The organism is Sphingomonas sp. Sph1(2015), from assembly GCF_001970915.1.
Lineage (GTDB): Bacteria > Pseudomonadota > Alphaproteobacteria > Sphingomonadales > Sphingomonadaceae > Sphingomonas > Sphingomonas parapaucimobilis.
On record NZ_MQUI01000020.1, the window covers coordinates 1 to 54,200 of the forward strand.

The following is a 54,200-nucleotide window of genomic DNA, read 5'->3' on the forward strand; positions in this document are numbered from 1 at the left end:
GTCCGGACCCACCGCCCCCGCGGGGCCGCCGCCCCGCCCAATCTGCGTTCGCAGGCGACGGAGGTCGTCGCACCGCCGCCGGTGGTCGTACTGCCGCCCGTATCGCCGGTGATCGCCGCGCCGGTCGCGGGTACGGGCGCGCAGGCCAGCCAAGGCGCATCGGACAAGCCCGGCCCCGGCACGGGCGCGGGTGGAATCGGCAACGGCACGGGCAGCGGCGGGTCGGGCGACGGCGACGGTTATGGCGACGACACCCCGCCGCGCCGGATCAAGGGCCGCATCAAGGACTCCGACTATCCCCGCGAAGCCGCCGAGGCGGGGGTGAGCGGCAGCGTGACGGTGCGCTATTTCGTCAATGTCGACGGCCGGGTCAGCGGCTGCGTCGTGACACGCAGCAGCGGCAATCGGGCATTGGACGAAACAACATGCAGCCTGATCGAGAAACGCTATCGCTACGACCCGTCACGCGATGCGGACGGGCGGCCGGTACGCTCGATCATCATCGTCAGCCAGGACTGGGTCCTGGAGCGCGAGCCGCCGGAGGGGCGGTAAAGGCCGATTTTTTGTTCACGCGAAGACGCGGAGGCGCGAAGAGGAGCAACCTGCCGCGCCAGCGGCCCTACGACCTCAAGCGGTTGATGAGATTCTGGCTTCGCCAAGCAGACATCCACCTCCGCGTCTTCGCGTCTCCGCGCGAACAATTCTTCTTCGTCGGTCGATCACGCCGCGACGGGAAAGCGCAGCATCCGGTCGCGCACCGGCACCAGTGCTTCGGCGGGGCGGCCGACGGCCTGGCGCAGGGCGGGGTGGTCGACGTCCAGCCCGCCGGTCAGCGCGCCGAAGGCGGGCAGGATCAGCTTGTTCGCCGTGCCCACGAAGCACCGCCGGGCGACCAGCTTGCCGCGCACCCGCAGCCGCAGCTTGGGGTGGAAATGCCCCGACAGTTCGGGCCGCGTCTCGGCCGGATCGGCTTCATGGCGCAGGACGAGGCCATCGACCGCCGCTTCTTCGGTCACCGCGCCGCCGCAGCGATCGCGCAGCACCGGATCGTGATTGCCGGTGATCCAGGTCCAGGCGGTCGCGCCGGTCAGCGCCAGCAGCATCGCCCGCGCCTCCGGCAACAGCCGGTCACACCCCTCCGCGTCATGGAAGCTGTCGCCCAGACACCAGACCTCGCGCGCCCCTGTCCGCGTGACGATCGCGGTCAGTTCGGTCAGCGTGGCCAGTGAATCATAGGGCGGCAGCATCTGTCCGCCGCCCGCATACCAGCTCGCCTTTTCCAGATGCAGGTCCGCGACCAGCAACGCCCCCCGCGCGGGCCAGTAGAGCGCGCCATCGGCCAGCGCCTGGAATGCATGACCGCCGAACGAAAAGGGAACCATTTCACGCCCATGCGCTTGACGCCTCGCAATATCAAGCGTTTGCAAACGGTCGTCGAAAGCCCTTGCGTCAGACGCGCATAAGCGTAAAGCGCGCCGTCCTTTTTGGTACAGGGGGTTCCGGCGGGCATGACGGGGACGGCAACCGACATGAGGGGCGAGATGACGGGGCATTCGGCTCCATCGACCGAAACGGCTGACGCAGGCGTGCAACGCCATCCCGCGCTGGTGGCACTGACCATCGGCGCGATCGGTGTCGTGTTCGGCGATATCGGCACCAGCCCGCTCTACGCCTTTCGCGAGGCGCTGTCGCAATCGGCGGGGGACGGTATCGACCCCGGCGAAATCCTGGGCGTGCTCAGTCTCGCGCTCTGGTCGCTGATCTTGGTCGTCACGATCAAATATGTCGTCTTTCTGATGCGTGCCGACAATCAGGGTGAAGGGGGCGTGCTGGCGCTCGCCGCGCTCGCCCGGCGGGCGGCGGGCGCGCGTTCGCGCATCGCGCTGGTGCTGGGCGCGGCGGGGGCGTCGCTCTTCTATGGCGATGCGATCATCACGCCTGCGCTGTCCGTGCTGTCCGCGATGGAGGGGCTGCGGACCATCCCGTCGGCGGCGTCGTTCTTCGACGAAAGCGTCATCCGCATGTGTACGATCGTGATCCTGGTCGGGCTGTTCTTCATCCAGTCGCGCGGCACGGCGCAGGTGTCGAAGCTGTTCGGGCCGATCTGTATCCTGTGGTTCCTCGTCATCGGGGGCCTGGGCATCTGGCATATCGCCGACGAACCCTCGATCGCGCGGGTCGTGTGGCCGGGCTATGGCGTTGGCTTTCTCGCCAGCCACGGCGTGGTCGGGCTGTTCGTGCTGGGCGCGGTGTTCCTGACCGTCACGGGGGCCGAGGCGCTGACCGCCGATATGGGGCATTTCGGGCGGCTGCCGATCCGCATCGGCTGGTTCTCGCTGGTCCTGCCCGCGCTCGCGCTCAACTATCTGGGGCAGGGAGCCTTTGCCCTTTCCGCGCTCGAACAGGCGGCGGCGAGCGGCAAGCCCTTCACCAACCAGGACTGGTTCTTCCTGATGGCGCCCGAGCCGCTTCGCCCGGCACTGATCGTGCTGGCGGGGCTGGCGACGGTCATCGCGGCGCAGGCGGTCATCACTGGCGCGTTTTCGTTGACGCAACAGGCGATCCAGCTCGGTTTCCTGCCGCGGCTGCGCGTGCGGCAGACCTCGGCCGATTTCCAGGGGCAGATTTATCTGCCCGCGATCAACTGGCTGCTGCTGTTCGGCGTGCTGGTGCTGGTCATCCAGTTCAAGACCTCCTCGGCGATGGCGGCGGCCTATGGCATCGCGGTGACGGGCACGATGGTGGTGACGACGTGCCTGGCCTATCTGGTCGTGCGCCATCGCTGGGGCTGGTCGCGGGCACTGGCGGCGGCGGCGATCCTGCCGTTCCTGTCACTCGACCTCGTCTTCTTCGGAGCCAATGTCCTGCGCGTGATCGAGGGCGGCTGGGTGCCGCTGCTGGTCGGGGCGGGTGTCGGCCTCGTCATCTATACCTGGGTGCGCGGGCGCGGGATCGTGTCGGCCTTTGAGAAGCGGCAGGCGATCCCGCTCGCCGATCTGGCTGCCGCGCTGGCCAAGCGTCCCCCCGAGCGGGTGCCGGGCACGGCGGTGTTCCTGACCGCCAACCCCGCCTCGGCACCGGGCGCGCTGCTCCACAATCTGAAGCATAACAAGGTGCTGCATGCGCAGAACCTGGTGATGACGATCCGCACCGCGGACCGTCCCTATGTGTCCGCCGAGCGCCGTGCGCATGTCGAGCGGCTGGACGACAATTTCGCGACCGTCACGCTGACCTATGGCTTCATGGAAAGCCCGGACGTGCCGCGCGACCTGCCGCGCGATCTGGGCGTCGAGAACAGGACGACCGGGCTGGACCCGATGAAGACCAGCTTCTTCATCGGCCGCAACACGCTGAAGCCCGAGGCGGAAAAGGGCATGCCGCTGTGGCAGGACCGGCTGTTCATGTTCCTGCAGCGCAATGCCAGCGACCCGACCGAGTTCCTGCGCATTCCGCCGGGCAAGGTGCTGGAGCTGGGCGAGCAGGTGACGGTGTGATTTATCCGCCCCGCTACGGGGAGGGGGACCGCCGCGAAGCGGTGGTGGAGGGGGATTGCGGCACGGGCTGACCTGTGTGGAAGCCCCCCTCGGTCAGGCTTCGCCTGCCACCTCCCCGGCGCGGGGAGGATTTTAAAGCATAACCTTGGGCGGCTTGGCGGCCTCGACCGCGACCAGCACCATCTTTTCCCAGATCGCCGGATCGCCCGCATCGGCCATCGCCTGGTCGGGCTCGCGCAGCGTCCGCAGCACGGCGAGCGCATCGGCCATATGGTCGCGCCACTGCGCGTCGACAAGCTTGGAGGCGGATTCGGAGTCGCCCTTGGCATTGGCGCTCAGCCGCTGGCCGCACAGCACGCGCGCGATGCGTTCGGCGGCGGGGGTGTGGGCAATATCCATGGCAACCTCTCCTGATGCGCGTGTCGTTACGCGTTCAACGCGGGAGAGGGGGGAATCGTGCCAGCATCTGCGGCTGGGCACGCCCCTCCCGTAAACGGGAGGGGATGGGGGAGGGTATGCCCCAGGCGTTGGTCTCGGTGAGACCCCTTGCCCTCCCCAAACCCCTCCCGTTTACGGGAGGGGCTTAAGAAGCAATCAGCCTTGGGCGCCGCGACCGGCACCCCCGCCGCCGGGGCGACCCTGGCCGCCACGACCGCGACCGCCGCCGCCACCGCCGGGCGCACCACCGCCGCCGCTACGACGACGCGGCTGGCGACCCTGCGGCGCGCGCGAGTCGGTCGCGCGCGGGTGATGCGTGGCGCGGGGACGCGCCGGGTCGCGCGGGCGGTCGACACGCGGCGCGGGATCGGCGCCGATCGCCTTCACCCGCTGCGACTTGATCGTCTCGGCGCGCTTCACGAAGTCGGCCGGAAGCGGCACGACGGTGATCTTCTGTCGCGTCAGCTTCTCGATATCCTTCAGATAGGGCCGCTCATCCTCGGCGCAGAAGGCGATGGCCATGCCCGAGCGACCGGCGCGCGCGGTGCGGCCGATGCGGTGGACATATTGCTCGGCGACGTTGGGCAGCTCGAAGTTGAAGACGTGGCTGACGCCCGGAATGTCGATACCGCGCGCGGCGATGTCGGTCGCCACCAGCACGCGGGTCTGGCCCGAGCGGAACTCACCCAGCGCCCGCTCGCGCTGGCCCTGGCTCTTGTTGCCATGGATCGCGTTGGCGGCGATGCCGTTGCCCGCCAACAGCTTCACGACGCGGTCCGCGCCATGCTTGGTGCGGGTGAAGACCAGCGCCAGCTCGATCGCGGGATCGGCGAGCAGGATGGTCAGCAGTGCCTGCTTCTCCTGCTGCGTCACGAACGTCACCGACTGGTCGACGCGCTCGGCGGTGGTCGACACCGAGGTCACGGTGACGGTCGCGGGGTTGTCGAGGAACTTGTCGGCCAGGTCGCGGATCGCGGCGGGCATGGTGGCCGAGAAGAACAGCGTCTGGCGCTTGCGCGGGATCATCTTCACGATGCGGCGCAGGGCATGGATGAAGCCCAGGTCGAGCATCTGGTCGGCTTCGTCCAGCACCAGGATCTCGATCATCGACAGGTTCAAGAAGCCCTGCTCGACCAGGTCGATCAGGCGGCCGGGCGTGGCGACCAGAATGTCGACGCCGCGCGACAGGTCCTGCCGGTTCTTGTTCAGGCTGGTCCCGCCGAAGACGGTGGCGACCGCCAGCTTGGAAAACTTGGCATAGCCCTTGGCATTTTCGGCGATCTGGCTGGCCAACTCGCGCGTGGGGGCCAGGACGAGCATCCGGCAATGGGTCGGCAGGACGCGCTTGTTCGCCTCGACCAGGCGCTGGATCGAGGGGAGCACGAAGGCCGCCGTCTTGCCGGTGCCGGTCTGCGCGATGCCGAGCAGGTCGCGGCCTTCCAGCAGCGTCGGGATCGAATCGCGCTGGATCGGGGTGGGTTCGGAATAGCCCTTGGCTTCGAGCGCACGGACGAGCGGCTCGGCAAGGCCGAGTTCGGAAAAGGACATGGAATTACTTTCGATCATGGCGCGCGAGTCACGACAGGCCGCAAGCGCGGGCCGGGGTTGATGACACCCCGCGTGACAAGGGAAGCCTGAAGACAGGGTCGGGGCGGAGCCGGGACCAGATGGTCCGTTCACGCTGCGAGTGGACGCCTCGACGGGGGGCATGTGCGCCGCGTCTTGCCAAAAGTCAAGTTTCGGGCAGGATCACCGCCAGAATGCGTGACAAGCGCGGGCGGATGGTTACATCCGATACCAGTTAGCGAAGAGGAGTCCTGCATGAAACTCGCCAGTCTGAAGAACGGTCGCGACGGCAAGCTGGTCGTCGTGTCGAGCGACCTCGCCTGGTATGCGGATGCGGGGCATGTCGTGCCGACGCTGCAGGCCGCGCTCGACGATTGGGACGCGGTCATGCCCGCGCTCGCCAATCTGGCGACCGATCTGGACCATGAGGCGATCCCGCGGGCGCGTTTCCACGAGCATGACGCCGCCTCGCCCTTGCCGCGTGCCTATCAATGGGCGGATGGCTCGGCTTACGTGAATCACGTCGCGCTTGTCCGGCAGGCGCGCGGGGCGGAGCTGCCCGACAGTTTCTGGCACGATCCGCTGATGTATCAGGGCGGCTCGGACGGGTTCCTGGGGCCGCGCGACGCGATCCCGTTGGCCGACGAAAGCTGGGGCTGCGATCTGGAGGGCGAGGTGGTCGTCGTCACCGGCGATGTGCCGATGGGCGCGAGTCGCGAAGAGGCGCTGGCGGCGATCCGACTGGTCGGGCTGACCAACGACGTGTCGCTGCGCGGGCTGATCCCGGGCGAGCTGGCCAAGGGGTTCGGCTTCTTCCAGTCCAAGCCCGCCTCCGCCTTCTCGCCGGTGTTCGTGACACCTGAGTCGCTGGGCGACTGGTGGCAGGACGGCAAGCTGCACCGCGTCCTGAAGGTCGATCTGAACGGCCAGCCCTTTGGCCGGGCGGATGCCGGGCAGGACATGACCTTCGACTTCGGCACGCTGGTCGCCCATGCCGCCAAGACCCGCGCGCTGGGGGCGGGGACGATCATCGGGTCGGGCACCGTGTCCAACCGTGATTCGGACGGCGGGCCGGGCAAGCCGGTCGCCGAGGGCGGGGTCGGCTATAGCTGCCTGGCCGAGCTGCGCATGATCGAGACGATCCGTGGCGGCGAGCCGGTCACGCCGTTCCTGAAGAAGGGCGATACCGTCCGCATCTGGATGGAGGACGACCGCCACCATCCGATCTTCGGCGCGATCGAACAGACGGTCGGCTGATCCCGTTCCTCCCCAAGCTCGCTTGGGGAGGGGGACCATCGCGCAAGCGATGGTGGAGGGGCAAGGCCCGGCGCTTTGCCAGTTTCTGACGAACGGCGATGGGGCCAGCCGCCATGCCCCTCCACCACCCGGCTGTCGCCGGGCGGTCCCCCTCCCCATCAGAGATGGGGAGGATTGGGCTTACCCCAGCAGCGCGTCGATCGCTTCGGCCATGTCGATGTCGCGCGCCGACAGGCCGCCCGCGTCATGGGTGGTCAGCACGATGTCGACCCGGTTCCAGACGTTCGACCATTCGGGATGATGGTCCGCCTTTTCCGCCAGCAGGGCAACGCGGGTCATGAAGCCGAACGCCTCGTTGAAGTCGGCGAAGACGAAACGGCGGCTGATCGCGTCGCGCGATTCGTCCCAGTCCCATTCGGTCAGGCCGTCCAGCGCCTCGTCCCGGTCCAGCTCGCTCAGCCGTTCCACCATGATCGTCCCCTTGGCTTCTCTTGTTCTTTTGACCGGCACAGCGGTAAGACGGCGGCCATGAGCGGGCAAGACGCGATTGGTGGAGCACCCGGTCCCGAGGTGATCGAGGCGATCGCGCGGGATGCGATCGCACGCCTGCCCGCCGCCTTTGCCGCGCATCTGGGCGATGTCGTCCTGATCGTCGAGGAATTCGCCGATGACGAAACGCTGGCGGCGCTGGGGATCGACCATCCGCTCGACCTGACAGGTCTCTATCACGGGCGGCCGGTGGGCGAGAAAAGCTCGATGGATTCCGGCAGCCTGCCCGACCGCATCCATCTCTATCGCCGCGCGATCCTGGACGAATGGGTCGAGACGGGCGTGCGCCTCGACGATCTGGTGGTACATGTGACGATCCATGAGATCGGCCATCATTTCGGCCTGTCCGACGCGGATATGCACGCGCTGGAAGATGCCGTGGACGACGCCCGCGCGTGATCCTTCACCTGTCCCAGGTCGCCTGCGCACGCGGCGGGCGGCTGCTCTTCACGCATCTGTCGCTGACCCTGGCGGAGGGTGAGGCGGCGGTTGTCACCGGCCCCAACGGCATCGGCAAGTCGAGCCTGCTGCGCCTGGCCGCCGGGCTGATCGCGCCGTTCGAGGGGCGCGTCGCGCGGACCGGGCGCATGGCGCTGATGACCGAGGACCTCGCGCTCGATACGGAGCGGCGGCTGGGTGAGGCCTTGTCCTTCTGGGCACGGCTCGACGGGCTGGCGGCGGCGGATCGGCGGGTCGCCGTGGCGCTCGATATGGTCGGGCTGGGGAAACTCGCCGATGTGCCGGTGCGCTTGCTCTCGACCGGGCAGCGACGGCGGGCGGGACTGGCACGGGTGCTGGCGGCGCAGGCCTCGCTCTGGCTGCTCGACGAGCCGGGCAATGGACTGGACGTCCAGGGCATTGCGATGCTGGAACGGGCCATTGCGGATCACCGGCAGGCGGGCGGCGCGGTGCTGCTGACCACGCATCAGCCGTTGGCGTTGACCGACGCGCGGACACTCGCGCTGGCCGGTCACGTCCCGGCATGATCGCCGTTCTGCCCCTTGTCGCGACCCTGATCGCGCGCGACGTGCGGCGCGGCTATGCCGGGGGCGGGGCGGGGCTGGTCTGCGGCTTCTTTCTGCTGGCGGTGGTGCTGTTCCCCTTTGCGATCGGGCCTGACCGGGCGATGCTGATGCGGGTCGGTGCGGGCGCGATCTGGGTGGCGGCGCTGCTGGCCGCATTGTTGCCGGTCGAGCGGCTGATCGCGCCCGATGTCGAATCGGGATGGTTCGACCAGATTCGCGTCCACGGCCTGTCGCTGCCGCTGGTGATGGCGTTGCGCATCGTCGCGCACTGGCTGGCCTTTGCGCCGCCGCTGATGCTGGCGGCGCTGGTCGCGGCCGGGCTGTTCGGGCTGGAGGCGGCGGCGCTGGTGCGGGTCGAGGCGGGATTGCTGCTCGGCACGCCCGGGCTGGCGGCGCTGGCGGTGGCGACGGGCGCGCTGACGGCGGGACTGCGCGGAGCGGGCGGACTGGCCGGGTTGCTCCTGCTGCCGCTGGCGCTGCCGCTGCTGATCTTCGGGGCGGGCAGCGGGGACATGGGCGCGCTGAAGCTGCTGGCGGCGGTGTCGCTGATGCTGGTCGCGGGTGCGCCGGGACTCGCGGCGGCGGCGATCCGGTCGGTACGCGATTGAGGTGATGGCTGAGGCGAAGATGATCGCGCGGGCCTTTGACGCGGCCTCGGCCTATGACGCCCATGCCGTGGTGCAGCGGCAGGTCGCCGACTGGCTGGCCGAGCGGATCGTCGCGGTCGCCCCGCCCGCCCCACGCGTGCTGGAAGTGGGGTGCGGGACCGGCTTTCTGACGGCGGCGACCTTGTCGCGACTGGTGAGTCCCGGCTGGCTGATGACCGACATCGCGCCTGCCATGCTGGCACGTGGGCTGGCCAAGCATCCGGGCGTGCGCGGGCGGGTGATGGATGGTGAATATCCCGATCTGCCGGACGAAGCGCCATTCGACCTGATCGTCAGCAGCCTGGCCGTGCAGTGGTTCGGCGATCTGGAGGCGGGTTTGCGGCGGCTGGCGGATCTGCTCGCGCCGGGCGGCCGGATGCTGGTGACGACGCTGCTCCGGGGAACGTTCGCGGCGTGGCATGAGGCGCATCGGGCGGAAGGGTTTGCGGCGGGGAGTCCGGTCTATCCCCCGGTCGAGGCGCTGGGCTGGCCGGTCGAGACGCGGACGTTCGAGCAGCGGCACGACTCGGCGGCGGATTTCATGCGCGCGCTGCGGGTGATCGGGGCGGGGACGCCGCGCGAAGGCCATCGCCCCATCCCGCCGGGGGCGATGCGGCGGATCGCCCGGCGGTTCGAGGCGGGCGGGGCGGTGGCGACCTATGAGGTCGGGTTGATCGAGATCCTCACCCCCCGTTCAGCCTGAGCGAAGTCGAAGGCCACGCCAGATCATTGCGGCTGGGCATGTGCTTCGACTTCGCTCAGGCTGAACGGAGGTTTTTTGTTTACCGGCTCCACCGCGCCCAGATGGCCGTCGGCAGGGTCAGCCCGCGCGCTTCCTCGCGTACGCCGAGTTCGCCGCACTCCACCTTGCCGGGCAGGTCGGCCATCACCTGGCGCATCATCTCGCCGATCGCCATCGCCGACATGCGCACGGCGTACACGGTCAGGAACAGGAAACGCGAATCACCGTCCAGCAATTGGCGGCAATTGGCGATCAGGCCGGGCAGGTCTTCCTCCAACCGCCAGACCTCGCCCTCCGGCCCGCGTCCATACTTTGGCGGGTCGAGCAGAATGCCGTCATAGCGCCGCCCGCGCCGCACCTCGCGCGCGACGAACTTGGCGGCGTCGTCGATGATCCAGCGCACCGGCGCATCGCCCAGGCCCGACAGCATCGCGTTGCTGCGTGCCGCCTCGACCGATTTCTTGGACGCGTCGACATGGACCATCTTCGCGCCCGCCGACGCCATCGCCAGCGTGCCGACGCCGGTATAGCCGAACAGGTTCATGCACTCAGGCTCGGCCAGCCCGTCGACCTGTTCGCGCATCCAGCTCCAGACGGGGGCCATGTCGGGGAAGAAGCCCAGATGGCGGAACGGCGTGTTCTGCGCGGTGAAGCGCACCTCGTTCCACTTCAGCGGCCAGCCGTCGCGCGGCACCGGCTCGTTGAAGTTCCAGCGGCCGCCGCCATCCTCGTCCGAGCCGGGCACGAACTCCGCCGCCGCGCGCCAGTCCTGGGTGGCGGGCGCCCACATCGCCTGCGGTTCGGGGCGGATGAAGCGGAACCGGCCATAGCGTTCCAGCTTGCGGCCATGGCCGGAGTCGACCAGCCCGTAATCCGCCCAGGGCTCGCCGATCATCGTTTCGAGTTTCATGGGAACGCGTTAGCGCAAACCATGCCCGTCGATAAAGGCCGTCACCGCGTCGAAGGTGGCGGGTAGCGTCGTATAGCGTTCCTCGCGCTCGAACAGGTCGCCGACACGGCGGGGCAGCGCGGGGCGGCTGCCGGTCGCGCGTTCGACCGCATCGGTGAACTTGGCCGGGTGCGCGGTGGCCAGCGTCACGACCGGAACGTCCAGCCCGCTCTTGCGTGCGGCGGACAGGGCGATGCCGGTATGCGGGTCGAGGATCTGCCCGGCCTCGTCCGCCGCCCAGCGCATCGCGCGGCTCATGTCGTCGGCATCGACCCGCGCGCTGGTGAAGAGCGGGGCGATGGCCTGGCTCTGCGCGTTGGTCAGCCGCATCGCGCCCGACCCCTCGAACCCCTTCATCTGCGCCGCCAGCGCCGCGCCGTCGCGACCGTTGGCGTCGAACAGCAGCCGCTCAAAATTCGAGCTGACCTGAATGTCCATCGAGGGGGTGGCGGTCGCCTGGACCTGTCCCTTGGAGTAATCGCCCGACGACAGCGCGCGGTGGAGGATGTCATTGACGTTGGTCGCGACGATCAGCCGCTCGACCGGCAGGCCCATGCGCGCCGCGACGTATCCGGCGAACACGTCGCCGAAATTGCCCGTCGGCACCGAGAAGGCGATGCGCTTGCCCGGTGCGCCCAGCCGCACGGCGGCGTAGAAATAATAGACGACCTGCGCCATCAACCGCGCCCAGTTGATCGAGTTGACCGCCGACAGGGTATGGCGATCGGCAAAGGCGCGATCGTTGAACATCGCCTTCACCAGCGCTTGCGCGTCGTCGAAATTACCCTCGATCGCGATGTTGTGGACGTTGGGGGCGAGCACCGTCGTCATCTGGCGGCGCTGGATCTCGGTCACGCGGCCCGCCGGGTGGAGCATGAAGATGTCGATATTGGCCCGCCCCGCCACCGCGTCGATCGCCGCCGATCCGGTATCGCCGCTGGTCGCGCCGACGATAGTCAGCCGCGTCTCGGTGCCGCGCAGGAACCGCTCGAACAGCAGGCCCAGCATCTGGAGCGCGACGTCCTTGAAGGCCAGTGTGGGGCCGTGGAACAGCTCGAGCAGCCACTGGTCATGGTCGAGCTGGACCAGCGGCGTCACGGCGGCGTGCGAGAAGCGGCCATAGGCGGTGTCGCACAGGCCCTGAAGTTCCTCCGCCGACAGGCTGTCGCCAACGAAGGGCGCCATGATCTTTGCTGCTGTCTGCGCATAGGACAGGCCTGCCAACCCCTCGATCTCTTCGGAGGTCAGGGTCGGCCAAGTCTCGGGCACGTAAAGCCCGCCATCGCTGGCGAGACCGGCCAGGGTCGCGCCCCGGAAATCGAGGACGGGGGCGGAGCCACGGGTACTGAGATAGCGCATGATGCGCTGCGGCTTAACGGGGTGTGTTGCTGACCACAACCATTCGATTGCGCCGGATGACCGCCAAAACATAGATAATTGCGGCGATGGCGGCGAACAGGAACCATTGCACTGCGTATGCCAGGTGGTTGTTGGGTATTCCGCTGATACCGGGGCGGGGGTTCGCGTCGAGGCCGGGGACGGGGGAATCGGTGACCAGCAACATGTCCTGCGGTCGATGGTCGAAGGCCGACTGGAGCAGCGAGCGGCTGTCGGGCGCATGCGAGACATAGCCGGTCACCCGACCGCCCGGCCAATCGCTCACCGCGCGCGGATCGTGCGTCGTGCCGAGCTGGACCTGCATCGACCCTTGCGGCACCGAACAGGTGGCGATCAGGCGGAATCCCGCCGCCCCGGCACCCGCGCGACGGATGGCGACGGGCGGGTGGCAATCGGCAACCGTGCGGCGAAAGAGCAGGCTGTCATCCGGGAACAGTGGAAAGGCGATGACGGGGCGCGCCGGATTGGCGGCGAGCTGCGCCAGATAGGCTTCCTTTTTGGGCAGTCGGTCGAGCAGCTGCCACAGCCCCAGCGCGATCATCGCCGCGACCGCCAGACCGACGATCAGCGTGGGGACGATGGGCAGGCGCTTCATGCGTCCGGGTCTTCGTCGGGGCGGACGACGGCGCCCTCGCGCGCCTCGTTGCGATACTCCGCCGCCATCAGCGCGCCCTTGGCGATGCGCAAGCTATAGACCACGCCGATCGCGGTCAGCGGCAGCCAGATCGCCATTTGCAGCCAGAGCCGCGGATGCAGCGTCAGCTCGACGGTGATCGCCGCGATGGTGATGATGGTGCCCAGGATCAGGGTCAGGAACGCCGCCGGGCCGTCCCCGACATTGAATCGGGTGAAATCCAGCCCGCACGCGGCGCAGCGGTCGGCAAAGGTCACGACCTGCGTCGAGAAGATCGGTCCGGCAAACAAATGGGGCTGGCCGCAACGCGGACACAGCCCCTGAAACGCAGCCTGCGCGATGGTAGGCGGGGTAAACTCAGCCACTATGAACCGGCGCGCCCCAGCCACCCCAGACATAGACGGTGACGAACAGGAACAGCCACACCACGTCGACGAAATGCCAGTACCAGGCCGCCGCCTCGAACCCGAAATGCTGGCGGGGCGTGAAGTCGCCGCGATAGGCGCGGATCAGGCAGACGATCAGGAAGATGGTGCCGACGATGACGTGGAAACCGTGGAAGCCGGTCGCCATGAAGAAGGCCGCGCCATAGTTGATGCCCTTGAAGGGGAAGGGCGCGTGCATGTATTCATAGGCCTGGATCGCGCTGAAGATCAGGCCCAGGATCACTGTCAGCCACAGCCCCTTCAGCACGCCGTCGCGGTCGCCGACGCCCAGCGCGCCCCATAGCCCCTTCTTCTCGCCGCCGCGCTGGTTGTGGATCAGCGCATGGTGAGCCCAGGTGACGGTGGTGCCGCTGGTCAGCAGGATCAGCGTGTTGAGCAAGGGCAGCTTGAAGGCGTCGATGACCTCCAGCCCCTTGGGCGGCCAGGTCGCGGCGACGGCGGCGGCACCCTCGGCCGCACGCTCGACCTGTCCGTCGACGATGCTCATCGCGGTCGGGAAGAGCGAGAAGTCGAAAAAGGCCCAGAACCAGCCGACGAAGAACATCACTTCGGATGCGATGAACAGGATCATGCCATAGCGGAAATGCAGCTGCACGACCGGGGTATGGTCGCCATGATGCGCCTCGCGCACCACGTCCGCCCACCAGCTGCCCATGCAGAACAGCACCGCCGCCAGGCCCGCCAGGAACGCCCAGCCGCCGCCCTGCACGCTGTGCATCCACATGATCGCGCCCGAGGCCATCAGCAGCGCCGACATCGAACTGGCCAGCGGCCAGGGGCTCGGCGGCAGGATATGATAGTCGTGGTTCTTCGCGCCAGCCATGATCCCGTCCCTATGTTTTTGCTATTTTGGGGACAGGCTAACCCGCTTTCTTCGCCGAATCCACCGGGTAAAATGTGTAGGACAGGGTGATGGTCTCGATGTCGCGCGCGTCGGGGTCTTTCAGGATCTTCGGGTCGATGAAGAAGATCACCGGCATCCGCGCCGTCTCGCCGGGTTTGAGCGTCTGCTGGGTGAAGCAGAAACACTGGATCTTGGTGAAATAGCGGCCCGCCTGGTCGGGGGTGACGTTAAAGGTTGCGGTGCCGGTGACGGGGACTTTCGCGTTGTTGGTCGCGGTGAAGAACACCATGTCGCGCGCGCCGATATCGACGGTTTCGTGCGGATTTTCGGGCTTGAAGGTCCAGGCGAGGCGCGAGGAGACGTTGGCGTCGAAATTGACCGTGATCTGGCGGTGGACGCTGCCGGGGGCTTGGTTGCCGCGCTGGGTCGTGCCCTGATAGCCCGTCACCTGGCAGAACATGCGGTAGAGCGGCACGCTGGCAAAGGCGAGGCCGGTCATGAACACCACGCCGAACACCGCGAACACTGCCGTCCGGGTCTGCCGCGTCAGGCGCATCAGTGCATGCCCGACCGGATCTTCGACAGGGTGATGAAGAAGATCAGCACCACCAGAAAGCCGAGCAGCAGCGCCATCGCGGTGGCGCGGGCACGCTGCTTGGCGCGAATCCGATTCGAATCGTCAGGCGTCATGCCCAACGATCCACCACCAGCGCGCCAAAGAGAAGGAAAAGATAGAGAATCGAATATTTGAACAATCGCTTCTCGGGCTTCATCGTGTCTTCGGGCTGGGTGTGCCGGAAGGCGACGATCGCGGCATAGGCGGCGAACAGCGCGGTGCCTGCCGTCGCAATCACGCCGTAGATCGCACCGGTCAGCCCCAGCGGCCAGGGCGCGACGGCGGCGATGGCCATCGGGATGGTGTAAAGCCCGATCTGCGCGCGCGTCACCCGCTCGCCTGCGACCACAGGCAGCATCGGCACGCCCGCATTGGCGTAATCGGTCTTCACGAACAGCGCGAGCGCCCAGAAATGCGGCGGCGTCCACAGGAAGACGAGGCTGAACAGCAGGAAGGGCAGCAGCGCGACCTCACCCGTCGCGGCCGCCCAGCCGATCAACGGCGGAAACGCGCCCGCCGCGCCGCCGATGACGATATTCTGCGGCGTCCGGCGCTTCAGCCAGACGGTATAGACCAGCACATAGAACAGTATCGAGACGGTCAGGATCGCGGCGGCGACATAATTGACCGCCAGTCCCATCAGGATGACCGAGAAACAGGCGAGGCCGACGCCGAAATGCAATGCCGACTCGCGCGTCATGCGCCCGGCGGGCAGCGGCCGCTTGGCGGTGCGCTTCATCAGCGCGTCGAGGTCGGCCTCATACCATTGGTTCAGCGCCCCCGCCGCGCCCGCGCCCAGCGCGATGCACAGGATCGCGGTGAAGCCGATCACCGGATCGATACCGACCGGAGCTGCCAGCATCCCGCACAGCCCGGTGAACACCACCAGCGTCATCACCCGCGGCTTGGTGAGCGCCAGAAAGTCGCGCCAGTCGGCGGGAACGAAGACGGAGGAGGGAATGCTGGACATGAAGGTCCTGCATATAGGCGGTGTGGGAAGGGGGGGCAATCGAAGCGGTTGTTGCCGCGCCACATCCTCGCCCCAACCGCACCCCCTCCCGCAGGCGGGAGGGGAGAAGAAGGGGGACTCGCCCGCCGGAAGCGCACCCCCTCCCGCAGGCGGGAGGGGGCCGGGGGGAGGGCAAGGTGTCTCACCGAGACTATCGCCCGTGACTCTGCCCTCCCCCATCCCCTCCCGCTTGCGGGAGGGGCGTGCCAAGATCAAAGCACTAGCGTCAGCCCTGCTTCAGCGTCGCCATGTCGATGACGAAGCGATACTTAACGTCGCTCTTCTGCATCCGGTCATAGGCGGTGTTGACCTCGTCCATCGCGATCATCTCGATATCGGCGGTCAGGCCGTGCTGGTGACAGAAGTCGAGCATCTCCTGCGTCTCGGCGATGCCGCCGATCAGCGAGCCCGCCAGCGAACGGCGGCGGAAGACGAGCGCACCGACCGAGGGCGAGGGGTGCGGCGAATCAGGGACGCCGACCAGCGTCATCGTGCCGTCGCGCTTCAGCAGCATCAGGAACGCGTCCAGATTATGCGGCGCGGCGACCGTGTTCAGGATGAAGTCGAAGCTGTTGGCATGTTCCGCCATCTGCGCCTCGTCCTTCGACACGATCAGGCCCTTGGCGCCCAGTCGCTTGGCATCCTCGGCCTTGTTCGGCGAGGTCGAGAAGACATGGACCTCGGCGCCCATCGCGGCGGCGATCTTCACGCCCATATGGCCAAGCCCGCCCAGGCCGACGATGCCGACCTTCTGGCCCGGCCCGACCTTCCAGTGACGCAGCGGCGAATAGGTGGTGATGCCCGCGCAGAGCAGCGGCGCGACGGCGGCCAGATCGCCCTCGTCATGATTGATCTTCAGGACGAAGCCTTCCTTGACCACGATATGGTCGGAATAGCCGCCGAAGGTATGGCCGCCCATCACGGGGTCGGGACCGTTATAGGTGCCGACGAAACCGGTCGTCTCGCAATATTGCTCCTCGCCGTCATGGCAGGACGGGCAGTGGCCGCAGCTGTCGACCATGCAGCCGACGCCGACCAGGTCGCCGACCCGGTACTTCGTGACGTCGCCGCCGACAGCGGTCACGCGGCCGACGATCTCATGCCCCGGCACGCACGGATATTGGGTGCCTGCCCATTCGCCGCGCGCGGTGTGCAGGTCGGAATGGCAGACGCCGCAATAGAGGATGTCGATCGCGACATCGTCACCCTGCGGATCGCGACGCTCGAACGAGAAGGGGGCGAGCGGCGTTTCGGCCGACTGGGCGGCATAGCCCTTGGCGGGAGTGGGCATGGAAGCTCCTTCGGGAAATTTCTGACGCGACCAACTGGTCGCGGCGCCCATATGGGTCCCGGCGGCAGCCATTCCAGCCAAACTGACGCGTAAGTTTTCCGATTGGAGATGATCGGCGAATTGCCTGAAATCAATATGTTATATTGTCACACGGCTCGAATTCAGCTCATGAACCCCTGGTTCCAGGTCGAGGGATCATAGTTGCGGATATTGGGCAGCACGGTACGCAGGCCGCCGGAGTCGATCCCGAACCAGCTGGCGAGCGTCGCGGCATATTGGTCGACCGACATGGTGGGAATCAGGCGCCCCTGGCCGACATCGTCATTGGTGTTGGTGCCGACGATCGGGGCCTTGCCATAGAAACGCTGCCCGCGCACCGCGCCGCCGACGATGAAGTGCATCCCGCCCCAGCCATGATCCGACCCGTCATCGTTCGACTGGAGCGTGCGGCCGAAGTCCGATGCGGTGAAGCTGGTCACCTGATTGGCGACGCCCAGCGCATGGGTGGTGTCGTAAAAGGCCTTCATCGCCGCCGACACCTTGGACAACAGGCCGGGATGCTGCGCGACCAGGTTGTCGTGCAGGTCGAACCCGCCCATCGACACGAAGAAGACCTGCCGCTTCAGCCCCAACGTCTGGCTGACTGCAATCATCCGCGCGACCATCTTCAGCTGGTCGGCCAGATTGTTGTTCGAGGGAAAGAGCGAGAAATTGCTCGCCGGAGCACCCGCCAGCGCGCTGCTCAACTGCGCCTGTACGTCGAAGGCGCGCTTGGAGATGCGGGCATGTTCGCTCGCCATCGCAAAGCTCGATTCGGTGGTCATCAGGCTGCGCAGCGTGTCGAGCGCCGAGGACGAGCCGTAAAGCGTGCGGCTGTTGTTGAGCAGCGCGACCGGGCCGCCGGTGCCCACCGCATATTGGATCGCGGTCCACCCGGTCAGATAGACGGCGTTGCCGCTGGTGTTGATGCAGGTCAGCGCGGCCGCGCCGTTGCCGTTCTGGAACACGTCGCCGATCCGCCCGCCCCAGCCGCTGGTGGCGCCTTCGGGGCTGGATGCTTGGAAGAAGCTTTGCTGGTCGTTATGGCTGAACAGCTTGGGCGGCAGCCGGACGGTGCGGCTGCTATACTGCGTCTTGGTCGTCGGCTCGACCAGCGTGCCGACGTTCAGCGCCACCGCCATCTTGCCCGCCGCAAACAACTGGCCCATTTCGGGCATGGCGGGCGACAGCGCATAGCTGCGTCCACCGGCCAGCGCGACGGCGGGGTTCAGGACGCTGGCGGCCAGCGCATCGCGCTGATAGCCGATATTGGCGCGCGCCGCGCGATAGGCGGCAAAGCTCGTCTCGTCATAGGGGACCAGCGTATTGGCATAGTCGTTGCCGCCATAGAGGAACACGCAGACCAGCGCCTTGTAATCCGACGCGGTGGCCGCCGCCGCCTCGCCGATCGCGGCCAGGCTGGAGACGAAGGGGGTGGCGGTCCCGGCCAGGCCGAGCAGCGCGCTGCGCTTCAGGAAGGCGCGCCTGGATTGATCGTGCATCATGCTCGTCACCGCAGGTTCAGATATTCGGGGGAGGCCATGGCCAGCAGGATGGCGATGCCGATCCGGTTGATCGGGCCGTTCGCGGCGGTCGCCGCCACGCTGTCGACCGCGCCGCGGATCGTCGTCAAGGTCGAGGTCGACAATTGCCCGGCGGCGAGGACCAGATTGACCTCGTCGACCAGCGCCTTGCTGTCCGCCGCCAATGTCTGGATCGCGGTGTAATCGGCCTTCACATCGCCGATGCCGTTGGCGATCAGGCCGTACATGAAGTTCACATAGCCGACGACGCTCTGTTCGTTGGTGATCTGGAACTCGGGCGCGACCAGGCCGCCGCTCGCCAGGCTGGTGCCGGGCGGGGTGTAGCCGGGGCGGTAGAAGTTGAAGACCGAGGGGCTGCGACCCTTGCTCTGCCCCAACCGGCTGGTCGCGTTGGAGGTGTCGCCGATCACCCAGGCGTTGGAGGGGGAACTCGCCCCGAAGGCGCGCGCCCAGCCGGTCAGTCGCAGCACCGGCTCGCGCAGCTTGCCCGCATTGGCGGCGCTGGGCAGGGTCCGCGCCTCGCTGTCGAGCAGGATGGCGCGGATCACCGCCTTCATGTCGCCGCGCACGCCCTGGCCATTGTCGGCGAAGGCGCTGGCGACGCGGTTGATATAGGCGGGGGAGGGGTTGCTGGTCACGAGCCGCTGGATCAGCTGGCGCGAGACGAAGGGCGGCAGATTGGGATGCGCGAAGATCGTGTCGAGCGCGCTCCTGATCGCCGCCATGCCGCCGCCGCTGACCGTGGTGCCCAGGAAGCTCGCCGGGCCGGTCTCGTTGATCCCGGCATTCATCACCAGCGGCATCCGGTAGCGCGCGGGCGTGCTGCTGTCGCTGGTCGCCGGGGCGAGGCCGGTGAAGACACGGGCCAGCCCCGACACATCGGCCTGATTATAGGTTTCGATCGGCTGGCCGCCATTGGTCTTGGCCGAGCCGTCCATGTTGAGCTGGTAGAGGCCCAGCGTGAACAGCTGCATCAACTCGCGCGCATAATTCTCGTCGGGCTGCGCGCCGGTCGCCGGATTGCCCTTTCGATTGTTGAGGAAGGTCAGGAAGCTCGCCATCGCAAAATTGGTCGTGATCGCGCCCAGCAGGTCGCGGTAATTGCCGAATGCGTTGTCGAGCAGCACGTCGACATAGGCCGCCATGCTGAACGCGCGCCAGGCATCGGTCACGCCGTCGACGCCCACCACCAATATGTCGAGCAGCGCCATGCCGATCCGCTGGCGCAGCTGATCCGGCTCGACGATCATCTGCCGCCAGAGCGTCGGGTCCAGCCCGGCCAGCGAATTGCGGTTGGCGGCGGCGTCATAGCCGCCCGCGATCATCCAGTCCCAATGGCTGATCGCGCGGGGCAGGGCGAACTGGTCGGTCAGCCAGCCGTCATAGCCGCGCGAGACGACCGTATCGATCATGGTCCGGGTCGCGCCCATCGTCGCCTGGGCGAGGAAGCGGCTGGCCTCGGTCGTGGTGGGCGAGGCGCTGACCACGACGACGGGCGTGGTCGAACCGGCGGGGCTCGCCGAGCCGCCGGAAACGCTGCTGCTAGAGCCGCCCCCGCCGCCACAGGCCGCCAGTGCCAGAAGGGGCAGCATCGCGCCGCCGGTCGTCACTGGCGAACGACGAACGTCCGCGCCGATGCCGGGCGCATCCGCACCCTCGCGCACGGCCGCCGTCACCGGCTCCGCACCTGTATCCCGCCCCATCATTGGATATGTACCCGCTAACCGCCCCCGCTGGGCGACCGGGGCAATTTGGTGCCAATGTTGGTAATAAAATATGAAAGGTTCCGCCGCTCGTCGCATCGGCGGGGCTATTCGACCGATCCGCTCCTATCATGACACAAGTGCAATGAAAAAGGCCCCGAAATCCTGTTTCGGGGCCTCGTTCGGATCGAGCGAATGGAGGGCGATCAGTCGATGCGCGGCAGCGTCTCGAACTGGTGATAGGGCGGCGGGCTGGACAGCGTCCATTCCAGCGTCGTCGCGCCTTCGTCCCAGGGATTGTCGCCCGCGGGCTTGCCCGCGATCAGCGACCAGATCAGGTTGATGAAGAAGATCGCCATCCCTGCGGCCATGATCTCATAGCCATGCGTCGCGACCTTGTTCCACAGTGCGAAGGCATCCGGGTAATCGGGATAGCGACGCGGCATGCCCTGCAGGCCCAGGAAGTGCATCGGGAAGAACAGCAGGTTCACGCCGATGAAGAACACCCAAAAATGCAGTTGGCCGAGCAGCTCGTTATACATCTTCCCCGACATCTTCGGGAACCAGTAGTAAAAGCCCGCGAACAGCGCGAACACCGCGCCCAGCGACAGGACGTAGTGGAAGTGCGCCACGACATAATAGGTGTCGTGCATATAGTCGTCGATGCCGCCGTTCGCGAGCACGACGCCGGTCACGCCGCCGACGGTGAACATGAAGATGAAGCCGATCGCCCAGACCATCGGCGTCTTGAAGGTCAGCGATCCGCCCCACATGGTCGCGATCCACGAGAAGATCTTGATGCCGGTCGGCACCGCGATGATCATCGTCGCGGCGGTGAAATACATCTTGGTGTTCACCGACAGGCCGGTGGCGAACATGTGGTGCGCCCACACGACGAAGCCGACCACGCCGATCGCGACCATGGCGTACGCCATGCCGAGATAGCCGAAGACCGGCTTGCGGCTGAAGGTCGCGATGATCTGGCTGACGATGCCGAAGCCCGGCAGGATCATGATGTACACTTCGGGGTGGCCGAAGAACCAGAACAGATGCTGGTACAGGATCGGGTCGCCGCCACCGGCGGGATCGAAGAAGGTCGTGCCGAAATTGCGATCGGTCAGCAGCATGGTGATCGCGGCGGCCAGCACCGGCAGCGACAGCAGCAGCAGGAAGGCGGTGACCAGCACCGACCAGACGAACAGCGGCATCTTGTGCAGGGTCATGCCCGGCGCGCGCATGTTGAAGATGGTGGTGATGAAGTTGATCGCGCCCAGGATCGACGACGCACCCGCCAGATGGAGCGCCAGGATCGCCATGTCGACCGACGGACCCGGCTCGCCGAAGGTCGATAGCGGGGCATAGGCGGTCCAGCCGACGCCCGCGCCCGACCCGAAAAAGGGCGAGGCGAGCAGCAGGGTGAAGGCCGGGATCAGCAGCCAGAAGGACACGTTGTTCATGCGCGGGAACGCCATGTCGGGCGCGCCGATCATGATCGGCACGAACCAGTTGCCGAACCCGCCGATCATCGCGGGCATCACCATGAAGAACACCATGATCAGGCCGTGCGCGGTGATGAGCACGTTCCACAGGTGCAGCGACTGGTCGAGGCTCTGCGCGCCGCCGTGGAGCATCCCGGCCCAGATCCCCAGATACTGGATGCCCGGTTCGCGCAGCTCGGCGCGCATCAGGCCGGAGATCGCGCCGCCGATGATCCCCGCCACGATCGCGAAGATCAGATAGAGGGTGCCGATGTCCTTGTGGTTAGTCGACAGGAACCAGCGCGCGAAGAAGCCGGGCTTGTGATCGGCGTCATGATGCGCGTGGTGGTGATCCTCATGACCGACAAATGCCGATCCGGGGTGAAGTGCGGTGTCGGTCATGGCTTATTGTCCAGCGTTGCCGGGGCCAGCCGGATTCCCGGTGGCGCCCTGCGCGGAGGTGGGGGACTGGGCGGGGGTGGACGTGTTGTCGGCCGGACCCGTCACCGCCTCGGCGGCATGGGCCTGGCTGGCTTCGACCTTCGAGCCCTCGGCACCCGGCTGCGGGATGACCGCCGCCGATGGCGCGACCGAACCCGGCATCTTGCCGCCCTTCGCCGCGACCCAGGCGGCGAACTGCGCCGGGGGCACCGCCTGCACCGCGATCGGCATGAAGCCATGGCGCGCGCCGCACAGCTCCGAACACTGGCCGAAATAGAGACCCGGCTTCTCGATGGTGAAGCTCGTCTCGTTCAACCGGCCGGGCACCGCGTCCAGCTTCATCCAGAAGGCCGGGATCGCCCAGCTGTGGATGACGTCGTTGGACGTGGTGATCAGGCGGATCGGCACGCCGACGGGCAGGACGATGCGATTGTCCACCGCCAGCAGGCGGGGACCGTCGGCATCGGTGCGCGCGCGCTCACCGGGGGCCACCTGATCCTTTTCCTTCAGCATGTTGGCGGTGATCTCGATCCCGCCATGGTCCGGATATTGATAGGTCCAGTACCACTGGTTGCCGATCGCCTTCAGCGTGACGGCACCTGCGGGGGCGGGCTTGAACTGCGCCTGGAGCAGCCCGATCGAGGGGATGGCGATCAGGACAAGGATCACGACCGGCCCCAGCGTCCACAGCACCTCGACCAGCGTGTTGTGGCTGGTCTTGGACGGCACCGGATTGGCGGCGCGGCGATAGCGGAACACGACCCAGGCGAGCAGCAGCAGGACGAGCACGCAGATCACGGTGATGACCGGCACCAGCACGTCATTGTGCATCCAGTGCGCGAACTCGCCGTTCTTCGTCACCTGCGGCTGAAGCCCGAAGCGGCCGTCGATCGGCAGGCCGACATTGGGATCGATCGTCGTCGCGGGGGCGCCGTCCTGCGCCAGCAGCGGGCTGGTCGGCGCGGCGGTGGCGGGGGCGGCCGCACTGGTCGGCGCGGTGTTGGAGACGCCCCCGCCCTCGGCGGCGGCCTGCGGTGCGGGTGCGGCGGTTTGAGTCGTGGGGCGCGCGGCCGGAGTCGCGAAGGCGACACCCGACAGCGCGGCGCATCCCATCCCGGCGGCGATCGCGATCGCCTTCATGCGTTTGGGCATCCTCATCCTCCGGGGTCCGGACATGCGCTTGACCTCGCTCATCCCGCTCTCGTCTCCCATCTCCCTCGCCTGTCCATCGGTCGTCCGACGAGCTTTGACGGGGCCTCATGTCGTTTTTGTTAGGGGGACTATAGCACGGGACTTCGCCCCCTCAACCCTACAGCGTCACATGCCAGATTGCGCGGGGGGCGGGGCGATCCTATGAGGCCGGGTCATCTGACCGATGCCGGAGTTGCCCCATGACCGATGAAGACGTCCTTGCCGAGTTCCGTGCCGCCGAGGCGCTGCTCGAAGGGCATTTCATCCTCTCTTCGGGGCTGCGCAGCCCGCGCTACCTGCAATGCGCGCGCGTCCTGATGGACCCGGCCCGCGCCGCCCGGCTGTGCGAGGCGGTGGCCGCGAAGATTCCGGCGGACATCAGGGCGCAGGTCAGCGCCGTCGTCGCCCCCGCCATGGGCGGCGTGATCGTCGGCCATGAAATGGCGCGCGCGCTGGGCGTGCCGGGCATGTTCCTGGAGCGGCCCGAGGGAACCTTCCACCTGCGTCGCGGCTTCCGGCTGGAGCAGGGGCAGAAGGTGCTGATGATGGAAGACGTGGTCACGACCGGCCTGTCCAGCCGCGAGGCGATCGCCGCCATCGCGCGCGAGGGGGGCGAGACGATCGCGGCGGCCTCGCTGGTCGATCGCTCCAACGGCGCGGCCGATCTGGGCGTGCCCTTCTTCCCGCTGATCCGGCTCGACGTGCCGAGCTACAGCCCCGACGCCCTGCCGCCCGAACTGGCCGCAATCCCTGCGATCAAGCCGGGGAGCCGCGCGGCGGCATGACCGAGCATCTGCGCCTGGGCGTCAATATCGACCATGTCGCGACCGTGCGGAATGCGCGCGGGGCGGGCTATCCCGATCCGGTGAAGGCGGCGCTGGTCGCGGCAGAGGCAGGCGCGGACGGCATCACCGCGCATCTGCGCGAGGACCGGCGCCACATCACCGACGACGACATCGCGCGGCTGTCGGCGGAACTGACCGTGCCGCTCAACCTGGAGATGGCCGCGACCGAGGAAATGCTCGCGATCGCGCTGAAGCACTGCCCCCACGCCGCGTGCATCGTGCCCGAAAAGCGCGAGGAGCGGACGACCGAGGGCGGGCTGGACGCCGCCGGGCAGCGCGAGTGGCTGGCGCCCATGGTCGCGAAGCTGGGCGAGGCGGGCATCCGCGTCTCGCTGTTCATCGAACCCGATCCCCGCCAGATCGAGGCGGCGCTGCATCTGGGTGTCCCTGTCGTCGAGCTTCACACCGGCCGCTATGCCGAGCTGGACGGCCCCGAACGCACCGAGGAACTGCGTCGTCTGTCGGACGCGGCGGCGCTGGCGGCGAAGAACGGGATCGAGGTTCATGCGGGCCACGGCCTGACCTACGACAATGTCGCACCGATTGCGGCCATCCCGCAGGTGCGCGAGCTGAACATCGGCCATTTCCTGATCGCGGATGCGGTGTTCGTCGGCCTGCCCGAAGTCGTACGCAAGATGCGCACCGCGATGGATATCGCTCGGTGAATCCTCCCCGGCACGGGGAGGGGGTGTGGGAGCTTTGGCTTGCCCCCGGCAAGCCAAGATTGTGCCGGGGGCACAATCTCGCTCTCACACCGCAGGCTGGTGGAGGGGGGGTGCCCCAAACGACTCGCGTGGTGGAGAACCCCCTCCACCATCGCTCCGCGATGGTCCCCCTCCCCGTGCCGGGGAGGATGGCGTGATCATCGGTCTCGGCTCCGACCTCTGCAATATCGAGCGCATCCAGACCGCGCTCGACCGGCATGGCGGCCGGTTCGAGGCGCGCTGTTTCACCGAGGTCGAGCAGGCCAAGGCCGCCAAACGCCCCTTCACCCGTGCGGGCACCTACGCCAAGCGCTTCGCCGCCAAGGAGGCCTTTTCCAAGGCGGTCGGCACGGGTTTCTCGCGGGGCGTGTTCATGCGCGACATCGGTGTCGTCAATCTGCCCGGCGGCGCGCCAACCCTGTCTTTGACCGGCGGCGCGCGCGAACGGCTTGACGCGATGACCCCGGCGGGCCACGTCGCCCATATCCACTTGACCATGACCGACGATCACCCCTGGGCGCAGGCCTTTGTCGTGATCGAGGCACGACCGGAAGTTTCCGCATGAAGGACGCGGTGTTGGACACGAACCCAGGCTCGCCGACCCATCAGCCGGGGGGCGACCCGACGGTGGGCGCACCACCACCGCCCCAGGTGCCGGCCAAGAAAAAGGGCACCGACTGGTGGGCCGAGGTCAAGGGGCTGTTCTGGCTGCTGCTGATCGTGCTGGGCTTCCACAGCTTCATCGCCAAGCCCTTCTACATCCCGTCCGAATCGATGCTGCCGGGTCTGCGCGTCGGTGACCGGCTGGTCGTCAGCAAGTTCGCCTATGGCTGGTCCTATATCTCGCCGACCATCCCCAACCCGGTCGCGATCTTCAAGTCGGTGGTGCTGCGCCAGCCCGAGGCGAGCTGGAGCTATCAGCTGCCCTTCATCCATGGCCGGGTCTTCGGCTCGCTGCCCAGGCGCGGCGACGTCGTGATCGTGACGCCGCCGGGCACGCATAACGACTATATCAAGCGGGTGATCGGCCTGCCCGGCGATACGCTGGCGGTGCGCGACGGCACGGTGATCCTGAACGGCAAGCCGGTGCAGCGCGGTCCGCTCCACTATATCGACATCCCCATCGACACGAACAGCCCGTGCACCGACTATGGCGACCAGGCGCGTGTCCGTACCGCGAACGGCCAATGGGTCTGCCACCTGCCGATCGTGACCGAGACGCTGCCCAATGGCCGCCGTTACGACACCGTCGAAATGGGGTGGAGCCCAGGCGACAATTACCCGGCGATCACCATCCCGGCCGATCACGTCTTCCTGATGGGCGACAATCGCGACCGTTCGGCCGACAGCCGCTTCTCGCTGGCCGAACTGGGGTTGGGCGGGGCGGTTCCCTATGAGAATATCGGCGGCCGGGCCGAGTTCGTGACCTTCAGCCTGGACGGCGATACGACGCTCAACCCGGTCACCTGGTGGACCTCGCTGCGGTCGGGCCGGGCGGGCCTGTCGCTGCACCCGACCACCGTGAAGACCGGCGACGGCACCCCGCAATGAGCGACCAGGCCCCGCTGACCGACCGCCCGGCCCCGATCGAGTTCCGGGAGGGCTTTGTCCGGCGGGAGCTGACGCGCGCGGCGATCTGGCTGGGGCTGATCGCCGCGATGGCGGTGACGGTGCTGCTGGTCCAGCCGCTGCTGGTGATCTTTGCCGGGCTGGTCTTCGCCACGCTGCTCGATGGCGGGGTGCGGCTGCTCGGCCGGGTGCTGCCCATCGGGCGCGGCTGGCGGCTGCTGATCGTCGTGCTGGCGGTGACCATATTCCTGCTCGGCACCTTCTTCCTGACCGGCGTCGAGGTGACGCAGCAGGTGACGCAGCTTCGCTCCACGCTGGAGACGCAGGCGGGCCGCGTGACCGGCTGGTTGGCCGAGCAGGGCATGATGCCCAAGACGTCGGACATCAACGGCCTGCTCAAACAGTCGGTGGGGTCGATCGGCAAGCTGACCTCCTGGGTCGGGACGGCGGTGGGCGCGGTCACGACGATGTTCATGATCCTGATCATCGGCCTGTTCCTGGCGATGGACCCCGAAGGCTATGCACGCGGCCTGCAATGGTTCGTGCCGCGTGCCGCCCGCGCCGAATTCGCGATCACGCAAGGGCGCGTCATGTCCACGCTGCGCCGCCTGCTCGCCGGGCGCCTGCTGGGCATGGCGGTGGAGGGGGTGCTGACCGGCATCGCGCTGATGATCGGCGGCGTGCCGATGGCGCTGCTGCTGGGGATCATCGCGGGCATCCTGGCCTTCATCCCCAATATCGGGGCGATCATCACCGGCGCGCTGATGATCGCGGTCGGCTTTTCGGCGGGGCAGGACACGGGTTTCTGGGCGATCGGCACCTATCTGATCGTGCAGACCTTCGACGGTTATGTCGTGGTGCCGATGGTCGCCAAGCGCACCGTCGACCTGCCGCCCGCGCTGACCCTGTCGACCCAGATCATGGCGAGCGCGCTGTTCGGTATCCTCGGGCTGGCGCTGGCCGATCCGATGACCGCCATGGCCAAGTCCGCGCTCCAGCGCCGGTCGGAACGCGAGGCCGAGCAGGACGGCGAGACCGCCCGCGCCGAGGTCGATATTTAGAGTCGAAAACGATCAACTCTGCTCACCCCTCCCCTTCAGGGGAGGGGCTAAAACCGTGCAATGCTGATCGCTTTCAACTCCAAGACCGGTCGACATTCGGAGCGGATCGTCCTTACTCCTCCCCTGCAAGGGGAGGGGTGTCACCGGCGGCGATCGTTGACCACCTCTTTCAGCGGGACACCCCTCCGTCAGGCCTTCGGCCTGCCACCTCCCCTTGCAGGGGAGGAATGGAATGAATGACGATCGGCCTGGTAAGCCCGCGCCACTCTACCCGACCAGCGCGGGTTCGAGCGGCCCCGTCTCGGCCCCTGTCTCACGGGGTGCCCGGCGGCCTCGTGCCGCGACGATCGAATCGAACAGCGCCAGATAACGCTCGGCCGAATCCTGCCCCGGTTGCGGCACGGGTTCGGGGCGCGGCACCACCGGGTCGAGCCAGTGGCGAAGCGCCGCGACCAGCGCCCCCAAATCCTCGCGCGGGACGATCGTGCCCAGCGAGGGATGGGAGACGATCTCATGCACCGCCGGACTCGAATCGGTCGCGACCACCGGCGTCCCGACCGCCAGCGCCTCGCGCAGCACGCCGGGCACGCCTTCATAGTCGGAGGGCAGCGCCACCACCTGCGCCGCCGCCATCGCGGCGGGCGCATGGGCGCTGTGGCCGGGCAGCGATACCCGGTGCGACAGGCCCAGTATCTCGATTTGCGCGGTGAGAGCCGGGCGCAGGCTGCCCTCGCCCAATATCGTCAGGCCGACATCCTCGGGCAGATGGGTCATCGCGGTGATCAGCCGGTCCCAGCGCTTCTGTGGCTCCAGCCGCCCGACGCCCAGGATGCGACGGCCCGGCGCCGTGACGTGTGGAGCGGCCTTGGGGTCGAGCAGCGTCGGCGGATTGGGGATGACCGCGACCGACAGCCCGGTGGCGCCCTGCGCTTCCCGCGCGGTCGCCGGGGTCATCGCGACCAGCGCGTCCAGGAACAGCCGGTGTCCCGCCAGCCATTGCCGCTGGCCCCAGGCGATCGGCAATGGCTGGTCGCCGCGATCGACCGCGTTGGACATTTTCGCGACGATCGGCGGACAGGCCCCGGCCAGCCGCGCGCGTGTCCAGGCGGCCATGGCGGTATAGTGATTGCCCGGACAGAAGACGATATCGGGCCGCACCCGCTCGATCGCCGAAGGCAATGCACGGCACAGCCCGCCATAGCGTTGGTGCCCCAGCGTCACCGTCTCGACGCCCATCGGCACGCCGCCCTGGAACTGGCCGGCCTCGTCGCCCAGGATCAGCGTGACGCGCCGGCCCCGGTTCAGCCAGCCGGGCAGCATCCGGCCCAGTGCCGCTTCCACGCCGCCGCGCATCGCCAGGGCATAGGTCAGGATATGATCGGCGGGCATAGGCTCCGGGGGACATGGGGCGGGTCGATAATCGGAGCGCTAATCGCCGCTTGTCGCTGAATTATGTCAGTTTCAGCCCTAAGGTGGACACAATCGCGCGACAGAGGATGAATTCTTATTCAGGTGCGAGAAAGCAGTGTTGAGGTTAGCGGGCGCCACCGGCGAACGCCGCCGAGGAATCTCCATAACGTGCAGAATGAACGAGATGATCCCATGACCCCGCAACAGGCCCTGCCTGGCGGCCTGGCCCCCGGAGCGGGCGGCGAGAGCGGCCCGGTGGCGCGCGACATGGCCGCGCTGGAGCCGTTGAAGACGGTCAAGAACCGCTGGCCCGCCATTATCGGCGGCGTGCTGACGCTCGCCATGATCGTCGGGTTGGGGCATGAACTGCTCGGGCGCGGTCTGGTCGGCCTCAGCCATTCGGTGCCGACCAATCCGCTCTTCTACATCGTCTTTGTCGGCCTCTACATGGCGCTGCCGATCGGCGACTATATCATCTTCCGGCGGCTGTGGGGCATCCCGATCAGCGGCATGGCCGCGCTGATCCGCAAGCGGATCGCGAACGAAGTGGCGTTCAGCTATTCGGGTGAGGCCTATTTCTACGCCTGGGCGCGCGCCAATGCGAAGATGGTCGCCGCCCCCTTCGGCGCGGTCAAGGACGTCGGCATCCTGTCGGCCATTGCGGGCAATGCCATCACGCTGCTGATGATCGGGCTGGCCCTGCCGGTCGGTCGCGAGCTGCTGACGCCGGAACAGCTGCGGCTGGTCTGGGGATCGATCGCGATCGTCATGGCGACCTCGCTGCCTTTCCTGATCTTTTCGCGGCGGGTCTTCTCGCTCGATCGCAAGACCCTCTGGTGGGTCTTCATGGTCCACTGCATCCGCCTGATCGCCAACTCGCTGCTCGTCGCGCTGGCGTGGCATTACGGGATGCCCAGCGTGTCGCTGGGCATGTGGCTGTTCCTGTCGGCGGCGCGGCTGCTCGTCTCGCGCCTGCCGCTGGTGCCCAACAAGGACCTTCTTTTTGCCAATTTTGCGATCCTGTTGATCGGGCAGGATCAGGAATTGAGTGAGCTGATCGCGTTCACCGCGGCACTGACCCTGCTGGTCCATGTCGTGCTGATCGCAGGGTTCGGTCTGACGGCATTGGTTCGGAAGGTGCGCGCATGATTCGCGTGATGAAGATGATGGTGGTCGCTGTGGTGACCGTGGCGGCCGTGCCGCAGGTGGCGGGTGCGCAGGTGCTGGGCAGCGATGCGGCGGCCTGCACCAATGGCGGCGGTCCCGCCATCCTGGCGCGGATCGAGGGACTGAAGGACCGCAAGGGCAACCTCAAGCTAGAACTCTATCCGGCGAACGAGGAGGATTTCCTGCAGGACGACGGCGTGCTGGTTCGCGCGGGCAAGACCTTCCGCCGTGTCCAGGTGCCGACTCCGGCGGGCGGCGGGCCGATCGCGATGTGCATCCGCGTGCCGCATCCCGGCCGCTATGCGCTGCTCTTCACCCATGACCGCGACGGCAAGAACAAGTTCAATTTCTGGAGCGACGGCGCGGGCTTCCCGGCCAATACCAAGCTCGGCCGCCGCAAGCCGCCGCTCGCCTCCGCGCTGATCGATGTGCCCAATGGGGTGGCAACGACGACCATCCGAGCCCAATATCTGCGGGGGCTGGGCGGTTTCGGCCCGGTGGATTGAGGGAACGGACGATGCGCATCGTCGACGTCAACGAATTCTACTCCCCCACCGGCGGGGGCGTGCGGACCTATATCGACCGCAAGATGTCGATCCTGGCCGAGATGGGCCATGAGCTGATCGTGCTCGCGCCCGGCACCGAGGACGTGGTCGAGGAGCGCCCCGGCGGCGGCAAGATCATCTATATCAAGGCGCCGCGCCTGATCCTGGACACCAATTACGGCATGTTCTGGGACTCCGCGCCGGTCTGCCGCCTGCTCGACGAGCTGGACCCCGACATCGTCGAGGTTTCCTCGCCCGCCAAGCCCGCCTGGTTCGTCGCCGGGTGGCAGGGGCGCGCGAAGAAGGTCTTCTTCATGCACAACGACAATGTCGGCACCTATCCGGTCCGCTGGCTCGACGGCCTCGTCGCGCAGGAGCGGGTGGAGGACTGGTTCAGCTGGTACAGCCGCTACATGAACCGCTTCCTCGACCATTACGACCTGGTGCTGTCCAACGGCCCGGCGCTGGTGAAGCGCCTGGGCAAGCGCGGGGTGCGGGTGGACGAGGGGATTCCGCTGGGTATCGAGCGGCATTTCTTCTCGCCCGACCACCGCGACGAACGGTTGCGCACCGCGCTGCTGGCGCAGTGCGCGCTGCCGGAGGGCGCGCATCTGCTGCTGGGGCTGGGGCGGCATCATCCCGAAAAGCGCTGGCCGATGGTCATCGACGCGGTCGAGCGGGTGGCCTCGACCCGGCCGGTCGGCCTGATCCTGATCGGCGGCGGCGTCGCCAGCCGCACGCTGGAGAAGCGGATCGCGGGCAGCCCGCACATCCGCCTGTTCCGCCCGGTCTATGACCGCCCGCGCCTCGCCCGGATCATGGCCAGCTGCGACGCGCTGGTCCATGGCTGCGAGACGGAGACGTTCGGACTGGTGGCGTCCGAAGCGCTGGCCTCCGGCCTGCCGCTGGTGGTGCCGGACTATGGCGGCTGTGCCGAAGTGGCGAACCCGCTATTCGCCGAGACCTTCCGCGCGCGCGACGGGGCGGCCTGTGCCGAGGCGATCGAGCGGCTGCTGTCGCGCGACCAGCGCGTGCTGCGCAATGCCGCGCGCGTAGCGGCGGGCAAGGTGTTCAGCGACCGCGACCATGCCGAGGCGCTGATCGCGCGCTATCAGCAATTGCTCGACCAGGGCACTCAGTTGCAGGCCGTCGCCTAAGCCGGAACGGAGCTTTCGCAGCCCTCGCGAGTCTGTCATCATGACAAAATGTCATGGGAGACGGTCGATGAGTCGTGGCTTCGCAGTCGTGATGGGCATCATGCTGGCGTCCTCGGGCGCGGCACGGGCGGCCGACCGTCCCCCGATTGAAAGCTGGGGTAAGCCCGGCGTCACCTTCGACCAGTATCGCACCGATTCGGTCGAGTGCGCGAAGATCGGCTATTTCCGTGACGTCTCGCAGGACGATCCGGCGAAGCGGTTCATCACGGGCTTCACGGCGGCAGACAACAACCTGAACGGCGGCGGCGGTGCCAGCGACTGGATCAATTCGATTCTGCGGACCCAGCCCGACCGGCAGAAACGCCGACTTCATGCGATCCAAGTCGGTGATGTCGAGCGTTGCCTGGCGGACAAGGGCTATTCCCGCTTCCAGCTCTCGCGCGGTGAAGTGAGGACGTTGAAGCGTTATCCGGCCGGGTCAGAGGCGCGGCATCGGTATCTGCATCAACTGGCGGCGCGTACGGAGGCTGCGTCGTGACGCGGGCGGTGGTTGCGCTGGCCCTGCTGGCCTGTTCCGCCACGGCGTCGGCGGCCTCGCGCGATCGGGTGGCAAGCTGGGGCAAGCCAGGCATCCACTATGACCAGTATCGTGCCGATTCGGTGGAATGCGCCAAGATCGGTTACTTCCGCGACGTAGCGCAGGACGAACCGGCCAAGCGCTTCATCCGGGGGTTCGAGACGGCGGATCGCCTGATGAATTTTCCCAGCCCCGCCGACGCTGGCGATGACTGGATGTTCTCTGTTCGCCGCACGCAACCGGATCGGCAAAAGCAAATGCTTCAGGCGATCCAGGTCGGCGATGTCGAACAGTGCCTGACGGGCAAGGGCTATCGCAAGTTCATGCTGACCACGAGCGAGGAAAAGGCCCTCCGCCAATATCCGCGCGGGTCGGAGGCGCGGCATCGCTACCTCCATACGCTGGCCGCGCGCTGATTCAGGCGGCGAGAAGGTCCGCGTAGCGTGACGGCCGATGCGTACGGGCGAGGCGCGCATAGGTCTTGTCGATGCTGTCGAGCAAAGCGGGCACGCCATTGTCGCCCGGATGCACCGCGACACGGGCGACTGGCGTCGGGCGCAGGCCATGGCGCAGCACGGCGGCGGCGGCGAGCGAACTCAACTGCCGCCCGCGCGAGCGACTCGCCCAGGTGACGACGGGGCCGCGTGCGATAATCTTGCCGTCAGTCGGCGTCCAGACGCGGAAATGATCCTCCGCCAGTCCGAAACCCGCATCCCCCAATGCGAGGCGTGCTTCATCCGAATAGAGCCAGGCGGGCGCGATGAAGCCGGTCGCGCGGCGGCCGATGATATCCTCGATCAGCGCGGTGCCGCGCTGCATCCGCCGCAGGGCTTCGGCGCGGGGCAAGCCGACGAATTCGCCTTCGCCGGCGGTCATGTGCCTGGCCTTCAGCGCAGTTTTCGAGTCGGTATGGACCATGTCGTCCTTGTGCGACCAGCCATGGACGAACATCTCGATCCCCATGTCCGCCCAGTCGCGCAGGCGCGTGGCGAAGGGCGTGCCCGGCGCGATCGGCGCGCTGTTCCAATGGTCGGGGATGACCAGCATGGCCAGGCGCGGACCGCCCAGATGCCCCGACAGCCGGTCGAACAGCGCGTCGACCGCTCCCTCGAACCGGGGGGACACGTCATGGATCGAGGCGAGAAGGCGTTTCATCGCGCGGATTTATAGACGCGGATCATCTCATTGCCCATCGGCAGTTTCGCGGCCAGCCGATAGCCATCCGCCATCGCCGCCAGCACGCGCGCATGGGCGGCGGCTCGCTCGCCATTATAGGGTGGGCGCATCACGACGACGGCGGGGTGCTGCGAGAGGATGCGGGTGATCTCCGCATCCTGGTCGACGCCGGTCGCCCCGGCTTCGCGCGCGCGGCTGAGATGCGCAGGGACAATCCAGTGCGACAGGGTGCAACGCTGGGTCGCGACATAGAGCATGGTGCTGCCCGAATAGACGTACAGGCACCCCGGCCCCTTGCCGACCGCCTGTGACAAGGCGGCGAACTCGGTCGCGTCGCCGCGCTCGTGGCGCAGGGACAGCAGCACGATCTGCCCTGCCAGCGCCACGGTCAGCAGCAGGGCCGGGGTATGACGCCGCCGCCAGTCCTCGCGGCCCAGCATCGCGGCGGCGGCTGTGCAGGCCGGAAGCAGGATCGGCAGGCCATAATGGTCGAACCACGGCCGGAACAGCAGCACGCCGACCACGCCCGCGCCCAGCCAGACGGCGAGGAACGTCCGCTCGCTGTCGCGCTCCGTCCGCTTCAGCCCCAGCACCGCCAGTGTGACGATCGGCGACAGGATCAGGACCATCTGCCCCAGATTGCCCGCCAACTCGCCCAGCGGATCGGGATTGCGATGAAAGATCGAGAGGAAATTGGCGTAGAGAAAGGCGTCCCACTGCCCGATCGCGGCATAGACGCCCGCCGCCAGCGCGGTCGGCGCGAGCGATACGGCAACCAGTGCCGTGCCGTAGAGGACCAATGCAGCCGGTGACCGGCGCCGTCGCCATTCGCTGGCGAGCAGCCAGAGGCCGAACACCACCCCCTCGAACACTGCCGAATATTTGATCTGGAGCACGATGCCGACCAGCGCCATCGCGAGCAGTCCCAGGCTGCGCACCCCCCGCCGATCCGATTCGAGGATCGCCCAGGCGGCGCCCATCATCACCAGATTGTAGAAGACCGGCGCCTGTCCGCCCTGACCGCCCAGCAGGTCGAGCCACAGAATATAGGCGATCCCCGCCGCCGTCGCGCCCGCGCCCCAGCCGAGTCGCTCCGCCATCCGTGCGATCAGCCATGCGGTCGCCACCACGCTCGCCAGTGCCATCATCTGATAGACCCAGATGCCTGCCGGAAAACCGAAGGCGGCGGGTATGGCATAGAGCAGGAAAAGCCCGACCGGCTTGCGGTCCCAGACGTCGACGAACGGCCATGCCCCCTGCCACATCGAATGGCCGGTGAAGAAATAGAACTCCTCATCGACATGGACCACCGGATTGCCGAAGGTCAGCGCGCGGGCGACCAGTGCGACGGCGAGTAGGATCAGGAGGCGGTTCGGGTTTAGAATTGTAGAGCGGTCGAAAGATGGCATGCGGGTATCCCGAACGAGCCCCTCCCCTTCAGGGGAGGGGGTGGGGTGGGGCCTGTCGACGGGCGCAGGGCTTGCGGAAGCGCCCCGCCCCCGGCCCCTCCCCTGAAGGGGAGGGGAGATTAGCGGGTCGCCGTCACGAAATAATCGAGCGCGGTCGAGTCGCTGACCATGAAGCCCTTGGTCGGCGAATAACTCAGTCCTCGCACGTCGCGCACCGTCAGCCCGGCCTCGGTCAGCAGCGCCGACAGTTCGTCAGGCGTCAGGAACTTCGACCAGTCATGCGTGCCCCTGGGGATTCGCCCGGTCCCCTCGGCCAGCGTGATGAGCGCCAGCTTCGACAGCGGCGTGCGGTTGGGCGTCGACAGGATCATCAGCCCGCCCGGCGCCAGCGCATCGGCCAACCCGCGCACGAATCGCGCCGGATCGGACACATGCTCGATCACCTCCAGCGAGGTGACGAGATCGAACGTCTCGCCCGCCAGCCCCTCGACGCTGCCCGCGCGGTAATGAATCTCGAGGCCCGACTGTGCGGCATGGGCGGCGGCGACCGCGACATTCTCCGGCGCGGCGTCAAGCCCCGTCACCTCTGCGCCGAGTCGCGCCAGCGGCTCGCACAGCAGCCCCGCGCCGCATCCGACGTCCAGCGCGCGCTTGCCCTTCAAGGGCGTGAAGCCCTGACCATCGGCGTTCCAGTGCAGGTCGATCTGCTCGCGAATATAGCGCAGCCGGGGCGGGTTGAGTCGATGCAGCATCGCGCTCGACCCCTTGGGGTCCCACCAATCCGCCGCCATCTTTCCGAAATGTGCGGCTTCGGCCCCAATAATGGTAGAATCGTTCAAATCGCTTGCGTTCGTCATGGGGGCTACCTATCAGGACCGCCGTTTTACCCCAAGGAGATTGGCAAAAACCGCATGGCCCGTATCGTGATGAAGTTCGGCGGCACCTCGATGGCCGGAATCGAGCGCATCCGCAACGTGGCGGCGCGGGTCAAACGCGAGGTGGAGGCGGGCCATGAGGTCGCGGTCGTCGTCTCCGCGATGGCGGGCGAGACCGACCGGCTGGTCGGTTTCTGCCGCGAGGCCTCGTCGCTTTACGATCCCCAGGAATATGACGTCGTCGTCTCGGCGGGCGAACAGATCACCAGCGGGTTGCTGGCGATCACGCTCCAGGCGATGGGCGTCCCCGCCCGGTCGTGGCTGGGCTGGCAGCTGCCGATCCATACCGACACGGCGTTCGCCAAGGCACGGATCGGCGAGATCGACACCACCGCGCTCGACCAGAGCCTCGCCAGCGGCGTGGTCGCGGTGATCCCCGGTTTCCAGGGCGTGGCCGAGGGCAACCGGGTCACGACGCTGGGGCGCGGCGGTTCGGACACCAGCGCGGTGGCGGTCGCCGCCGCCATGAAGGCGGAACGGTGCGACATCTATACCGATGTCGACGGCGTCTACACGACCGACCCGCGCATCGTACCCCGCGCGCGGAAACTGTCGAAGGTCACCTATGAAGAGATGCTGGAACTCGCCAGCGTCGGTGCCAAGGTGCTCCAGACCCGCTCGGTGGGTCTGGCGATGAAGGAACAGGTGCGCGTGCGGGTGCTCAGCTCGTTCGAGGACGCACGGGACGAAGACGGACATCGCGGCACGTTGATCGTGGGCGAAGAGGAAATCGACGATATGGAACGCCAGCTTATCACCGGCATCGCGCACGACAAGAACGAAGCCAAGATCACCCTGACCGCCGTGCCCGATCGCCCCGGCGCGGTCGGCGCGATCTTCGCGCCGCTGGCCGATGCGGGGATCAATGTGGACATGATCGTTCAGAACATCGCCCATTCGACCGGCTCGACGGACGTGACCTTCACCGTGCCCTCGGCCGATCTGGCGCGCAGCCTGGACGTGCTGGAAAAGGCGAGCGGCGAGATCGGCTATGGCAATCTGGTCCACGACACCCGCGTCGCCAAGATCTCGGTCGTCGGCGTCGGCATGCGCAGCCATGCGGGCGTGGCCTCGACCATGTTCCAGACGCTGGGCGCGCGCGGGATCAACATCCTCGCCATCACCACGTCGGAGATCAAGGTCAGCGTGCTGATCGAGGAGGATTACACCGAACTGGCGGTGCGTGTGCTGCACACTGCCTATGGGCTGGACGCCGAAGCGGCGTAATCGGTCGGCCCCTCTTCGGTTGTGTCCGGGGAGGGGGCTTTTTGTTCGCGCGAAGCCGCGAAGACGCGAAGCGCCTTCAAGAAGAATGGTTCGCGCGGAGGCGCGGAGACGCGGAGGGGGTGTATCCAGCCGCGCCGCCGCTCCCTTGTCAACCATCGTTGATGAAGTGATGGCGCTGCCGCGCGCCGGATATCTCCGCGGCTCCGCGTCTCCGCGCGAACAAACTCTTCGCGTCATCGCGGCTTCGCGTGAACCAAAATCTTGCCGTCCGCCCCGCTCCACGGCATGGAGCAAAGATGACCGATACCCTGACCACCACCACCGGCGAACAGCGTCTCGCCACCCGCATGGCGCGCGGCGCGGAGTTCCTTGGCGCCGACATGGCGATCATGGCGGGCGCCATGTCCTGGGTGTCGGAGCGCAATCTCGTTTCCGCCATGTCGAACGCGGGCGGCTTCGGCGTGATCGCGTGCGGCGCGATGACGCCCGAGTTGCTCGACACGGAAATCGCCGCGACCAAGGCGATGACGCAGCGCCCGTTCGGCGTGAACCTCATCACCATGCACCCGCAGCTGTTCGACCTGGTCGCGGTCTGCGGCCGTCACCAGGTCGGCCATGTCGTGCTCGCCGGCGGCCTGCCCCCCAAGGGCGCACTGGAGGCGATCAAGGACACCGGCGCCAAGGTCATCTGCTTCGCGCCCGCGCTGAGCCTCGCCAAGAAGCTGATCCGCTCGGGCGTCGACGCGCTGGTGATCGAGGGCATGGAGGCGGGCGGCCATATCGGCCCGGTTTCGACCAGCGTGCTGGCGCAGGAAATGCTGCCTGAGATCGCGGCCCAGCTTCCCGTCTTCGTCGCGGGCGGCATCGGCCGGGGCGAGGCGATCGCGGGTTATCTCGACATGGGCGCGGCGGGCGTTCAGCTGGGCACACGCTTCGTCTGCGCGACCGAGTCGATCGCGCATCCCAATTTCAAGAAGGCGTTCATCCGCGCCTCGGCCCGCGACGCGGTGGCGAGCGTGCAGATCGACCCGCGCCTGCCGGTCATCCCGGTCCGCGCGCTGAAGAATGCGGGCGGCGAACTCTTCACCGCCAAGCAGCGCGAAGTCGCCCAGGCGCTCGACGAGGGCAAGGTGGCGATGATGGAGGCACAGCTCCAGATCGAACATTATTGGGCAGGCGCGCTGCGCCGCGCGGTGATCGAGGGTGATGTCGAGCATGGCAGCGTCATGGCGGGTCAGTCGGTCGGCATGGTGACCAAGGAAGAGCCGATCGCCGATATCCTCGCCCAGCTGATGGCCGAAGCCGCCGCTGCGCTGGTCGCCCGCGCCGCCTGATCCTCCCCGGTACGGGGAGGTGGCAGGCCGAAGGCCTGACGGAGGGGGGCTTCCCCGAGGGATGCCCTTGATGGTGCGTCTCCTCCACCACCGCTTCGCGGCGGTCCCCCTCCCCATGCCGGGGAGGATTTCCACCCCTCGGACATACGCCTCGTTTCATCGCACGGGTTACGACGTATTAACCTTGTTTCGGCATGACGTGGCCCATAACCGGGGGGCGGGGTTTTCCGAGGATCAGGGTCATGGCGAGTTTGCGTATTGTATCGGGTTTGGCGATCGGCCTGTCGCTGGCGGGTTGCGCCGCGCGCGAAACGGCCAAGGTCGCGCCGCCGCCGGTCATGGTGCCGGCCCAGCCGCAATATGTCCGCGCGCCGATGCCCGCCGGTGCCACGCCGGGCATGCGAATCCCCGCGCTTCTGCCCGATGGCAATTACGCCACGCCCAATCGCTCGCTGACCAGCGCGGCCACCGTCTGGCACCTGCGCTCGGGCCTCAACGTCGCCGCGCTGGCCTGTCGCGGACCGGATGAGGGGCAGATCGTCACCCGCTACAACACCATGCTGACCGTCCAGCGGATCGAGCTGGCGGCGGCGGAAAAGCGCTATTCGGCGGAGTATCAGGCGCAGGGCGGCGACTGGCGCGACAATTATGACGACGCGATGACCCGGCTCTACAATTTCTTCTCGATCACGCCGGTGCGCAAGACCTTCTGCGCCGCCGCCGACGAGGTGCTGGCCGATATCAGCACCGCTTCCGGTTCGGCGTTCGACATGAAGGCGGCCGAGCGGCTGGACAAGCTCAACGCGCCCTTCATCGCCTTTTTCCGCGCCTATGACGCCTGGCGGGCGGGCACGATGGTGCCGGTGCAGCAGGGCGTCGCCCCGCTGTCCATCGCCAGCAGCGCGGCCCCCGCCATCGCCCCCGCCAGCGCGCCGAGCGGTCCGGTCCTGTCGAGCCAGCCGGTGCCCGCCGCCAAGCCCTATACCCCGCCGGTCATCAATCCGCCCTCGCTGAAGGTCGATCCGGCCGCGATCCGGTAAGCGTCAGTCGGCGATCCAGAACAGCGATTCGACCGGTCGGCCCAGGGCGCGCGCCAGCTTGAGCGCGAGCAGGGTCGAGGGCTGGAAGACGCCGTTCTCCACCGTGTTGATCGTCTTGCGGCTGACCCCGATCGCCTCGGCGAGGCCACCCTGGGTCAGCCCCGCCGCCTCACGCGCGGCTTTCAGGTCGTTGGCGAGCATCTCGTTCATCGGCTGGCGCGCAGCTCCAATGTGGCGAAGGCGATCAGCGCGGCCATCAGCCCGGCGGTGATCGTGATTCGACCCAGGGCCGCTGCACCCAATGGTTGGAAGGTCGACACCACCATGGTCGCCGCCGCCGACAGGATCATAGCCCAAAAGCCAGCGGCAAAACTTGATCGCCGGTGATCCTTGGTCGTCTCGTCATTCATGAGACGGGATATCGGTCCACACCGGCTCCAGCGGAACGGGAGGCTACTGAGGTTCAGGGCGGCCAGCCCGATTACGAACAGCCAGAGCAGAAGCCGGGGCGTGGATTCGCCGAGTCCCGCCAGGAACTGGATCGTCGTCATCAACAGCAATATCATCGCCAGCGCATAGAATAGCGCCGCCCGCATCTGGCTCCGCCGTTCAGCATTCTCCACGAGATTCATCACGACCTCCTGTAACCTATAGGTATCATGTAACCCGCAGGTAACAGGCGCGCAAGTGCCTTCCTTCCCCCGGATGGATGGGTTAACGGGCAGTCACCATGACGGTGACGGGAGAAGACCAGCCGAAGGGCGGCCGCTTCGAGGGGCAGGAGCATCGCTTCGCGGTGCGTGTCTATTTCGAGGATACCGACCTGTCGGGCGTGGTCTATCACGCCAATTACCTGCGCTATATGGAGCGCGCGCGTTCCGACATGCTGCGCGTCGCCGGGATCGACCAGCGCGCCGCGCATGAGGCGGGGCAGGGCGCCTATGCCGTCACCGATATCGCCATCCGCTATGCCGCCTCCGCGCGGCTCGACGACGACCTGATCGTCGAGTCCCGACTGATCGAGGTCAGTGCGGTGCGCGTCGTCATTCATCAGACAGTCAGGTGCGGGGCGGTCAAGCTGACCGACGCGCGCGTGACCGTCGCGTGGGTCGGCCCGAACGGTCGCCCGCGTCGGCAGCCCGCCGACTGGATCGCCATCTACCAACGCCTTGTCTGGCAAGGGGACACTCAACACCCATGAATCCCGTCTTCAACATGGATGCCGCCAGTTTGTCGCCCGTCGCTTTGTTCATCCACGCCGACTGGGTGGTGAAGTTCGTGATGATCGGCCTGCTGCTCGCCAGCATCTGGACCTGGACGATCATCGTCGCCTTTTCACGCAAGCTGGCGCGCACGAAAAAGGGCATGACCCGGTTCGAGCGCGATTTCTGGAAGGCGGAGGATATCGACGCCTTCCACCGGATGGAGCAGGACAATGAACTGCCCTCTGCGCGGGTCTTTTCGGCGGGGGTACAGGAATGGCGGCGCTCGACCGCGGGCGGGCATATCGACCGCGACGGCACGCGCGAGCGGCTTGCCACCGCGATGGGATCGGCCGTGGCGGGTGAGATCGACAAGCTGTCGGACCGGCTGAACGTGCTGGCGACGGTCGGCTCGGTCGCGCCGTTCGTCGGGCTGTTCGGCACCGTCTGGGGCATCATGCGCAGCTTCACCGGCATCGCGCAGGCGCAGAACACCTCGCTGGCCGTCGTCGCGCCGGGCATTTCGGAGGCGCTGTTCGCCACCGCGATCGGCCTGTTCGCCGCCATTCCGGCGGTGATCGCCTATAACCGGTTCAGCCACGGCGTGAACCGGGTCGAGGCGTCGCTGAACCGCTTCGCCGACGGTTTTCACACCACGCTCAGCCGCCAGCTCGACGCGGCGCGTTGAAAGGGTAGCGGCGATGGCCATGAACCTCCCCTCCCGCTCCGGCCGGGGGCGCCGCGCGCCGATGGCGGATATCAACGTCACGCCGCTGGTCGACGTGATGCTGGTGCTGCTCATCATCTTCATGGTGACCGCGCCGCTCTTGACCAGCGGCGTGCCGGTGAACCTGCCCGACAGCCGCGCCAAGGCGCTGGACCAGGAGCAGAAGCCCGAACAGATCGCGATCGACGAACAGGGGCGCATGTTCCTGAACGATGACGAGATCACCGAAGGCGACCTGCCCGCGAAGCTCGACGCGATCGCGGCGCGCAAAGGCCCCGACGGACAGGTGCCGCAGGTCTATCTGCGCGCCGACCGGGCGCTGGATTATGGCCGGGTGATGCGTGTGATGGGCGAGCTGAACCGCGCCGGGCTGAACCGCGTATCGCTCGTCACCGTAGAGGGCGGCGCGGGCGAGGGGGCGGGCGCCCGCTGATGGAGCGTGGGGAACGGACCGGGCTGGCGATCGCGGTCGCAGGGCATATCGTCCTGTTCGGCCTGTTGTCGGTCGGCTTTCTGTCGACGCCGAACCCGGAAAAGCTGAAGGTCACGCCGATCGACATCTCGCTGGTGAAGGATGTCGCGCTGGACGCCGCGTCGCCGACACCGAACCAGCAGGCGGCGCAGTCGGTGGCGCCGGAAGAAGGCGCGCCCGAGGACGCCGCGCCTCCCGAGCCGGTGGAGGCCGAACCCGAACCCCAGCCCGCGCCGCCGCCGCCCGCGCCTCAGCCGAAGCCGCAACCCAAGCCCCAGCCCAGGCCGGAGCCCAAACCCGAACCCGCGCCCAAGCCGCGTCCGGTGCCAAAGCCCGAACCCAAGCCCAAACCAGTGGAACGGCCGCAGCCCAAGCCGCAACCGAAGTCAAAGCCTGCGCCCGCCAAGCCCGCTCCGGCCAAGCCGGTCCGTGAGGCCAAGCCCGCGCCTACGCGTCCGACCCGGTCGGAAGCCAAGCCTGCGGCAGCCCCCAAGCCGACGACCCCGGCACGCGGCAGCGGCAAGAGCGAGACGGCGAAGACTACGCGCCCGCGCGGCTCGCATCTGGGTGCCGACTTCCTGAAGGGGCTGTCGGCCGATCCGTCGCCGTCCAAGTCGCAGGCCGCGCCCGCCGCCAGGATCGGTGCGCAGCAGCTGGCCAACATCGCCTCGGCGATCCTGCGGCAGGTGCAGCCCTGCGCCAACCGGCAGGTGACGCCGGGGCCGGGCGCGGAACGGATTCGTGTCGCGATCAACCTCCACCTCAACAAGGACGGCAGCCTGGCCGCTGCGCCGCGTGTCGTCGGGCACAGCGGCGTCGATGGCGAGAATGAGCGCTATGTCGATCGCGTCGACGATCTGGCGATCGCCACCTTCAAGGGCTGCTCGCCGCTGCGCGGGCTCCCGGCGGAGCTGTACGACGTACCGGGCGGCTGGAGCAATTTCACGCTGCGCTACAAGCTGCCGGGTTGAGGATGATCGGTCCGTCGCTTCGTCCCTGCCCGGTGTCGATCCCCTTTGACGCGGTGGCCGCGTGCCGGGCGACAGGCGCGCAAGGGATCGTTACCAAGGTGACGGCGGTTTTCACAAACTGTCCATTACGCGACATGCCATCGGCGCATAATGGAGCGCCCGGCGGCTGGAGCGATGGTCTACTATGTTTCGGACTCCCGGGTTGAGGATCATGTTTATGCCCCGTTCCCTGCTGACCCTGCCGCTTACGCTGGCACTGGCGGCCAGTGCCGTCGGTGCGCAGGACGTGCCCGCACCGGCCCCGCAGGCGCAACCGGCGGCCCCCGCCGGACAGCAGCCCGCCACCCAGCCCGCGAACGGGCAGGAAGGGCTGGTCGTCGATGTCGAGGGCGGTATCTCCGCACCGATGCCGATCGCCATCCCCGCCATGCCGACCAGTGCGGTGGTGCAGACCCCGGCGGGCACGACCGATGTGGTGGGGCAGAAACTGTCCGAGATCATCGCCAACGACCTGCGCAATTCGGGGCTGTTCACGCCGATCCCGCCCGCGCAGCTGCGCACCGTGTCCTTTCCGGAAGTGACCGCGCCCGCCTTCGACTATTGGAACGGCACCGGCGCGCAGGCGCTGGTTCAGGGTTATGTCCGCGCCAATGGCGACGGCACGCTCACGGTCGGATGCTATCTGTACGACGTGCTGGCCAAGAGCGAGCTGGCGCGGCAGGGCTTCGTCGTGACGCCGGGCGACTGGCGGCGCGCGGCGCACAAATGCGCCGACACCATCTATACCAAGCTGACCGGCGAAGGCCCCTATTTCGACAGCCGCATCACCTATGTCTCGGAAACGGGGCCGAAGGCGCGGCGCATCAAGCGGTTGGCGATCATGGACCAGGACGGTGCGAATCACCGCTTCCTGACCAACGGCCAGTCGATCGTGCTGACCCCGCGTTTCGCGCCGAACCAGCAGTCGATCGTCTATATGTCCTATATCGACAAGCGGCCCGCCATCTATGTCTATGACATCGGCACCGGGCGTCAGCGGCTGGTGGTGCAGAACGCCGCGACGACCTTCGCGCCGCGCTTCTCGCCGGATGGCCGCTGGATCCTGTTCTCGATGGCGCAGGGCGGCAATACCGATATCTACCGCGTGTCGTCGCAAGGTGGGACGCCGCAGCGCCTGACGAACGCACCCGGCATCGACACCGGCGGCAGCTATTCGCCCGACGGATCGAAGATCGTGTTCGAGAGCGATCGCTCGGGCGGGCAGCAAATCTATGTCATGAATGCCGATGGCTCGAACCAGCAGCGGATCAGCTTTGGCGGCGGGCGCTATGCGACGCCGGTCTGGAGCCCGCGCGGCGACCTGATCGCCTTTACCAAGCTGGGCGGGGCGTTCCGCATCGGCATCATGAGCCCGTCGGGCGGCGGCGAGAAGCTGCTGACCAACAGCTGGCAGGACGAAGGGCCGAGCTGGTCGCCCAACGGCCGGGTCATCACCTTCCAGCGTTCGACGCAAGGGTCGTCGGGCAAGGCGGATGTGTGGATGGTCGACCTGACCGGCGTCAACGAGCGCCGCATTCCGACGCCGCTCGACGGGTCGGACCCGGCCTGGGGGCCGCTGCGCCAGTAAAGAGTTGCGCCAGTAAAGAGTTTCGGGGGCCAAACCAATCTGTAGGGAGTTGAGAGTCCGATGACCAAGATCAAGACCACGCTCGTCGTCGCCACCATGGCGATCGCCATGGCAGGCTGTGCCAAGAAGCGCCCCGAAGTGCTGCCGCCAGCCCCTGTCAGCCAAGGCACCGGCGTCGATCCCAATGCGGGCGCGACCACCAACCCGGACGGCGCGATCGTTCCCGGCTCGGACGCCGACTTCAAGCGCTCGGTGACGTCGAACACGATCCATTTCGGGCTCGACCAATATGACATCGATCCCCAGTCGCGCGCGATCCTGGACAGCCAGGCGCAGTGGCTGGCACGCTATCCCAATGTCCGCATCACCATCGAGGGGCATTGCGACGAGCGCGGCACCCGCGAATACAATCTCGCACTGGGTGACCGTCGTGCGAACGCGGCCAAGAATTACCTGGCGGCGCGCGGTGTCTCGCCCGAGCGCATGAACGTCATCAGCTATGGCAAGGAACGCCCGATCGCGCTGGGTTCGGATGAAGCCAGCTATGCCGAGAACCGTCGTGCCGTGACGGTGGTACTGAGCTGACCGTCCAATCCTCCCCAAGCTTGCTTGGGGAGGGGGACCGCGCCCATTGGGCGTGGTGGAGGGGCGTGGCCGGTCCGTCTGCCGCTCCACCACCGCTTCGCGGCGGTCCCCCTCCCCATCAAAGATGGGGAGGGATAGGATTACCCCCGGAACGCGCTGTTCAGCAGTTTCGCCAGTCGCAGCCCGCCACGCTTCACCTGCTCGCGCTCGACCGGCGCCATCGCGCGGATCGCGGCTTCGTCCATCTTCATATGCGCCGGCGTCGGCTGGCACGGATCGCCGCCCATCGCGGCGGCATAGGCGCGCTTGGCGATGGCCCAGTTCTCGCGGCTCCACGCCGTCACGTCACCCGCCGACTCGCGCCGCCGCTCGGCCGCCGGATAGGCGCGGACCAGCTTGGGCGGGGTCGAGATCGCGCGCTCGGCGAGCAGGCCGTCCCAGATCGAATGCAGGTTCAGGCGGGGCGTCGCATAGGTGCCGTAATCGACATGGGTGTCGTTGCCGCCCTTGTCGCTTTTGTCGCCCGCATGGAGCGGCTGGTGCAGGTCGCCGACGAAATGGACCAGGAAGGCCAGCGCCATCACCCGTTCCTTCGCGCCCGAGCGCTTGTTCTTCAGGATGGCGAGCTGGCGCGGAATCTGTGCCGACACGCAGTCGCCCGTGTCGCAGGCCGGGGGCAGGCGGAAGGGCTGGCAGATGTCGATATTCTGATAATGCCAGACATAGGCATAGCCGAAGCGCGACTTGCCGTTTTCATCCTTCAGCGGCTTGACGCAATCGGGCCAGACACTGGCCTCCTCGATCGTCCGCACCGGACAGGTCGGCGTGTCGAGCTGGGCCTGTGCGCGCAGGATCTGGCGGATTTCCGCGCGGGCATGGGGGGTGATGTTCGCCCAGGCGATGGCCGCGACGGTCTCGTGGCCATATTCCCAATAGGCGGCGGCGGGGGAGGCGAGGGACAGGCTGCCGAACAGGCCCGCCAGCATCCCGAGGAGGATACGCAAGTGCTTCATGGCGCGCCTTTTATCCCTCGTCGGCGTAGATCGCCACCTGATGTTCGCCTGCCGATGTCGCCCGACCGCGATACATGCCCGCCGTCGTCATGCTCCACGCGATGGTGCCGTCGGGCGCAGCGACGATCGTGCCGCCGGTGCCGCCCAGCGCCTTAACTTCGGCCAGCACCGTATCGGCGGCGGCCTGAATGCTCTCGCCGGTGAAGCGGCGGCGCGCGGCGATCTCATGCCCGACGCCCACGCGGATGAAGACCTCGCCCGAGCCGGTGCACGACACCGCGCAGGCCCGATCGTCGGCATAGGTGCCCGCACCAATCAGCGGCGAATCGCCGATCCGCCCCCAGCGTTTGCCCGTGACGCCCCCGGTCGAGGTGGCGGCGGCGACATGGCCTTGGCAGTCGCAGGCGACCGCACCGACCGTGCCATATTTCATGTCGCTGTCGAAGGCGTCGGCGTTGCGGGAGAGCAGTTCGTCGAGCTGCCGCCGCCGCTCGTCGGTGTGGAACCAGGCGGGGTCGACCTGCTCCAGCCCCTGTTCCGCCGAGAAGCGATCCGCGCCCGGCCCGGCAAGCAGGACATGCGGGCTGGCCGCCATGACCTTGCGGGCGAGCGACACCGGGTTGCGGGTGCGTCTCACCCCGGCGACCGAACCCGCGCGCCGGTCGCGCCCGTCCATGATCGCGGCGTCGAGTTCGTTGGTGCCTTCGCGCGTGAAGCAGGCCCCTCGCCCGGCGTTGAAGTGCGGATCGTCCTCCAGCACGCGCACCGCCGCCTCGACCGCGTCCAGTGCGCTGCCGCCCTCGGCCAGCACCGCCGACCCGGCCTTGAGCGCGGCATCCAGCCCGGCGCGCGCGCCCGCATCCTGCTCGGGCGTCAGGACATCACGGGTGATCCGGCCCGCGCCGCCATGAATGACCAGCGACCAGGATGGGGACATGGGCGAAACTCCGAAACTGTCAGGGAAATCGCCCGCGCCCCTATCAGATCGCAGGCTTGCTGCCATCCCCCGAGGCCGAAGGCCGATCCGCCCGATGGGGCCTCAGGCCGATCAGGGGGCGCAGCCACTTCACCTCGCGGCCTATCCGGTAAAAGGCCCAGCATCCCGCCACCGTCGCCGCGATCAGGATCACGGCATCGAGCCAGAGCGGCCAGCCCAGCCCGCGCAGGGCAAAGGCGACCAGAATGATGATCGTCTGATGGATCAGATAGAAGGGGAACACCGCCTCGGTCAGCGTCCGCCGCCATGGGTGGTCGCGGTTCCAGAATCGCTCGGCTATGCCGATCAGCGCGACGACCGCCATCCAGCCCTGCACTGCCCGTGCGCCCGCGAACAGGATGCCGAACCCCTTGGGCGCGCCCATCAGTCCCGGCCAGCGCCATTCCAGCCCGGCCGCGACCGCATAGCTGGCCAGCGCGATGACGCCCGCAACCGCCCAGCCGCGCCGGAAGCTGTCCAGCACCCGCTCCGACCCGGCCATGCCGAAGCCGAACAGCAGCGCCGGGAAATAGATCGCATGGGCGAGCCAGTCGCCGAGCAGCGCATGGGTCTCCGACTGACCGGGAAAGAAGCGGATATCGATCAGCAGCAGCCCGACCACGGGTAGCACCGCGCCGCCCCAGCCGCCCAACACCCGGTCGAACACGCGCTGCGCCGCCCCGGCCCAGCGGTGCCCGACCGCCAGCAGCAGCGCGATCGCCATGGTATAGACCCACAGATAGCCGACGAACCACAGGTGGTTCCAGGCGGGCGTCGGCACCACGCCGCCGATCACGCGAAAGCTGAGCCAGTCACGCGCCCAGAAAACCCAATAAGACGCGGCATAGCCATATTTGCTCGCCAGCTCGGCCCAGATCTGCGGCGGCACCAGCACGCAGACGCCGAAGAGCAGCGGCACGAGCAGCCGGATGCTGCGTCCCCGCGCGAAGCTGAGGATGGTCGGATGCCGCACCGCCAGCGCGCGCGTGGCATAGCCCGACACAACGAACAGCAGCATCAGCCGCCACGGATTGCTCGCCAGCATCGGGATCGCGACCCAGGGCAGGCTCGCCAGCTGTACGTGAAAGCCCCAGGGTACGAAGACCATGCCGATATGATAGAGGATCAGGATGGCGAAGGCACCGATCCGCAACCAGTCTAGGCCGTAATGGCGGGGGATGGGGGCGGCGGCGGTCATTTGCGGGTCTGGTACAGCACTGACTTTGAACCGCAACTCGCTGCGCGTATATAGGGGTCCATGTCCATTCGTCCCTGGCGTGATATCGCCCGCCGCCAAAGCCGTCAGATCATGGTGGGCAACGTGCCCGTGGGCGGCGACGCCCCCGTCACCGTGCAGACCATGACCAACACGCCGACCAGCGATCCGGTCGCCACGCTCGACCAGATCCGGCGCTGCGAAGAGGCGGGGGCGGACATCATCCGTGTCTCCTGCCCCGACACCGATTCGACCGCCGCGCTGGCCAAGATCACCAAGGCGGCGCGCGTGCCGATCGTCGCGGACATTCATTTCCACTATAAGCGCGCGCTGGAAGCGGCGGACGCGGGTGCGGCCTGCCTGCGCATCAATCCGGGCAATATCGGATCGTCCGAGCGCGTCGCCGAAGTCGTCCGTGCCGCCAAGGCCAATGGCTGTGCCATCCGCATCGGCGTGAACGCCGGATCGCTGGAGAAGGACCTGCTCGAAAAATATGGCGAGCCGTGCCCCGAGGCGCTGGTCGAATCGGCGCTCGACCATATCAAGCTGCTCCAGGACCATGACTTCCACGAATACAAGGTGGCGGTGAAGGCGTCCGACGTCTTCCTGGCGGTGGCCGCCTATCAGGGGCTGGCCGAGGCGACCGACTGTCCGCTGCATCTGGGCATTACCGAGGCGGGCGGCCTGATCGGCGGGACGGTCAAGTCCTCGATCGGCATCGGTTCGCTCCTCTGGTTCGGGATCGGCGACACGATCCGCGTCTCGCTGTCGGCGGAGCCGGAGGAAGAGGTGCGCGTCGGCTTCGAGATCCTGAAGGCGCTGGGCATCCGCAATCGCGGCGTGCGTGTCGTGTCCTGCCCGTCCTGCGCACGACAGGGCTTCGACGTGATCCGCACCGTGCAGGTGCTGGAGGAACGGCTCCAGCATATCCGCACGCCCATGTCGCTGTCGGTGCTGGGCTGCGTCGTCAACGGTCCGGGCGAAGCGCGCGAGACTGATATCGGCGTGACCGGCGGCGGTAACGGCAAGCATATGGTCTATCTGTCGGGCCTGACCGACCACACGGTCGAGGATGCCGACATGGTCGAACATATCGTCAAGCTGGTCGAGGCCAAGGCCGCCGAACTGGACGCCGCCGATGCGGCGAAGGCCGCGATCGCGGCGGAGTGACGGCTCCCGTCCTCCGCATCGCCGCCGCCCTGATCGAGGACGGGGCGGGGCGGTTGCTGCTGGTGCGCAAGGCGGGCACGTCCTGCTTCATGCAGGCGGGCGGCAAGATCGAACCGGGCGAAGACCCCGCCGCCGCGCTGGTCCGCGAACTGGACGAGGAAATCGGCCTGCGTGTGGGCGTGGACGACCTGAGGCTGATCGGCCGGTTCTCGGCGGCGGCGGCCAATGAGCCAGGGCATCGGATCGACGCGACGGTCTTCCACCTGCGCAGCACGCACGTGCCTGTTCCGGCGGCAGAGATCGAGGAAGCGATGTGGGTGGATGGCGGGACGGTGGAAACCCTGACGCTGGCGCCGCTGCTCCGCGACCATATCCTGCCCTGGTATCGCCAGATGCTGGTGCTTGGCTAAATCCTCCCCGGTACGGGGAGGTGGCAGGGCGCAGCCCTGACGGAGGGGGGCTGCCTCACACGACGCCCTTTGCGGCACGCCCCCTCCACCACCGCTTCGCGGCGGTCCCCCTCCCCGTACCGGGGAGGAGCGTTACAACCGCAGCCCCAGCCGGACGCCTGCGCCAACATCGGGTGCGCCCTTGCTGACCCCGGCACTGCCCTGCACGCCTAGCGACAGTCGCTGCGACAAAGCGGTATCCAGACCTGCGCCGATCTCCTGCCGGTCGGCGACCTGATCGCTGGCCCGTGAGGCATAATTGTACGACACGCTGACCTCGCTCGCCTTGCCGATCCCGAGAGCGACGCCGCCCCGTGCGCTGGTCACGTCGCGCAAGGCATAGCCGTCGGGTTGCCCGACAAAGCTGTGGCCGACCGCCGCGAAGGGCGTGACCTTGCCCGGCACCGCCGCCTCCGCGACGATCGAGTAATCCGCCTTGCCCGTTCCCAGCCCGCGCGCGGCGGAGGCGGTGGGCAGCTTGGCGTTGCCGGTCAGCGCAAGGGCGAGGTGATGGCGGTGCGGCGGGATCACCTGGACCGATGCACCGACCACCGCATCGCCCAGCCCGCTGCGCTTCACGCGGGTCGCGGGCTTGGTCGGGTCGATGAACAGAGGCAGGCCCAACGGCCCGCCCGGCGCGACGACATTGCCCGGCGCATCGACCTGCACCACGGGCAGCGCGGCGAAGACCGTCACCCGCTTGCGCTTGACGCGCAGCCCGAAGGTCGAACTGGCGCTGCGCACCTCCTGGCTGGTGTCGTATCTGCCCGACGCATAGTCCGCACCGACCGAGGCGGTGACCTGCGCGCCCGCGGGGGCGGCCAGCAGCATCGCCAGACCCGTCGCGACGATTAGCGTCTTCATTCCCTTTGTCCCTTGGTGTCCTGTTCCCAAGGGGCAACGGATGCGGGATGGGGTTTAATCCCGGAAAATCCTCCCCGGCACGGGGAGGGGGACCATGCGTAGCATGGTGGAGGGGGGCGTGCCGCCGGCGACATCCCATGGGGAAGCCCCCCTCCGTCAGGGCTACGCCCTGCCACCTCCCCGCGTGCGGGGAGGATTGCCGTCTCGCCTTTCCCCCGTTGCCCCGGTATCGCTTGCGCCATGAGCGCGCGCACCTCCCCCGTCATCGCCTTTGGCGCCGCCGCGCTGGGTATCGCGATCTATTCGGTGATGGACACGCTGATGAAGCGGCTGTCGATCGATAGCGGGGCCTATAGCGCGGTGTTGTGGCGGTCCTGGGTCGGGGTGGCGATCACGGGTGCGTTGTTCCTGGCCAAGCGGGGACGTTGGCCCACGCGCGAAGTGCTGGTCCTTCATATCGCGCGCGGGGCGACGGGCGGCGCGTCGGTGCTGCTGTTCTTCTGGGGGCTGGCGCGCGTACCGATGGCGCAGAGCATCGCGCTGACCTTTCTCTCGCCCCTGATCGCGCTGTTCCTGGCCGCCTTCATGCTGGGCGAGACGGTGCGGCGCGCGGCGATCCTGGGGTCGTTGATCGCCGGGGTTGGCGTGCTGGTGATCGCGGGCGGCGAGGTTCAGGCGCAGGCATCCACCCAGGTCGTGCTGGGGTCGCTGGCAATCCTCGTCGCCTCGATCCTCTATGCGGTCAGCCTGGTGCTGTTGCGGCGTCAGGCGCAGGTGGCGGGTCCCACCGAGGTCGCGCTGTTCACCATGCTGGTCATCGCGGTGTTGATGACGCCCGCCGCGCCCTTCGTCTCGGGCTGGCCCGCCGCGCAGCAATGGCCGAGCATCGTGATCGCCGCGCTGCTGGGCAGCCTGTCGGCGCTGCTGCTCGCATGGGCCTATGCGCGCGCCGAGGCGCAGGTGCTGGCGCCGGTCGAATATACCGCCTTCGTCTGGGCGGCGTGCCTGGGTTATGCGGTGTTCGGCGAGCATGTCTCGCTGTTCACGCTGGCGGGGGCGGTGCTGATCATCGCCGGGTGCGTGGTGGCGGTGCGGCGGCCGGTCGCGCCCGGACCACAGAGCGAGGCAGGTTTATGAGCATCATCCTTCGTCCGGCCGAACCGGCCGACACCGCCACGATCCTCGGCTTCGTCCGCGAACTCGCGGCGTTCGAATGCGAGCCGGACGCGGTCGTCGCCACCGAGCCGATGCTGGCCGAAGCGCTGTTCGGCGTTCCTCCGGCGGCGGAGGCGGTGATCGCCGAGCGGGACGGGCAGGCGGTCGGCTTTGCGCTGTTCTTCGCCAATTTCTCGACCTGGACCGGGCGGCGGGGGCTGTATCTGGAGGACCTGTACGTCACGCCCGCCGCGCGCGGGGCCGGGGTGGGCAAGGCGCTGCTGATCCATCTGGCGGGAATCGCCCGTGATCGGGGCTGGGCGCGGTTCGAATGGTCGGTGCTCGACTGGAACACGCCTGCGGTGGAGTTCTACCGGGCGATGGGGGCACAGGCGATGGAGGAGTGGACGGTGCAGCGGGTGTCGGGGGCGGCGCTGGAGCGGCTCGCGGGGCGGTAGACCAAGATAGGGTTCGCGCAGAGGCGCGGAGGACGCAGAGGTGTCTCGCCCGCTGCTGGCCGCATCCCGCAACAATCCGCCGGAGATGCAGGAGCGAGGCATGCCTCAGGGTTCAACACCTCTGCGCCCTCCGCGCCTCCGCGCGAACCATTCTTGTTCTTCCCTACGCCAACGCCGCATCCCCCCGCTCCGTTCAGCCTGAGCCCTTCGGCTGGCTGGCAAGCCAGCCGCTCAGGATAAACTTCGGCGCGCTGCGCCGAAGTCGAAGGCCACGGACCGGCTTCTCCTCTGGATCCGGGATTGCCCTCCCCCGACCCCTCCCGCCTGCGGGAGGGGAGAAGAAGAGGGGGAGCCTCCAGCCAGGAAAGGCCACAAAAAAACGCCCCGGTGCGCTGGGCGCCGGGGCGTTTCTTAAACCGAAATCGGTAAAGGCTTATTCGCGGCCGGGCACGTCGTGGTCGTGCGGCTCTTCGCCCTTGGCCTTGGCGTTCTCGTAGCGCTCGATCGCCTCGGTGACGATGCGGCGCGCTTCGTCGCGGTCGCCCCAGGTGCCGATGCGCACCCACTTCTTCTTCTCCAGGTCCTTGTAATGGGTGAAGAAGTGCTCGATCTGCTGGAACACGATCTCGGGCAGGTCGTCGCGGCCGCCGACATTCGAATAATAGGGGAAGGTCGAGTCGACCGGCACGCAGACCAGCTTCTCGTCGCCGCCGGCTTCGTCTTCCAGGTTCAGGACGGCGATCGGGCGGGCACGCACGACGCAGCCCGGGATGAAGGGCGAGCGCGACACGACCAGCGCGTCGAGCGGATCGCCATCGGGCGACAGGGTATGCGGCACGAAGCCGTAATTCGCCGGATAGCGCATCGGCGTGTGCAGGATGCGGTCGACGAACAGCGCGCCGGAGGCCTTGTCGAACTCGTACTTCACGGGCTCGCCACCGGTCGGCACCTCGATCACGACATTGAGGTCATCGGGCGGGCTCTTGCCGACGGGAATGAGGTCGATGCGCATCGAATCGGTCTTTCTTGCCAATGGACCGGAAGAGTTCCGGTGTAAAAACAATGGCGGGCGCGATAGCGCAACCCGCCATGGCATGTCGATAGACGAGGATGAAGCCTTCGCCGGGCAGGCGTCAGCGTGCGGTCAGCAGGCGATCCAGCCCGGTCTCACCGGTGCCGACCTTCTGGAGATGCGGGTAACGCGGGCCGCCGGTATAATCGATCGTCACCTCGCGGAAGACATCCTGGTTCTTTATCACCAACTTGACCGGCTTTTTCGGGTCCTTGGCGGCCAGGATCGCGGCCTTCAGCCGATCGCCGGTATAGCTTTCGCCGTTCACCGCCTGAATCTGCGTGCCGACATCGATACCTGCCTTGAACGCCGGACTGTCCCAAATTGAACTGGTCACCTCGCCGCTGTTCGACACCGACAGGCCGATCGAATAGGTGACGTTGGTGCTGCCCTTCTCGCCCTGCTTGAAGGTCGGGGTCGGCGTGTCGGTATAGACCAGCTTGTAGCCGTTCATGGCAAAGCCCTCGATCGGCGCGGGCTTGCCCGTCTCGGTGATGCGCTGGCGCAGGAACCCGGCCCAGTCATAGGGCACGATGCCGTTCAGCGTGTTGGCGACATCCTCGAAGGTGTAGGTCACTTCGCCCCAGTCGCCGTTGCGGATGCCGAAGAACGCCTTGGCGAAGTCGTCGATCGACTTGGTGCCGTTCGACTTCTGGCGGAGCATCGCATCGACCTCCATCCAGACCATCAGGCCCTCGTTGTAATAATCCTCCGACCGCTGCCAGCTGGTCCAGCCCTTGGGCTTGCGCGACGAGATGATGGGGTCGTTGGTGGTGTCGAGCAGAT

59 protein-coding genes (1 of these 59 running past the window's edge) are annotated in these 54,200 nt (G+C 67.4%); 30 read left to right on the forward strand and 29 right to left on the reverse strand.

Annotation, left to right across the window (positions count from 1 at the left end; all coding sequences use genetic code 11):
* Window positions 1–552, forward strand: a 552-nt coding sequence (locus BSZ14_RS09905; protein WP_076710783.1) for an energy transducer TonB, incomplete at its 5' end; no start/stop codon positions are given.
* Window positions 553–719: 167 nt separating this feature from the next.
* Here the strand turns inward: BSZ14_RS09905 and pdeM are convergent.
* Window positions 720–1,382: a ligase-associated DNA damage response endonuclease PdeM gene (gene pdeM / locus BSZ14_RS09910; RefSeq protein ID WP_076710784.1), complete on the reverse strand. Its 663-nt coding sequence runs from the start codon at window positions 1,380–1,382 to the stop codon at window positions 720–722.
* Window positions 1,383–1,541: 159 nt separating this feature from the next.
* On the opposite strand from pdeM, the gene BSZ14_RS09915 reads away from it, so the two are divergent.
* Complete coding sequence (locus tag BSZ14_RS09915; protein WP_042486721.1) at window positions 1,542–3,494, forward strand: potassium transporter Kup; 1,953 nt, start codon at window positions 1,542–1,544, stop codon at window positions 3,492–3,494.
* Window positions 3,495–3,626: 132 nt separating this feature from the next.
* Here BSZ14_RS09915 and BSZ14_RS09920 read toward each other — a convergent pair whose 3' ends face one another.
* Both BSZ14_RS09920 and BSZ14_RS09925 read right to left on the reverse strand, forming a co-directional pair.
* Entirely contained in the window at window positions 3,627–3,893 is a 267-nt protein-coding gene (locus BSZ14_RS09920; RefSeq protein ID WP_076710785.1) for a hypothetical protein, read from the reverse strand.
* Window positions 3,894–4,088: 195 nt separating this feature from the next.
* Window positions 4,089–5,480: a DEAD/DEAH box helicase gene (locus tag BSZ14_RS09925; protein ID WP_076710786.1), complete on the reverse strand. Its 1,392-nt coding sequence runs from the start codon at window positions 5,478–5,480 to the stop codon at window positions 4,089–4,091.
* Window positions 5,481–5,753: 273 nt separating this feature from the next.
* Between BSZ14_RS09925 and BSZ14_RS09930 the strand changes: the two genes are divergently transcribed.
* On the forward strand, window positions 5,754–6,755 hold the full coding sequence (locus tag BSZ14_RS09930) for a fumarylacetoacetate hydrolase family protein (protein ID WP_076710787.1): 1,002 nt from the start codon (window positions 5,754–5,756) through the stop codon (window positions 6,753–6,755).
* Between the two features lie 180 nt (window positions 6,756–6,935).
* On the opposite strand, the gene BSZ14_RS20180 is transcribed toward BSZ14_RS09930, so the two are convergent.
* On the reverse strand, window positions 6,936–7,385 hold the full coding sequence (locus tag BSZ14_RS20180; protein WP_274533657.1) for a 4a-hydroxytetrahydrobiopterin dehydratase: 450 nt from the start codon (window positions 7,383–7,385) through the stop codon (window positions 6,936–6,938).
* On the opposite strand from BSZ14_RS20180, the gene BSZ14_RS09940 reads away from it, so the two are divergent.
* Genes BSZ14_RS09940 through BSZ14_RS09955 form a run of 4 tightly spaced genes read left to right on the forward strand, consistent with a single transcriptional unit; the run spans window position 7,284 to window position 9,679 of the window.
* The gene (locus BSZ14_RS09940; protein WP_076710788.1) at window positions 7,284–7,703 is read left to right on the forward strand and encodes a metallopeptidase family protein; all 420 of its coding nucleotides are present in this window, start codon (window positions 7,284–7,286) and stop codon (window positions 7,701–7,703) included. The genes BSZ14_RS20180 and BSZ14_RS09940 overlap by 102 nt on opposite strands.
* Entirely contained in the window at window positions 7,700–8,290 is a 591-nt protein-coding gene (ccmA, locus tag BSZ14_RS09945; RefSeq protein WP_076710789.1) for a heme ABC exporter ATP-binding protein CcmA, read from the forward strand. Before BSZ14_RS09940 ends, ccmA begins: the two co-directional genes overlap by 4 nt.
* Window positions 8,287–8,937: a heme exporter protein CcmB gene (locus BSZ14_RS09950; RefSeq protein ID WP_076710790.1), complete on the forward strand. Its 651-nt coding sequence runs from the start codon at window positions 8,287–8,289 to the stop codon at window positions 8,935–8,937. Before ccmA ends, BSZ14_RS09950 begins: the two co-directional genes overlap by 4 nt.
* Window positions 8,938–8,941: 4 nt before the next feature.
* Window positions 8,942–9,679: a methyltransferase gene (locus BSZ14_RS09955; protein ID WP_076710791.1), complete on the forward strand. Its 738-nt coding sequence runs from the start codon at window positions 8,942–8,944 to the stop codon at window positions 9,677–9,679.
* A 79-nt stretch (window positions 9,680–9,758) separates the two neighbouring features.
* Here the strand turns inward: BSZ14_RS09955 and BSZ14_RS09960 are convergent, their stop codons facing one another.
* The 13 genes from BSZ14_RS09960 to coxB all read right to left on the reverse strand — a co-directional run bounded on the left by BSZ14_RS09960 (window position 9,759) and on the right by coxB (window position 23,262).
* A complete protein-coding gene (locus BSZ14_RS09960) occupies window positions 9,759–10,628 on the reverse strand; it encodes a class I SAM-dependent methyltransferase (RefSeq protein ID WP_076710792.1) in 870 nt (289 codons plus the stop codon).
* Window positions 10,629–10,637: 9 nt separating this feature from the next.
* Entirely contained in the window at window positions 10,638–12,026 is a 1,389-nt protein-coding gene (gene thrC / locus BSZ14_RS09965) for a threonine synthase (protein WP_076710793.1), read from the reverse strand.
* A gap of 13 nt (window positions 12,027–12,039) precedes the next feature.
* On the reverse strand, window positions 12,040–12,660 hold the full coding sequence (locus BSZ14_RS09970) for an SURF1 family cytochrome oxidase biogenesis protein (RefSeq protein WP_076710794.1): 621 nt from the start codon (window positions 12,658–12,660) through the stop codon (window positions 12,040–12,042).
* The gene (locus tag BSZ14_RS09975; protein WP_445190541.1) at window positions 12,657–13,067 is read right to left on the reverse strand and encodes a DUF983 domain-containing protein; all 411 of its coding nucleotides are present in this window, start codon (window positions 13,065–13,067) and stop codon (window positions 12,657–12,659) included. Before BSZ14_RS09975 ends, BSZ14_RS09970 begins: the two co-directional genes overlap by 4 nt.
* A complete protein-coding gene (locus BSZ14_RS09980) occupies window positions 13,057–13,968 on the reverse strand; it encodes a cytochrome c oxidase subunit 3 (protein ID WP_042486693.1) in 912 nt (303 codons plus the stop codon). Before BSZ14_RS09980 ends, BSZ14_RS09975 begins: the two co-directional genes overlap by 11 nt.
* A 37-nt stretch (window positions 13,969–14,005) precedes the next feature.
* A complete protein-coding gene (locus BSZ14_RS09985; RefSeq protein ID WP_076710796.1) occupies window positions 14,006–14,545 on the reverse strand; it encodes a cytochrome c oxidase assembly protein in 540 nt (179 codons plus the stop codon).
* Window positions 14,545–14,679 (reverse strand): hypothetical protein, encoded by a 135-nt coding sequence (locus tag BSZ14_RS20185; RefSeq protein WP_257575300.1) that lies wholly within the window; start codon window positions 14,677–14,679, stop codon window positions 14,545–14,547. Before BSZ14_RS20185 ends, BSZ14_RS09985 begins: the two co-directional genes overlap by 1 nt.
* A complete protein-coding gene (locus BSZ14_RS09990; protein WP_076710797.1) occupies window positions 14,676–15,575 on the reverse strand; it encodes a heme o synthase in 900 nt (299 codons plus the stop codon). The genes BSZ14_RS20185 and BSZ14_RS09990 overlap by 4 nt, the downstream gene beginning before the upstream one ends.
* Before the next feature lie 265 nt (window positions 15,576–15,840).
* Window positions 15,841–16,905, reverse strand: a complete 1,065-nt coding sequence (locus BSZ14_RS09995) for an NAD(P)-dependent alcohol dehydrogenase (RefSeq protein ID WP_076710798.1) — start codon at window positions 16,903–16,905, stop codon at window positions 15,841–15,843.
* 161 nt (window positions 16,906–17,066) lie between these two features.
* The gene (locus tag BSZ14_RS10000; protein WP_076710799.1) at window positions 17,067–18,449 is read right to left on the reverse strand and encodes a DUF1501 domain-containing protein; all 1,383 of its coding nucleotides are present in this window, start codon (window positions 18,447–18,449) and stop codon (window positions 17,067–17,069) included.
* Between the two features lie 5 nt (window positions 18,450–18,454).
* On the reverse strand, window positions 18,455–20,164 hold the full coding sequence (locus BSZ14_RS10005; RefSeq protein ID WP_241823712.1) for a DUF1800 domain-containing protein: 1,710 nt from the start codon (window positions 20,162–20,164) through the stop codon (window positions 18,455–18,457).
* Between the two features lie 233 nt (window positions 20,165–20,397).
* Window positions 20,398–22,071, reverse strand: coding sequence for a cytochrome c oxidase subunit I (ctaD, locus tag BSZ14_RS10010; protein WP_076710800.1), 1,674 nt, complete (start codon window positions 22,069–22,071; stop codon window positions 20,398–20,400).
* Between the two features lie 3 nt (window positions 22,072–22,074).
* Entirely contained in the window at window positions 22,075–23,262 is a 1,188-nt protein-coding gene (gene coxB, locus BSZ14_RS10015) for a cytochrome c oxidase subunit II (RefSeq protein WP_445190540.1), read from the reverse strand.
* Window positions 23,263–23,501: 239 nt separating this feature from the next.
* Between coxB and pyrE the strand changes: the two genes are divergently transcribed.
* The 5 genes from pyrE to BSZ14_RS10040 all read left to right on the forward strand — a co-directional run bounded on the left by pyrE (window position 23,502) and on the right by BSZ14_RS10040 (window position 27,480).
* On the forward strand, window positions 23,502–24,086 hold the full coding sequence (pyrE, locus tag BSZ14_RS10020) for an orotate phosphoribosyltransferase (protein ID WP_076710802.1): 585 nt from the start codon (window positions 23,502–23,504) through the stop codon (window positions 24,084–24,086).
* Entirely contained in the window at window positions 24,083–24,811 is a 729-nt protein-coding gene (locus BSZ14_RS10025) for a pyridoxine 5'-phosphate synthase (protein ID WP_076710803.1), read from the forward strand. Before pyrE ends, BSZ14_RS10025 begins: the two co-directional genes overlap by 4 nt.
* A 193-nt stretch (window positions 24,812–25,004) precedes the next feature.
* Window positions 25,005–25,415: a holo-ACP synthase gene (acpS, locus tag BSZ14_RS10030; RefSeq protein ID WP_076710804.1), complete on the forward strand. Its 411-nt coding sequence runs from the start codon at window positions 25,005–25,007 to the stop codon at window positions 25,413–25,415.
* A complete protein-coding gene (gene lepB, locus BSZ14_RS10035; protein ID WP_083748195.1) occupies window positions 25,412–26,401 on the forward strand; it encodes a signal peptidase I in 990 nt (329 codons plus the stop codon). Before acpS ends, lepB begins: the two co-directional genes overlap by 4 nt.
* Window positions 26,398–27,480, forward strand: coding sequence for an AI-2E family transporter (locus BSZ14_RS10040; RefSeq protein ID WP_076710805.1), 1,083 nt, complete (start codon window positions 26,398–26,400; stop codon window positions 27,478–27,480). The genes lepB and BSZ14_RS10040 overlap by 4 nt, the downstream gene beginning before the upstream one ends.
* A 267-nt stretch (window positions 27,481–27,747) precedes the next feature.
* Here BSZ14_RS10040 and BSZ14_RS10045 read toward each other — a convergent pair whose 3' ends face one another.
* Complete coding sequence (locus BSZ14_RS10045; protein WP_076710806.1) at window positions 27,748–28,869, reverse strand: glycosyltransferase; 1,122 nt, start codon at window positions 28,867–28,869, stop codon at window positions 27,748–27,750.
* A 213-nt stretch (window positions 28,870–29,082) separates the two neighbouring features.
* Between BSZ14_RS10045 and BSZ14_RS10050 the strand changes: the two genes are divergently transcribed.
* The 5 genes from BSZ14_RS10050 to BSZ14_RS10070 all read left to right on the forward strand — a co-directional run bounded on the left by BSZ14_RS10050 (window position 29,083) and on the right by BSZ14_RS10070 (window position 32,752).
* Entirely contained in the window at window positions 29,083–30,039 is a 957-nt protein-coding gene (locus BSZ14_RS10050; protein WP_042486660.1) for a hypothetical protein, read from the forward strand.
* The gene (locus BSZ14_RS10055; protein WP_076710807.1) at window positions 30,036–30,563 is read left to right on the forward strand and encodes a DUF2141 domain-containing protein; all 528 of its coding nucleotides are present in this window, start codon (window positions 30,036–30,038) and stop codon (window positions 30,561–30,563) included. The genes BSZ14_RS10050 and BSZ14_RS10055 overlap by 4 nt, the downstream gene beginning before the upstream one ends.
* A gap of 11 nt (window positions 30,564–30,574) precedes the next feature.
* Complete coding sequence (locus BSZ14_RS10060; protein ID WP_076710808.1) at window positions 30,575–31,759, forward strand: glycosyltransferase; 1,185 nt, start codon at window positions 30,575–30,577, stop codon at window positions 31,757–31,759.
* Between the two features lie 67 nt (window positions 31,760–31,826).
* Complete coding sequence (locus tag BSZ14_RS10065) at window positions 31,827–32,297, forward strand: hypothetical protein (RefSeq protein WP_076710809.1); 471 nt, start codon at window positions 31,827–31,829, stop codon at window positions 32,295–32,297.
* Window positions 32,294–32,752, forward strand: coding sequence for a hypothetical protein (locus BSZ14_RS10070; protein ID WP_042486651.1), 459 nt, complete (start codon window positions 32,294–32,296; stop codon window positions 32,750–32,752). Before BSZ14_RS10065 ends, BSZ14_RS10070 begins: the two co-directional genes overlap by 4 nt.
* A gap of 1 nt (window position 32,753) precedes the next feature.
* Here the strand turns inward: BSZ14_RS10070 and BSZ14_RS10075 are convergent, their stop codons facing one another.
* The 3 genes from BSZ14_RS10075 to ubiG all read right to left on the reverse strand — a co-directional run bounded on the left by BSZ14_RS10075 (window position 32,754) and on the right by ubiG (window position 35,778).
* Window positions 32,754–33,491 (reverse strand): polysaccharide deacetylase family protein, encoded by a 738-nt coding sequence (locus BSZ14_RS10075; RefSeq protein ID WP_076710810.1) that lies wholly within the window; start codon window positions 33,489–33,491, stop codon window positions 32,754–32,756.
* Window positions 33,488–34,921: a hypothetical protein gene (locus tag BSZ14_RS10080; RefSeq protein WP_076710811.1), complete on the reverse strand. Its 1,434-nt coding sequence runs from the start codon at window positions 34,919–34,921 to the stop codon at window positions 33,488–33,490. The genes BSZ14_RS10075 and BSZ14_RS10080 overlap by 4 nt, the downstream gene beginning before the upstream one ends.
* Window positions 34,922–35,040: 119 nt before the next feature.
* The gene (gene ubiG / locus BSZ14_RS10085; RefSeq protein WP_076710812.1) at window positions 35,041–35,778 is read right to left on the reverse strand and encodes a bifunctional 2-polyprenyl-6-hydroxyphenol methylase/3-demethylubiquinol 3-O-methyltransferase UbiG; all 738 of its coding nucleotides are present in this window, start codon (window positions 35,776–35,778) and stop codon (window positions 35,041–35,043) included.
* A 54-nt stretch (window positions 35,779–35,832) separates the two neighbouring features.
* Here ubiG and BSZ14_RS10090 point away from each other — a divergent pair, with 54 nt between their 5' ends.
* The 3 genes from BSZ14_RS10090 (at window position 35,833) to BSZ14_RS10100 (ending at window position 39,457) form a co-directional block, all read left to right on the forward strand.
* Window positions 35,833–37,083, forward strand: coding sequence for an aspartate kinase (locus tag BSZ14_RS10090; RefSeq protein WP_076710813.1), 1,251 nt, complete (start codon window positions 35,833–35,835; stop codon window positions 37,081–37,083).
* A gap of 347 nt (window positions 37,084–37,430) precedes the next feature.
* Window positions 37,431–38,417, forward strand: a complete 987-nt coding sequence (locus BSZ14_RS10095) for an NAD(P)H-dependent flavin oxidoreductase (RefSeq protein WP_076710837.1) — start codon at window positions 37,431–37,433, stop codon at window positions 38,415–38,417.
* Between the two features lie 242 nt (window positions 38,418–38,659).
* Complete coding sequence (locus tag BSZ14_RS10100; protein WP_139330402.1) at window positions 38,660–39,457, forward strand: hypothetical protein; 798 nt, start codon at window positions 38,660–38,662, stop codon at window positions 39,455–39,457.
* Window positions 39,458–39,460: 3 nt separating this feature from the next.
* On the opposite strand, the gene BSZ14_RS10105 is transcribed toward BSZ14_RS10100, so the two are convergent.
* Both BSZ14_RS10105 and BSZ14_RS10110 read right to left on the reverse strand, forming a co-directional pair.
* Window positions 39,461–39,667, reverse strand: coding sequence for a helix-turn-helix transcriptional regulator (locus tag BSZ14_RS10105; protein WP_076710815.1), 207 nt, complete (start codon window positions 39,665–39,667; stop codon window positions 39,461–39,463).
* On the reverse strand, window positions 39,664–40,092 hold the full coding sequence (locus BSZ14_RS10110; protein WP_139330404.1) for a hypothetical protein: 429 nt from the start codon (window positions 40,090–40,092) through the stop codon (window positions 39,664–39,666). The genes BSZ14_RS10105 and BSZ14_RS10110 overlap by 4 nt, the downstream gene beginning before the upstream one ends.
* A gap of 95 nt (window positions 40,093–40,187) precedes the next feature.
* Between BSZ14_RS10110 and BSZ14_RS10115 the strand changes: the two genes are divergently transcribed.
* The 6 genes from BSZ14_RS10115 (at window position 40,188) to pal (ending at window position 45,041) form a co-directional block, all read left to right on the forward strand.
* The gene (locus BSZ14_RS10115) at window positions 40,188–40,658 is read left to right on the forward strand and encodes a YbgC/FadM family acyl-CoA thioesterase (RefSeq protein ID WP_076710817.1); all 471 of its coding nucleotides are present in this window, start codon (window positions 40,188–40,190) and stop codon (window positions 40,656–40,658) included.
* Window positions 40,655–41,347 carry a protein TolQ gene (tolQ, locus tag BSZ14_RS10120; RefSeq protein WP_042486604.1) on the forward strand — a complete coding sequence of 231 codons (693 nt, stop codon included), beginning with the start codon at window positions 40,655–40,657 and terminating at the stop codon, window positions 41,345–41,347. The genes BSZ14_RS10115 and tolQ overlap by 4 nt, the downstream gene beginning before the upstream one ends.
* A 13-nt stretch (window positions 41,348–41,360) precedes the next feature.
* Complete coding sequence (tolR, locus tag BSZ14_RS10125) at window positions 41,361–41,819, forward strand: protein TolR (protein ID WP_076710818.1); 459 nt, start codon at window positions 41,361–41,363, stop codon at window positions 41,817–41,819.
* Entirely contained in the window at window positions 41,819–42,829 is a 1,011-nt protein-coding gene (locus BSZ14_RS19635; RefSeq protein ID WP_076710819.1) for a cell envelope biogenesis protein TolA, read from the forward strand. Before tolR ends, BSZ14_RS19635 begins: the two co-directional genes overlap by 1 nt.
* A 217-nt stretch (window positions 42,830–43,046) precedes the next feature.
* Window positions 43,047–44,456, forward strand: coding sequence for a Tol-Pal system beta propeller repeat protein TolB (tolB, locus tag BSZ14_RS10135; RefSeq protein ID WP_076710838.1), 1,410 nt, complete (start codon window positions 43,047–43,049; stop codon window positions 44,454–44,456).
* Between the two features lie 60 nt (window positions 44,457–44,516).
* Window positions 44,517–45,041 carry a peptidoglycan-associated lipoprotein Pal gene (gene pal, locus BSZ14_RS10140; protein WP_076710820.1) on the forward strand — a complete coding sequence of 175 codons (525 nt, stop codon included), beginning with the start codon at window positions 44,517–44,519 and terminating at the stop codon, window positions 45,039–45,041.
* 140 nt (window positions 45,042–45,181) lie between these two features.
* On the opposite strand, the gene BSZ14_RS10145 is transcribed toward pal, so the two are convergent.
* Genes BSZ14_RS10145 through BSZ14_RS10155 form a run of 3 tightly spaced genes read right to left on the reverse strand, consistent with a single transcriptional unit; the run spans window position 45,182 to window position 48,228 of the window.
* Complete coding sequence (locus BSZ14_RS10145) at window positions 45,182–46,054, reverse strand: S1/P1 nuclease (protein ID WP_076710821.1); 873 nt, start codon at window positions 46,052–46,054, stop codon at window positions 45,182–45,184.
* Between the two features lie 10 nt (window positions 46,055–46,064).
* Entirely contained in the window at window positions 46,065–46,991 is a 927-nt protein-coding gene (locus BSZ14_RS10150) for an isoaspartyl peptidase/L-asparaginase family protein (RefSeq protein ID WP_076710822.1), read from the reverse strand.
* 43 nt (window positions 46,992–47,034) lie between these two features.
* Window positions 47,035–48,228, reverse strand: a complete 1,194-nt coding sequence (locus BSZ14_RS10155) for an acyltransferase family protein (RefSeq protein ID WP_089413620.1) — start codon at window positions 48,226–48,228, stop codon at window positions 47,035–47,037.
* Window positions 48,229–48,288: 60 nt separating this feature from the next.
* Between BSZ14_RS10155 and ispG the strand changes: the two genes are divergently transcribed.
* Window positions 48,289–49,416 (forward strand): flavodoxin-dependent (E)-4-hydroxy-3-methylbut-2-enyl-diphosphate synthase, encoded by a 1,128-nt coding sequence (gene ispG, locus BSZ14_RS10160; protein ID WP_042486590.1) that lies wholly within the window; start codon window positions 48,289–48,291, stop codon window positions 49,414–49,416.
* Complete coding sequence (locus tag BSZ14_RS10165; protein WP_076710823.1) at window positions 49,413–49,826, forward strand: NUDIX hydrolase; 414 nt, start codon at window positions 49,413–49,415, stop codon at window positions 49,824–49,826. Before ispG ends, BSZ14_RS10165 begins: the two co-directional genes overlap by 4 nt.
* 132 nt (window positions 49,827–49,958) lie before the next feature.
* Here BSZ14_RS10165 and BSZ14_RS10170 read toward each other — a convergent pair whose 3' ends face one another.
* Window positions 49,959–50,729, reverse strand: coding sequence for a transporter (locus tag BSZ14_RS10170; RefSeq protein WP_076710824.1), 771 nt, complete (start codon window positions 50,727–50,729; stop codon window positions 49,959–49,961).
* A 240-nt stretch (window positions 50,730–50,969) separates the two neighbouring features.
* On the opposite strand from BSZ14_RS10170, the gene BSZ14_RS10175 reads away from it, so the two are divergent.
* Window positions 50,970–51,866 carry a DMT family transporter gene (locus BSZ14_RS10175; RefSeq protein WP_076710825.1) on the forward strand — a complete coding sequence of 299 codons (897 nt, stop codon included), beginning with the start codon at window positions 50,970–50,972 and terminating at the stop codon, window positions 51,864–51,866.
* Window positions 51,863–52,342, forward strand: a complete 480-nt coding sequence (locus BSZ14_RS10180) for a GNAT family N-acetyltransferase (protein WP_076710826.1) — start codon at window positions 51,863–51,865, stop codon at window positions 52,340–52,342. Before BSZ14_RS10175 ends, BSZ14_RS10180 begins: the two co-directional genes overlap by 4 nt.
* Window positions 52,343–52,775: 433 nt before the next feature.
* On the opposite strand, the gene ppa is transcribed toward BSZ14_RS10180, so the two are convergent.
* Together ppa and BSZ14_RS10190 are read right to left on the reverse strand one after the other, a co-directional pair.
* Window positions 52,776–53,354 carry an inorganic diphosphatase gene (gene ppa / locus BSZ14_RS10185; RefSeq protein WP_042486578.1) on the reverse strand — a complete coding sequence of 193 codons (579 nt, stop codon included), beginning with the start codon at window positions 53,352–53,354 and terminating at the stop codon, window positions 52,776–52,778.
* Window positions 53,355–53,475: 121 nt separating this feature from the next.
* On the reverse strand, window positions 53,476–54,200 hold the end of the coding sequence (locus tag BSZ14_RS10190; RefSeq protein ID WP_042486575.1) for a M61 family metallopeptidase. It continues 1,216 nt past the right edge of the window; only the last 725 of its 1,941 coding nucleotides appear in the window; the start codon falls outside the window, past its right edge — the gene reads right to left on this strand; its stop codon occupies window positions 53,476–53,478.

Coding starts and splice junctions, on each gene's coding strand:
- pdeM (WP_076710784.1), bottom strand. CDS start 1,382: ATGGTTCCCTTTTCGTTCGGCGGTCATGCATTCCAGGCGCTGGCCGAT.
- BSZ14_RS09915 (WP_042486721.1), top strand. CDS start 1,542: ATGACGGGGCATTCGGCTCCATCGACCGAAACGGCTGACGCAGGCGTG.
- BSZ14_RS09920 (WP_076710785.1), bottom strand. CDS start 3,893: ATGGATATTGCCCACACCCCCGCCGCCGAACGCATCGCGCGCGTGCTG.
- BSZ14_RS09925 (WP_076710786.1), bottom strand. CDS start 5,480: ATGTCCTTTTCCGAACTCGGCCTTGCCGAGCCGCTCGTCCGTGCGCTC.
- BSZ14_RS09930 (WP_076710787.1), top strand. CDS start 5,754: ATGAAACTCGCCAGTCTGAAGAACGGTCGCGACGGCAAGCTGGTCGTC.
- BSZ14_RS09940 (WP_076710788.1), top strand. CDS start 7,284: ATGAGCGGGCAAGACGCGATTGGTGGAGCACCCGGTCCCGAGGTGATC.
- BSZ14_RS20180 (WP_274533657.1), bottom strand. CDS start 7,385: ATGCGCGGCAAAGGCGGCGGGCAGGCGTGCGATCGCATCCCGCGCGAT.
- BSZ14_RS09950 (WP_076710790.1), top strand. CDS start 8,287: ATGATCGCCGTTCTGCCCCTTGTCGCGACCCTGATCGCGCGCGACGTG.
- BSZ14_RS09955 (WP_076710791.1), top strand. CDS start 8,942: ATGGCTGAGGCGAAGATGATCGCGCGGGCCTTTGACGCGGCCTCGGCC.
- BSZ14_RS09960 (WP_076710792.1), bottom strand. CDS start 10,628: ATGAAACTCGAAACGATGATCGGCGAGCCCTGGGCGGATTACGGGCTG.
- thrC (WP_076710793.1), bottom strand. CDS start 12,026: ATGCGCTATCTCAGTACCCGTGGCTCCGCCCCCGTCCTCGATTTCCGG.
- BSZ14_RS09970 (WP_076710794.1), bottom strand. CDS start 12,660: ATGAAGCGCCTGCCCATCGTCCCCACGCTGATCGTCGGTCTGGCGGTC.
- BSZ14_RS09980 (WP_042486693.1), bottom strand. CDS start 13,968: ATGGCTGGCGCGAAGAACCACGACTATCATATCCTGCCGCCGAGCCCC.
- BSZ14_RS09985 (WP_076710796.1), bottom strand. CDS start 14,545: ATGCGCCTGACGCGGCAGACCCGGACGGCAGTGTTCGCGGTGTTCGGC.
- BSZ14_RS20185 (WP_257575300.1), bottom strand. CDS start 14,679: ATGACGCCTGACGATTCGAATCGGATTCGCGCCAAGCAGCGTGCCCGC.
- BSZ14_RS09990 (WP_076710797.1), bottom strand. CDS start 15,575: ATGTCCAGCATTCCCTCCTCCGTCTTCGTTCCCGCCGACTGGCGCGAC.
- BSZ14_RS09995 (WP_076710798.1), bottom strand. CDS start 16,905: ATGCCCACTCCCGCCAAGGGCTATGCCGCCCAGTCGGCCGAAACGCCG.
- BSZ14_RS10000 (WP_076710799.1), bottom strand. CDS start 18,449: ATGATGCACGATCAATCCAGGCGCGCCTTCCTGAAGCGCAGCGCGCTG.
- ctaD (WP_076710800.1), bottom strand. CDS start 22,071: ATGACCGACACCGCACTTCACCCCGGATCGGCATTTGTCGGTCATGAG.
- coxB (WP_445190540.1), bottom strand. CDS start 23,262: ATGCCCAAACGCATGAAGGCGATCGCGATCGCCGCCGGGATGGGATGC.
- pyrE (WP_076710802.1), top strand. CDS start 23,502: ATGACCGATGAAGACGTCCTTGCCGAGTTCCGTGCCGCCGAGGCGCTG.
- BSZ14_RS10025 (WP_076710803.1), top strand. CDS start 24,083: ATGACCGAGCATCTGCGCCTGGGCGTCAATATCGACCATGTCGCGACC.
- lepB (WP_083748195.1), top strand. CDS start 25,412: ATGAAGGACGCGGTGTTGGACACGAACCCAGGCTCGCCGACCCATCAG.
- BSZ14_RS10040 (WP_076710805.1), top strand. CDS start 26,398: ATGAGCGACCAGGCCCCGCTGACCGACCGCCCGGCCCCGATCGAGTTC.
- BSZ14_RS10045 (WP_076710806.1), bottom strand. CDS start 28,869: ATGCCCGCCGATCATATCCTGACCTATGCCCTGGCGATGCGCGGCGGC.
- BSZ14_RS10050 (WP_042486660.1), top strand. CDS start 29,083: ATGACCCCGCAACAGGCCCTGCCTGGCGGCCTGGCCCCCGGAGCGGGC.
- BSZ14_RS10055 (WP_076710807.1), top strand. CDS start 30,036: ATGATTCGCGTGATGAAGATGATGGTGGTCGCTGTGGTGACCGTGGCG.
- BSZ14_RS10060 (WP_076710808.1), top strand. CDS start 30,575: ATGCGCATCGTCGACGTCAACGAATTCTACTCCCCCACCGGCGGGGGC.
- BSZ14_RS10065 (WP_076710809.1), top strand. CDS start 31,827: ATGAGTCGTGGCTTCGCAGTCGTGATGGGCATCATGCTGGCGTCCTCG.
- BSZ14_RS10075 (WP_076710810.1), bottom strand. CDS start 33,491: ATGAAACGCCTTCTCGCCTCGATCCATGACGTGTCCCCCCGGTTCGAG.
- BSZ14_RS10080 (WP_076710811.1), bottom strand. CDS start 34,921: ATGCCATCTTTCGACCGCTCTACAATTCTAAACCCGAACCGCCTCCTG.
- ubiG (WP_076710812.1), bottom strand. CDS start 35,778: ATGACGAACGCAAGCGATTTGAACGATTCTACCATTATTGGGGCCGAA.
- BSZ14_RS10090 (WP_076710813.1), top strand. CDS start 35,833: ATGGCCCGTATCGTGATGAAGTTCGGCGGCACCTCGATGGCCGGAATC.
- BSZ14_RS10095 (WP_076710837.1), top strand. CDS start 37,431: ATGGCGCGCGGCGCGGAGTTCCTTGGCGCCGACATGGCGATCATGGCG.
- BSZ14_RS10100 (WP_139330402.1), top strand. CDS start 38,660: ATGGCGAGTTTGCGTATTGTATCGGGTTTGGCGATCGGCCTGTCGCTG.
- BSZ14_RS10105 (WP_076710815.1), bottom strand. CDS start 39,667: ATGAACGAGATGCTCGCCAACGACCTGAAAGCCGCGCGTGAGGCGGCG.
- BSZ14_RS10115 (WP_076710817.1), top strand. CDS start 40,188: ATGACGGTGACGGGAGAAGACCAGCCGAAGGGCGGCCGCTTCGAGGGG.
- tolQ (WP_042486604.1), top strand. CDS start 40,655: ATGAATCCCGTCTTCAACATGGATGCCGCCAGTTTGTCGCCCGTCGCT.
- tolR (WP_076710818.1), top strand. CDS start 41,361: ATGGCCATGAACCTCCCCTCCCGCTCCGGCCGGGGGCGCCGCGCGCCG.
- BSZ14_RS19635 (WP_076710819.1), top strand. CDS start 41,819: ATGGAGCGTGGGGAACGGACCGGGCTGGCGATCGCGGTCGCAGGGCAT.
- tolB (WP_076710838.1), top strand. CDS start 43,047: ATGCCCCGTTCCCTGCTGACCCTGCCGCTTACGCTGGCACTGGCGGCC.
- pal (WP_076710820.1), top strand. CDS start 44,517: ATGACCAAGATCAAGACCACGCTCGTCGTCGCCACCATGGCGATCGCC.
- BSZ14_RS10145 (WP_076710821.1), bottom strand. CDS start 46,054: ATGAAGCACTTGCGTATCCTCCTCGGGATGCTGGCGGGCCTGTTCGGC.
- BSZ14_RS10150 (WP_076710822.1), bottom strand. CDS start 46,991: ATGTCCCCATCCTGGTCGCTGGTCATTCATGGCGGCGCGGGCCGGATC.
- BSZ14_RS10155 (WP_089413620.1), bottom strand. CDS start 48,228: ATGACCGCCGCCGCCCCCATCCCCCGCCATTACGGCCTAGACTGGTTG.
- ispG (WP_042486590.1), top strand. CDS start 48,289: ATGTCCATTCGTCCCTGGCGTGATATCGCCCGCCGCCAAAGCCGTCAG.
- BSZ14_RS10170 (WP_076710824.1), bottom strand. CDS start 50,729: ATGAAGACGCTAATCGTCGCGACGGGTCTGGCGATGCTGCTGGCCGCC.
- BSZ14_RS10175 (WP_076710825.1), top strand. CDS start 50,970: ATGAGCGCGCGCACCTCCCCCGTCATCGCCTTTGGCGCCGCCGCGCTG.
- BSZ14_RS10180 (WP_076710826.1), top strand. CDS start 51,863: ATGAGCATCATCCTTCGTCCGGCCGAACCGGCCGACACCGCCACGATC.
- ppa (WP_042486578.1), bottom strand. CDS start 53,354: ATGCGCATCGACCTCATTCCCGTCGGCAAGAGCCCGCCCGATGACCTC.